At 61.7% G+C, this 56,337-nt stretch carries 58 protein-coding genes and 3 pseudogenes (1 of these 61 only partly in view); 38 read left to right on the top strand and 23 right to left on the bottom strand.

The annotated features are described in order from the left end of the window. The coding region (locus NCCP436_RS00005) for a hypothetical protein (protein ID WP_220801744.1) at positions 1-301 on the top strand (301 nt) is incomplete at its 5' end. 94 nt (positions 302-395) lie between these two features. Here NCCP436_RS00005 and NCCP436_RS00010 read toward each other — a convergent pair. Beyond that, positions 396-1,619 carry a CaiB/BaiF CoA-transferase family protein gene (locus NCCP436_RS00010; protein ID WP_220801745.1) on the bottom strand — a complete coding sequence of 408 codons (1,224 nt, stop codon included), beginning with the start codon at positions 1,617-1,619 and terminating at the stop codon, positions 396-398. 79 nt (positions 1,620-1,698) lie between these two features. Continuing rightward, positions 1,699-2,877: an acyl-CoA dehydrogenase gene (locus tag NCCP436_RS00015; protein WP_220801746.1), complete on the bottom strand. Its 1,179-nt coding sequence runs from the start codon at positions 2,875-2,877 to the stop codon at positions 1,699-1,701. Positions 2,878-3,054: 177 nt separating this feature from the next. On the opposite strand from NCCP436_RS00015, the gene NCCP436_RS00020 reads away from it, so the two are divergent. From NCCP436_RS00020 to NCCP436_RS00100, 18 genes and pseudogenes are all read left to right on the top strand, one after another. Beyond that, positions 3,055-3,951, top strand: a complete 897-nt coding sequence (locus NCCP436_RS00020; protein WP_220801747.1) for a LysR family transcriptional regulator — start codon at positions 3,055-3,057, stop codon at positions 3,949-3,951. A 470-nt stretch (positions 3,952-4,421) separates the two neighbouring features. Further along, positions 4,422-5,543, top strand: coding sequence for a Re/Si-specific NAD(P)(+) transhydrogenase subunit alpha (locus tag NCCP436_RS00025; protein WP_220801748.1), 1,122 nt, complete (start codon positions 4,422-4,424; stop codon positions 5,541-5,543). 11 nt (positions 5,544-5,554) lie between these two features. Then, entirely contained in the window at positions 5,555-5,866 is a 312-nt protein-coding gene (locus NCCP436_RS00030) for an NAD(P) transhydrogenase subunit alpha (RefSeq protein WP_027591131.1), read from the top strand. A gap of 3 nt (positions 5,867-5,869) precedes the next feature. Continuing rightward, positions 5,870-7,306, top strand: a complete 1,437-nt coding sequence (locus NCCP436_RS00035) for an NAD(P)(+) transhydrogenase (Re/Si-specific) subunit beta (RefSeq protein ID WP_220801749.1) — start codon at positions 5,870-5,872, stop codon at positions 7,304-7,306. Positions 7,307-7,663: 357 nt separating this feature from the next. Next, a complete protein-coding gene (locus NCCP436_RS00040; RefSeq protein WP_220801750.1) occupies positions 7,664-7,876 on the top strand; it encodes a DUF1127 domain-containing protein in 213 nt (70 codons plus the stop codon). Positions 7,877-8,105: 229 nt separating this feature from the next. Beyond that, entirely contained in the window at positions 8,106-8,309 is a 204-nt protein-coding gene (locus NCCP436_RS00045; protein WP_220801751.1) for a DUF1127 domain-containing protein, read from the top strand. 83 nt (positions 8,310-8,392) lie between these two features. After that, complete coding sequence (locus tag NCCP436_RS00050) at positions 8,393-8,716, top strand: DUF2388 domain-containing protein (protein WP_220801752.1); 324 nt, start codon at positions 8,393-8,395, stop codon at positions 8,714-8,716. Positions 8,717-8,943: 227 nt separating this feature from the next. After that, a complete protein-coding gene (locus tag NCCP436_RS00055) occupies positions 8,944-9,264 on the top strand; it encodes a DUF2388 domain-containing protein (protein WP_220801753.1) in 321 nt (106 codons plus the stop codon). Then, entirely contained in the window at positions 9,261-11,219 is a 1,959-nt protein-coding gene (locus NCCP436_RS00060; protein WP_220801754.1) for a DUF4105 domain-containing protein, read from the top strand. Before NCCP436_RS00055 ends, NCCP436_RS00060 begins: the two co-directional genes overlap by 4 nt. Before the next feature lie 132 nt (positions 11,220-11,351). After that, on the top strand, positions 11,352-12,215 hold the full coding sequence (locus tag NCCP436_RS00065; RefSeq protein WP_259651426.1) for an AEC family transporter: 864 nt from the start codon (positions 11,352-11,354) through the stop codon (positions 12,213-12,215). 124 nt (positions 12,216-12,339) lie between these two features. Next, entirely contained in the window at positions 12,340-13,470 is a 1,131-nt protein-coding gene (locus NCCP436_RS00070; RefSeq protein WP_220801756.1) for a PilT/PilU family type 4a pilus ATPase, read from the top strand. A gap of 108 nt (positions 13,471-13,578) precedes the next feature. Next, on the top strand, positions 13,579-15,219 hold the full coding sequence (locus NCCP436_RS00075) for a Na/Pi cotransporter family protein (protein WP_220801757.1): 1,641 nt from the start codon (positions 13,579-13,581) through the stop codon (positions 15,217-15,219). Between the two features lie 49 nt (positions 15,220-15,268). After that, on the top strand, positions 15,269-16,306 hold the full coding sequence (locus tag NCCP436_RS00080) for an AraC family transcriptional regulator (RefSeq protein WP_220801758.1): 1,038 nt from the start codon (positions 15,269-15,271) through the stop codon (positions 16,304-16,306). Positions 16,307-16,414: 108 nt separating this feature from the next. Then, complete coding sequence (locus NCCP436_RS00085; protein ID WP_220801759.1) at positions 16,415-16,732, top strand: hypothetical protein; 318 nt, start codon at positions 16,415-16,417, stop codon at positions 16,730-16,732. Positions 16,733-16,876: 144 nt separating this feature from the next. After that, positions 16,877-19,123: a bifunctional diguanylate cyclase/phosphodiesterase gene (locus NCCP436_RS00090; protein WP_220801760.1), complete on the top strand. Its 2,247-nt coding sequence runs from the start codon at positions 16,877-16,879 to the stop codon at positions 19,121-19,123. Between the two features lie 35 nt (positions 19,124-19,158). After that, positions 19,159-19,449: pseudogene (locus NCCP436_RS17740) on the top strand (PAS domain-containing protein); the annotation flags it as partial. A 93-nt stretch (positions 19,450-19,542) separates the two neighbouring features. Then, entirely contained in the window at positions 19,543-20,715 is a 1,173-nt protein-coding gene (locus NCCP436_RS00095; protein WP_375709458.1) for a methyl-accepting chemotaxis protein, read from the top strand. Between the two features lie 52 nt (positions 20,716-20,767). Beyond that, positions 20,768-21,769 carry an LLM class flavin-dependent oxidoreductase gene (locus tag NCCP436_RS00100; protein ID WP_220801762.1) on the top strand — a complete coding sequence of 334 codons (1,002 nt, stop codon included), beginning with the start codon at positions 20,768-20,770 and terminating at the stop codon, positions 21,767-21,769. A gap of 119 nt (positions 21,770-21,888) precedes the next feature. On the opposite strand, the gene NCCP436_RS00105 is transcribed toward NCCP436_RS00100, so the two are convergent. Further along, the gene (locus tag NCCP436_RS00105; RefSeq protein WP_220801763.1) at positions 21,889-22,314 is read right to left on the bottom strand and encodes a hypothetical protein; all 426 of its coding nucleotides are present in this window, start codon (positions 22,312-22,314) and stop codon (positions 21,889-21,891) included. A 144-nt stretch (positions 22,315-22,458) separates the two neighbouring features. Here NCCP436_RS00105 and NCCP436_RS00110 point away from each other — a divergent pair, with 144 nt between their 5' ends. Together NCCP436_RS00110 and NCCP436_RS00115 are read left to right on the top strand one after the other, a co-directional pair. Further along, entirely contained in the window at positions 22,459-23,493 is a 1,035-nt protein-coding gene (locus NCCP436_RS00110; RefSeq protein WP_259651420.1) for an aminopeptidase, read from the top strand. Between the two features lie 62 nt (positions 23,494-23,555). Then, entirely contained in the window at positions 23,556-23,786 is a 231-nt protein-coding gene (locus NCCP436_RS00115) for a DUF1161 domain-containing protein (protein ID WP_220801765.1), read from the top strand. Here the strand turns inward: NCCP436_RS00115 and NCCP436_RS00120 are convergent. From NCCP436_RS00120 to aspA, 3 genes are all read right to left on the bottom strand, one after another. After that, positions 23,768-24,448, bottom strand: coding sequence for an HAD family hydrolase (locus tag NCCP436_RS00120; RefSeq protein ID WP_220801766.1), 681 nt, complete (start codon positions 24,446-24,448; stop codon positions 23,768-23,770). The two genes, NCCP436_RS00115 and NCCP436_RS00120, sit on opposite strands and share 19 nt — an antisense overlap. 157 nt (positions 24,449-24,605) lie before the next feature. Beyond that, on the bottom strand, positions 24,606-24,743 hold the full coding sequence (locus NCCP436_RS00125; RefSeq protein WP_220801767.1) for a hypothetical protein: 138 nt from the start codon (positions 24,741-24,743) through the stop codon (positions 24,606-24,608). Positions 24,744-24,757: 14 nt separating this feature from the next. Continuing rightward, complete coding sequence (gene aspA / locus NCCP436_RS00130) at positions 24,758-26,182, bottom strand: aspartate ammonia-lyase (protein ID WP_220801768.1); 1,425 nt, start codon at positions 26,180-26,182, stop codon at positions 24,758-24,760. Positions 26,183-26,374: 192 nt separating this feature from the next. Here aspA and NCCP436_RS00135 point away from each other — a divergent pair, with 192 nt between their 5' ends. Then, entirely contained in the window at positions 26,375-27,280 is a 906-nt protein-coding gene (locus NCCP436_RS00135; RefSeq protein WP_220801769.1) for a LysR substrate-binding domain-containing protein, read from the top strand. A 39-nt stretch (positions 27,281-27,319) separates the two neighbouring features. Here NCCP436_RS00135 and NCCP436_RS00140 read toward each other — a convergent pair whose 3' ends face one another. The 3 genes from NCCP436_RS00140 to NCCP436_RS00150 all read right to left on the bottom strand — a co-directional run bounded on the left by NCCP436_RS00140 (position 27,320) and on the right by NCCP436_RS00150 (position 30,735). Continuing rightward, positions 27,320-28,414, bottom strand: a complete 1,095-nt coding sequence (locus NCCP436_RS00140) for a polyamine ABC transporter substrate-binding protein (RefSeq protein ID WP_220801770.1) — start codon at positions 28,412-28,414, stop codon at positions 27,320-27,322. 67 nt (positions 28,415-28,481) lie between these two features. Then, the gene (locus NCCP436_RS00145) at positions 28,482-29,510 is read right to left on the bottom strand and encodes a histone deacetylase family protein (protein ID WP_220801771.1); all 1,029 of its coding nucleotides are present in this window, start codon (positions 29,508-29,510) and stop codon (positions 28,482-28,484) included. Positions 29,511-29,739: 229 nt separating this feature from the next. Next, positions 29,740-30,735, bottom strand: coding sequence for an AraC family transcriptional regulator (locus NCCP436_RS00150; RefSeq protein WP_220801772.1), 996 nt, complete (start codon positions 30,733-30,735; stop codon positions 29,740-29,742). 288 nt (positions 30,736-31,023) lie between these two features. On the opposite strand from NCCP436_RS00150, the gene purE reads away from it, so the two are divergent. The 4 genes from purE (at position 31,024) to NCCP436_RS00170 (ending at position 33,600) form a co-directional block, all read left to right on the top strand. After that, positions 31,024-31,515 (top strand): 5-(carboxyamino)imidazole ribonucleotide mutase, encoded by a 492-nt coding sequence (purE, locus tag NCCP436_RS00155; protein ID WP_220801773.1) that lies wholly within the window; start codon positions 31,024-31,026, stop codon positions 31,513-31,515. A 4-nt stretch (positions 31,516-31,519) separates the two neighbouring features. Next, positions 31,520-32,602, top strand: coding sequence for a 5-(carboxyamino)imidazole ribonucleotide synthase (locus tag NCCP436_RS00160; RefSeq protein ID WP_220801774.1), 1,083 nt, complete (start codon positions 31,520-31,522; stop codon positions 32,600-32,602). A gap of 148 nt (positions 32,603-32,750) precedes the next feature. Then, entirely contained in the window at positions 32,751-32,996 is a 246-nt protein-coding gene (locus tag NCCP436_RS00165; protein WP_220801775.1) for a GlsB/YeaQ/YmgE family stress response membrane protein, read from the top strand. A gap of 67 nt (positions 32,997-33,063) precedes the next feature. Further along, positions 33,064-33,600, top strand: a complete 537-nt coding sequence (locus NCCP436_RS00170; protein ID WP_220801776.1) for a DUF3299 domain-containing protein — start codon at positions 33,064-33,066, stop codon at positions 33,598-33,600. Between the two features lie 15 nt (positions 33,601-33,615). Here the strand turns inward: NCCP436_RS00170 and NCCP436_RS00175 are convergent, their stop codons facing one another. Together NCCP436_RS00175 and znuA are read right to left on the bottom strand one after the other, a co-directional pair. Beyond that, entirely contained in the window at positions 33,616-34,857 is a 1,242-nt protein-coding gene (locus NCCP436_RS00175) for an MFS transporter (RefSeq protein ID WP_220801777.1), read from the bottom strand. An 82-nt stretch (positions 34,858-34,939) separates the two neighbouring features. Continuing rightward, positions 34,940-35,863: a zinc ABC transporter substrate-binding protein ZnuA gene (gene znuA / locus NCCP436_RS00180; RefSeq protein WP_220801778.1), complete on the bottom strand. Its 924-nt coding sequence runs from the start codon at positions 35,861-35,863 to the stop codon at positions 34,940-34,942. A gap of 180 nt (positions 35,864-36,043) precedes the next feature. On the opposite strand from znuA, the pseudogene NCCP436_RS00185 reads away from it, so the two are divergent. The 12 genes and pseudogenes from NCCP436_RS00185 to NCCP436_RS00235 all read left to right on the top strand — a co-directional run bounded on the left by NCCP436_RS00185 (position 36,044) and on the right by NCCP436_RS00235 (position 45,511). Next, a pseudogene (locus NCCP436_RS00185) lies at positions 36,044-36,459 on the top strand (sigma factor). After that, the gene (locus tag NCCP436_RS00190) at positions 36,456-37,403 is read left to right on the top strand and encodes a DUF4880 domain-containing protein (protein ID WP_220801779.1); all 948 of its coding nucleotides are present in this window, start codon (positions 36,456-36,458) and stop codon (positions 37,401-37,403) included. Before NCCP436_RS00185 ends, NCCP436_RS00190 begins: the two are co-directional and overlap by 4 nt. Positions 37,404-37,699: 296 nt before the next feature. Then, entirely contained in the window at positions 37,700-37,888 is a 189-nt protein-coding gene (locus tag NCCP436_RS17745) for an STN domain-containing protein (protein WP_375709459.1), read from the top strand. Continuing rightward, positions 37,843-39,439 (top strand): annotated as a pseudogene (locus tag NCCP436_RS00195) (TonB-dependent receptor plug domain-containing protein). The gene NCCP436_RS17745 and the pseudogene NCCP436_RS00195 overlap by 46 nt, the downstream one beginning before the upstream one ends. Then, positions 39,364-39,939: a gamma-glutamylcyclotransferase gene (locus NCCP436_RS00200; RefSeq protein ID WP_220801780.1), complete on the top strand. Its 576-nt coding sequence runs from the start codon at positions 39,364-39,366 to the stop codon at positions 39,937-39,939. The pseudogene NCCP436_RS00195 and the gene NCCP436_RS00200 overlap by 76 nt, the downstream one beginning before the upstream one ends. A gap of 353 nt (positions 39,940-40,292) precedes the next feature. After that, positions 40,293-40,793, top strand: coding sequence for a Fur family transcriptional regulator (locus tag NCCP436_RS00205; RefSeq protein ID WP_220801781.1), 501 nt, complete (start codon positions 40,293-40,295; stop codon positions 40,791-40,793). Next, positions 40,790-41,581, top strand: a complete 792-nt coding sequence (gene znuC, locus NCCP436_RS00210) for a zinc ABC transporter ATP-binding protein ZnuC (RefSeq protein WP_220801782.1) — start codon at positions 40,790-40,792, stop codon at positions 41,579-41,581. The genes NCCP436_RS00205 and znuC overlap by 4 nt, the downstream gene beginning before the upstream one ends. After that, positions 41,581-42,369, top strand: a complete 789-nt coding sequence (gene znuB, locus NCCP436_RS00215; RefSeq protein WP_220801783.1) for a zinc ABC transporter permease subunit ZnuB — start codon at positions 41,581-41,583, stop codon at positions 42,367-42,369. Before znuC ends, znuB begins: the two co-directional genes overlap by 1 nt. Positions 42,370-42,450: 81 nt before the next feature. After that, entirely contained in the window at positions 42,451-42,870 is a 420-nt protein-coding gene (locus tag NCCP436_RS00220; protein ID WP_220801784.1) for a hypothetical protein, read from the top strand. Positions 42,871-43,003: 133 nt separating this feature from the next. Next, positions 43,004-44,011 (top strand): methionine ABC transporter ATP-binding protein, encoded by a 1,008-nt coding sequence (locus NCCP436_RS00225; RefSeq protein ID WP_220801785.1) that lies wholly within the window; start codon positions 43,004-43,006, stop codon positions 44,009-44,011. Beyond that, positions 44,011-44,679, top strand: coding sequence for a methionine ABC transporter permease (locus NCCP436_RS00230; RefSeq protein WP_220801786.1), 669 nt, complete (start codon positions 44,011-44,013; stop codon positions 44,677-44,679). Before NCCP436_RS00225 ends, NCCP436_RS00230 begins: the two co-directional genes overlap by 1 nt. Positions 44,680-44,740: 61 nt before the next feature. Then, entirely contained in the window at positions 44,741-45,511 is a 771-nt protein-coding gene (locus NCCP436_RS00235; protein WP_220801787.1) for a MetQ/NlpA family ABC transporter substrate-binding protein, read from the top strand. Between the two features lie 76 nt (positions 45,512-45,587). On the opposite strand, the gene glmS is transcribed toward NCCP436_RS00235, so the two are convergent. The 12 genes from glmS to atpB form a co-directional block, all read right to left on the bottom strand. Next, positions 45,588-47,438, bottom strand: coding sequence for a glutamine--fructose-6-phosphate transaminase (isomerizing) (glmS, locus tag NCCP436_RS00240; protein WP_220801788.1), 1,851 nt, complete (start codon positions 47,436-47,438; stop codon positions 45,588-45,590). A gap of 10 nt (positions 47,439-47,448) precedes the next feature. Beyond that, on the bottom strand, positions 47,449-48,219 hold the full coding sequence (locus NCCP436_RS00245; RefSeq protein ID WP_220801789.1) for a DeoR/GlpR family DNA-binding transcription regulator: 771 nt from the start codon (positions 48,217-48,219) through the stop codon (positions 47,449-47,451). A gap of 76 nt (positions 48,220-48,295) precedes the next feature. Continuing rightward, entirely contained in the window at positions 48,296-48,907 is a 612-nt protein-coding gene (locus NCCP436_RS00250; RefSeq protein WP_220801790.1) for a LysE family transporter, read from the bottom strand. Positions 48,908-48,959: 52 nt separating this feature from the next. Then, positions 48,960-50,318, bottom strand: coding sequence for a bifunctional UDP-N-acetylglucosamine diphosphorylase/glucosamine-1-phosphate N-acetyltransferase GlmU (gene glmU / locus NCCP436_RS00255; RefSeq protein WP_220801791.1), 1,359 nt, complete (start codon positions 50,316-50,318; stop codon positions 48,960-48,962). 117 nt (positions 50,319-50,435) lie between these two features. After that, positions 50,436-50,861, bottom strand: coding sequence for a F0F1 ATP synthase subunit epsilon (locus tag NCCP436_RS00260; protein ID WP_220801792.1), 426 nt, complete (start codon positions 50,859-50,861; stop codon positions 50,436-50,438). A gap of 75 nt (positions 50,862-50,936) precedes the next feature. Beyond that, entirely contained in the window at positions 50,937-52,313 is a 1,377-nt protein-coding gene (gene atpD / locus NCCP436_RS00265; RefSeq protein ID WP_220801793.1) for a F0F1 ATP synthase subunit beta, read from the bottom strand. 30 nt (positions 52,314-52,343) lie between these two features. Continuing rightward, positions 52,344-53,204: a F0F1 ATP synthase subunit gamma gene (gene atpG / locus NCCP436_RS00270; protein WP_220801794.1), complete on the bottom strand. Its 861-nt coding sequence runs from the start codon at positions 53,202-53,204 to the stop codon at positions 52,344-52,346. Positions 53,205-53,254: 50 nt separating this feature from the next. Next, complete coding sequence (gene atpA, locus NCCP436_RS00275) at positions 53,255-54,799, bottom strand: F0F1 ATP synthase subunit alpha (RefSeq protein WP_220801795.1); 1,545 nt, start codon at positions 54,797-54,799, stop codon at positions 53,255-53,257. A 21-nt stretch (positions 54,800-54,820) separates the two neighbouring features. Then, complete coding sequence (locus tag NCCP436_RS00280; RefSeq protein WP_220801796.1) at positions 54,821-55,357, bottom strand: F0F1 ATP synthase subunit delta; 537 nt, start codon at positions 55,355-55,357, stop codon at positions 54,821-54,823. A gap of 14 nt (positions 55,358-55,371) precedes the next feature. After that, positions 55,372-55,842, bottom strand: coding sequence for a F0F1 ATP synthase subunit B (locus NCCP436_RS00285; protein WP_220801797.1), 471 nt, complete (start codon positions 55,840-55,842; stop codon positions 55,372-55,374). A 56-nt stretch (positions 55,843-55,898) separates the two neighbouring features. Next, positions 55,899-56,156 carry a F0F1 ATP synthase subunit C gene (gene atpE / locus NCCP436_RS00290; RefSeq protein WP_003097235.1) on the bottom strand — a complete coding sequence of 86 codons (258 nt, stop codon included), beginning with the start codon at positions 56,154-56,156 and terminating at the stop codon, positions 55,899-55,901. A 145-nt stretch (positions 56,157-56,301) separates the two neighbouring features. Next, positions 56,302-56,337: the 3' end of a F0F1 ATP synthase subunit A gene (gene atpB / locus NCCP436_RS00295; protein ID WP_220801798.1), read on the bottom strand. The gene runs 831 nt beyond the window's last position; only the last 36 of its 867 coding nucleotides appear in the window; its start codon lies off the right edge, out of view; the stop codon is at positions 56,302-56,304.

Raw genomic sequence — 56,337 nt, forward strand, 5'->3', positions numbered from 1 at the left:
TGATTCAGTTGTTAAAGAGCGTTTCGATCAGGCCTTTCGCCTCAATCAAGGCCGCGCATTCTACAGCAGCCTTTCAATCTGTCAAGCTGTTTTTCGAAGAATTTTTTCTTTCTACTCAACCACTTGCAGAAACCTCAGCTTCATCTCTTCCGCTTCGGTGAGGCGCTCATTCTACAGCGGCCTCTTACTTCGTCAAGTTGCTTTTGAAGAAATTTTCTTTCCATCTCAACAACTTAGCGCTTCGTCGAAACTGGTTCGCTTCAGCGAGGCGCGCATTCTACATGAGCCAGGGAGACTGTAAACCCCCCTGCGCACGAAAAAACCGAAAAAACCTGATCGTGCGATCAAATCAGAGAGAAGCCACTGCGCTTTGCCGGTCCACCGAGAGATTCGACTCAGACCACTCCCGCCTCTCGCAGGGCGTCAATCTGAGCCTCGTCCAGGCCGAGCAGACCTGCCAATACCGCTTCGGTGTGCTGCCCCAGCAGCGGCGGTGCCGAGCGGTAAACCACCGGCGTAGCGGACAGCCGCAGCGGACTGGCCACCTGAGGAGTGGTGCTGCCCATGGCATTGGGCAGGTCGAGACGCAGCCCCCGAGCCTGTACCTGCGGATCGGCAAACACCTGCTCCAGGTTGTTGATCGGCCCACAGGGCACCCCGGCCGCCTCGAGTTGCTCGATCCACTGCGCGGTGGTCTTGAATACCGTGGCCTGACGCAACAGCGGGATCAGTTCGGCACGGCTGGCAACCCGCGCCTTGTTGGTCGAGAAGCGCTCGTCATCAGCTAGATGAGCAATACCGGCCACCTCGCAGAACTTGCGGAACTGGCCGTCGTTGCCCACAGCCAGGATGAAGTTGCCATCGGCGCTGGGGAAGTCCTGATAGGGCACGATGTTCGGATGAGCGTTACCCAGGCGCTTGGGCGAAACGCCGGTCGCCAAGTAGTTCATGGCCTGGTTAGCCAAACAGGAGACCTGCACGTCCAGCAGGGCCACATCTATATGCTGGCCGATACCCGACTGCTCGCGCTGGTTCAGTGCAGCCAGCACACCCACCGTCGCATAGAGCCCGGTGAGAATATCGGTCAACGCCACGCCAACCTTCATCGGCCCGGCACCCTCCTCACCATCGGGACGGCCGGTCAGGCTCATCAGGCCGCCCAGCCCCTGGATCATGAAGTCATAACCGGCTCGCTTGGCGTATGGGCCGGTCTGACCGAAGCCGGTGATGGAGCAGTAGATCAGTCGCGGATTGACCGCCTTCAGCGACTCGTAGTCGAGTCCGTAGGCCGCCAGACCGCCCACCTTGAAGTTCTCCAGCACCACGTCGCAGCGGCTAACCAGTTCGCGTACCAGGCGCTGGCCTTCCGGCTGGGTGAAATCAAGGGTCAGCGACTGCTTGTTGCGATTGGCGCTCTGGAAGTAGGCCGCCTCGCGCGAATCCCGTCCCTCGCCGTCCTTTATAAAGGGAGGCCCCCAGTGCCGGGTATCGTCACCGGTTCCCGGCCGCTCGACCTTGATCACTTCGGCGCCGAGGTCTGCGAGGATCTGTCCGCACCAGGGGCCGGCCAGTACGCGGGACAGATCGAGCACACGGATATGAGACAGAGCACCTGACATCTGGAACACTCCACAGGCTGCAAACAGCGCAGCATGAGTCAGAGGGAGGCGCGTATGACACACGCCACACCCGCTGGATTTAGAAGAACGCTTGAATGCCGGTCTGGGCACGGCCGAGGATCAGCGCATGCACGTCATGGGTGCCTTCATAGGTGTTGACCACCTCCAGGTTGACCAGGTGACGCGCAATGCCGAACTCGTCGCTGATACCGTTTCCACCAAGCATGTCACGCGCCAGACGGGCGATATCCAATGCCTTGCCACAACTGTTGCGTTTCATGATCGAGGTGATTTCCACTGCGGCAGTGCCTTCGTCCTTCATCCGGCCGAGCCGCAGGCAGCCTTGCAGAGCCAGAGTGATTTCGGTCTGCATATCGGCCAATTTCTTCTGGATCAACTGGTTGGCAGCCAGCGGACGGCCGAACTGGTTACGATCCAGCACGTATTGCCGGGCGGTATGCCAGCAGAACTCGGCGGCGCCCAGTGCGCCCCAACTGATACCGTAACGGGCAGAGTTCAGACAGGTGAACGGGCCGCGCAGGCCTCGCACTTCAGGGAAGGCGTTCTCTTCCGGGCAGAATACGTTGTCCATGACAATCTCACCGGTGATCGAGGCGCGCAGACCGACCTTGCCATGGATTGCCGGGGCGGACAGGCCTTCCCAGCCCTTTTCCAGAACGAAGCCACGAATCTGTCCCTCGTCATCCTTGGCCCAGACCACAAAGACGTCGGCGATCGGGCTGTTGGTGATCCACATCTTGCTGCCGGTCAGTCGGTAGCCACCTTCGACCTTCTTGGCGCGGGTAACCATGGAACCCGGATCGGAACCGTGGTTTGGCTCGGTCAGACCGAAGCAGCCGATGTATTCGCCGCTGGCCAGCTTGGGCAGGTATTTCTGGCGGGTGGCCTCACTGCCAAATTCATAGATCGGCACCATCACCAACGAGGACTGCACGCTCATCATTGAGCGATAACCGGAGTCGATACGCTCCACTTCACGTGCGATCAGGCCATAGCACACGTAGTTCAGGCCGCTACCGCCGTAGGCTTCGGGAATGGTCGCACCGAGCAGGCCGGTCTCGCCCATCTCGCGGAAAATGGCCGGATCCGTATGCTCGTTACGGAAGGCCTCCAGCACGCGCGGGGCCAGCTTGTCGTCGGCAAACTGACGAGCACTATCGCGCACCATGCGCTCTTCTTCGGTCAGTTGCTGGTCGAGCAGCAGGGGATCTTCCCAGTTGAAACTTACCTTGGCCATTGCGAGAACCTCGAAGCGGTGACAGAAACGGGCGGCCACGCCAGCCCGGAATCCCCTGATCCTAGGCCGACATCTACGACAGGACAAACGAAGAATTTGCACAAATATGTGCATAAAACGCACTTCGAAATGAGCTATTGTCCACCCAGGATCATTATTGAGTGAGGCTTTTGCATAATGCGCCGCAAGATTCCCAGCACCGCCGCGCTTGTCGCATTCGAGTCGGCAGCGCGCCACCAGAGCTTTACCAAAGCCGCGGAGGAACTGAGCCTGACGCAGAGCGCCATTTGCCGACAGATTGCCGGGCTGGAGAACTTCCTCAACGTCGAGCTGTTCCGTCGCTCCCGGCGCGGCGTGGTACTGACTGAAGCCGGCGTGGCCTACAGCCGCAAGGTGGCGACACAACTTGATGCCGTAGAACGCGATACCCTGGCCCTGATGGGTAAGCAGGGTTCCGCCAGCATCGAGCTGGCAGTGGTGCCGACCTTCGGCACTCAGTGGCTGCTGCCGCGCCTGCGTAATTTCCAGCAGTTGCATCCAGAGGTAACGGTGCACCTGACCAACCGCACCCGCCCCTTCCTGTTCGCCGACACCCACTTTGATGCCGCTATCTATTACGGCGATGCCGAATGGTCAGGCACCGCAGCCCACTTTCTGATGGACGAACACCTGTTGCCGGTGTGCAGCCCGGCCCTGCTCGCCGATACGCCGGTCACGCCCGAGCGCATCGCCGAGCTGCCACTGTTGCAGCAGACCACCCGCCCCTATGCCTGGCGTCAGTGGTTCGCCGCCCAGGGACTGAGCGCACCACGGGACATGGCCGGGCCACGCCTGGAGCTGTTTTCCATGCTGGCCCAGGCGGCCCTCCACGGCATGGGCATAGCGCTGATACCACCCTTTCTAATCCAGCGCGAGCTGGCAGACGGTAGCCTGATCGTCGCCCTAAACCGCGCCGTGTCCACTGCAGATCGTGCCTATTACCTCATGGTGCCGGAACGCAAGGCCGAATCCGCCGCCCTCAAGGCATTTCGCGACTGGCTATTGAAGGAGGCGACCAGCTATCGCAAGGAATAACCCGAACCGACAGCCAAACCATATTGCACACCCTAGGGTTTTTATAGCGCACAAACAGCACTGGTAGTTTATTTTTGGTCACACTACATTGATATGACGAACATCCGTACGCTCGACCCACTACCTGCGGGTCATTTCGCTATTTTGAACGCGCCGGGCAATATAATTTACAAATAACTCTGATCGACAAACGGTCGCCCTCCAGACGAACACCAACTCTCCCTCCAAAGCACCGCCAACCCTGACTTTGACCAGAAAAAACGGGGCCTTCAGGCGCTATAAAAATCACTCATAGACCCATTACTTGTAGTAATGCATTTTTTTTACTCCATAACTTCTTGTAAGGGTCGACGTTCGATTGCACAATGCCGCGCCTGCCCGCCGGGCAGTGTTTTTGTGCTGATCCCCAAATCGCCAGCGTGCCAGCGTAGTGCGCAGGTTCACCAAAAAGATCACGCAGGAGATTAGAAGTGCACATCGGTGTTCCTCTCGAAACCCATGCTGGGGAAACGCGGGTTGCCGCGACACCCGAGACTGTCAAGAAACTGGTTGGTCAGGGCCACCAGGTGACCGTCCAGACCGGTGCAGGCGTCAACGCCAGCATTCCGGACAGTGCCTATGAGGCCGCTGGTGCAACCATCGGCACTGCTTCGGTTGCCTTCGCGGCCGACCTGGTGCTGAAGGTTCTCGCCCCGAGCGAAGCAGAACTGGCACAGATGAAGACCGGGGCCGTACTGGTCGGCATGCTCAACCCGTTCTGCAACGACACCATCGCGCGCATGAATGCCCGTGGTATCACCGCCTTCGCCCTGGAGGCCGCGCCGCGCACCTCCCGCGCGCAGAGCCTGGACGTACTGAGCTCGCAGGCCAACATCGCCGGCTACAAGGCCGTGATGCTCGCCGCCAACCACTACCCGCGCTTCATGCCGATGCTGATGACCGCCGCCGGCACCGTTAAGGCCGCCCGCGTGCTGATCCTCGGCGCCGGTGTTGCCGGACTGCAGGCCATCGCCACTGCCAAGCGTCTGGGTGCGGTAATCGAGGCCTCCGATGTTCGCCCTGCCGTGAAGGAGCAGATCGAGTCGCTCGGCGCCAAGTTCGTCGACGTGCCGTTCGAAACAGACGAAGAACGCGAGTGCGCCCAGGGCGTCGGCGGCTATGCCCGGCCCATGCCGCAGTCGTGGATGGAACGCCAGGCCAAGGCTGTGCATGAGCGCGCCAAGCAGGCCGACATCGTCATTACCACCGCGCTGATTCCGGGCCGCAAGGCACCGACCCTGTTGCACGAAGCCACCGTGCAGGAAATGAAGCCAGGCTCGGTAGTCATCGACCTGGCTGCAGCCCAGGGTGGCAACTGCCCGCTGACCGAGCCGGATCAGGTAGTGGTCAGGCACGGCGTGACCATCGTCGGCCATACCAACCTGGCCGCGCTGGTGCCGGCGGATGCCTCCGCCCTGTATGCGCGCAACCTGCTGGACTTCCTCAAGCTCGTGATCGACAAGGAAGGCCGGTTCCAGCTCAACCTCGAAGACGACATCGTTGCGGCCTGCCTGATGTGCAATGCCGGCGAAGTCGTGCGCAAGAACGGCTAAGGAGTAGGGACATGGACCTGATTTCCGACGGTATCTACAACCTCATCATCTTCGTACTGGCCATTTATGTCGGCTACCACGTGGTGTGGAACGTCACCCCGGCCCTGCACACCCCGCTGATGGCCGTGACCAACGCGATTTCCGCCATCGTCATCGTCGGCGCCATGCTGGCCGCCGCACTGACCGTCACGCCGCTGGGCAAGGCCATGGGCACCCTGGCCGTAGCACTGGCTGCGGTCAACGTGTTCGGTGGCTTCCTGGTCACCCGGCGCATGCTGGAAATGTTCAAGAAGAAAGCCCCGAAGGCTCAGGTGGAGAAGTAACCGATGAGCATGAACCTGATCACCCTTCTCTATCTGGTTGCCTCGGTGTGCTTCATCCAGGCACTCAAGGGTCTGTCGCATCCGACTACATCGCGCCGCGGGAACCTGTTCGGCATGGTCGGCATGGCCATCGCCGTGCTCACCACAGTCGGTCTGATTCACAAGCTGGGCAGCGAGCTGGCCATACAGGGCTTGGGCTTTGTCATCGTCGGCTTGCTGATCGGTGGCACCGCCGGCTCGATCATGGCCAAGCGCGTCGAAATGACCAAGATGCCGGAACTGGTTGCCTTCATGCACAGCATGATCGGTCTGGCCGCCGTGTTCATCGCCATCGCCGCGGTCGTGGAGCCTCAGTCGCTGGGTATCGTTGCCAGCATGCTCGACCCGATTCCGGTCGGTAACCGCCTGGAGCTTTTCCTCGGCGCAGCCATTGGTGCAATTACCTTCTCCGGTTCGGTGATCGCCTTCGGCAAGCTGTCGGGCAAATACAAGTTCCGCCTGTTCCAGGGGGCGCCGGTGGTGTTCAAGGGCCAGCACCTGCTGAATCTGGTTGTAGGCCTGGCGATCATCGCCCTTGGCCTGTATTACACCTTCACTGGTGACATCCGCGCCTTCGCCGTGCTGGTGGCACTGGCCTTCGTCATCGGTGTACTGATCATCATCCCCATTGGCGGTGCGGACATGCCGGTGGTGGTGTCGATGCTCAACTCCTACTCGGGCTGGGCTGCAGCCGGTATCGGCTTCTCGCTGAACAACTCGATGCTGATCGTAGCCGGCTCCCTGGTCGGTTCTTCCGGTGCCATCCTCTCGTACATCATGTGCAAGGCGATGAACCGCTCGTTCTTCAACGTCATCCTCGGCGGCTTCGGTGCCGACGCCGATGCCGGCGCCGCGGCTGGCGAGCAGGTACAGCGCAGCGTTAAGTCGGGCTCGGCGGACGACGCCGCGTTCCTGCTGACCAACGCCGACTCGGTGGTGATCGTGCCCGGCTACGGTCTGGCCGTGGCGCGCGCCCAGCATGCGCTGATGGAGCTGGCGGAAAAGCTGACCCATCGTGGTGTTACCGTAAAGTATGCGATCCACCCGGTGGCCGGCCGCATGCCAGGCCACATGAACGTGCTGCTGGCCGAAGCCGAAGTGCCATACGAGCAGGTGTTCGAAATGGAGGACATCAACTCCGAGTTCGGCCAGACCGACGTGGTACTGGTGCTCGGCGCCAACGACGTGGTCAACCCCGCGGCGAAGAACGATCCGAAGTCGCCGATCGCCGGCATGCCGATCCTCGAGGCGTATAAGGCCAAGACAGTGATCGTCAACAAACGCTCCATGGCCAGCGGCTATGCCGGCCTGGACAACGAACTGTTCTATATGGACAAGACCATGATGGTCTTCGGCGACGCCAAGAAGGTCATCGAGGACATGGTCAAGGCCGTTGAATAACGTCTGACCAACCCGTCAGAAAACCCGGCCTTGTGCCGGGTTTTTTGTGCTCTGCAGCAGGAAAAATTGATTTTCAGGTCAAATAACTAAACAGACCAATTCAAAACTGTACCGCAATCAATTCCCTAATAAATTTCAATTTTGCATTAATTTTTACCTGTATATAAGCAGAAACTCCAGCTAGTTCACTTATCACCATAACAGTTTGGTATTTTTTTTGCCTAACAGTTACAAAGCAAACTATCTAATTTGGCTGCAATTTATCATAGCTGTGACTACAGCCTGCGACTGGCACCCGGGATAATTTCTCCATCGAAAGCAAACCCCAGCTCCGCCACAAGCGGAAGGATGATCATCATGGAACGTACCCTCGATTCCGCCCTGCTTCAGTCGAACTCTGCCGCCAGTGTTTCCTCCTGGCCGCTTCGTCTGATCGCCACGCTCAGCCTGTGGCAGCGCCGCATCGTCAGCCGTCGTCAACTGGCTCGACTGGATGCACGCCTGCTGGCCGACGCCGGTATCAGCGAGACCCAGCGCTACGCCGAACTGCAGAAGCCGTTCTGGCGTTAAGCCGACATACCAGCTTTGCTCCCTCCCAAGTTGGGACTTTCTGAAAGCTCCATCGTCTCTGCTGCGATGGGGCTTTCGTTTTATCCGCAACAGTTTCCTTTGGCACAAGCAGCACAGTTTGGAATTCATACAAACTGAACCGGCACAATTCTCTTTTCCTGCTCCTGCCTTTTCCTCCGCCCTTGCCCCAACCTGAGCAGGCCATCCTTGCCTTCAGCAGGAGACTGCCATGGAACCGCTACCAACCACGCTTTCCCGCTCCCCTGAGAAGAAACACCTCGACGGTTTCAGCCTTTATGCCCGCCTGCGTCTTTGGCAGCGCAACCTGCGCACCCGGCACCAGCTCCGCAGACTGACCGCCGAACAACTGACCGATGCCGGAATCAGCAGCAGCCAGCGCGACAGCGAGCTGGAAAAGCCATTCTGGCGTTAAGACCGGCATGGAGCCATCGGTTCAGATCGGCTAAGCTGCGCGCGGGCAAACGGACTGCTCGAATCCTGCGGAGTTACCTCACCATGAATTTGAAACAATCCCTGATTACCGGCCTCCTCTGCTTCGGCATCACTGCGGGTGCCAGCGCCACCAGCCTGGTGGCTACCACCGATGCACTGGTCGGGGCCGTAGCCAGCACTACCGAAGCCGTCTCCGACATCAGCAGCTCTCTACGCGACTCCAAGGTAGTCCGTGCAGCTCGCGACGATGCCGCCAGTTTCGTTGCCAGCAACGGCGTCATTCGCGGCGCCCGCCTGGAAACGGCTTTGATCCATATCCGTCAGCAGGCTCCGGAACTGGCCAAGACCGAGGATATGCAGCTGGCCCAGGCCATTCTCAGCCGCTGAGCCCCATGGGCATTGCCCAGCCAGACGGCGATCAGCCGGGTCGCCGTCGTCTAACCACCATTGCGTGAACCTCGTCGGGCAACCGACAACGGGCAGCCCGACAGTGCTTGGCCGTCATCCGCGATTGGGCTAGCCTAGGCGCCCCCTGACCGGGCCGCAGGCCTTGCGGGAACATGCCCGGCCAGGCCTCGTCAAAGCGTTTATCCGTCGTTCTCCGGAGTCACCCCATGCGCCTTTCTCTTCTTCCCCTGGTCGCTGCCTGCGCCCTGTTCAGCACTCTCGTCCAGGCACAAACGCTGGTGGCCACCAGCAATATCGTGGTGCGCGCACTCGATCGCAGCATCAACTTCACCTCGGACACCACTACCTCGCTGCGCGACATGAAGGCCGTGATTCAGGCCCGTGACGACGCCGCCAGCTTCGTCGCCAGTGCCGGAAAGATTCGCGGGGCGCAACTGGAAGCCGCTCTGCAGGCCATCCGTCAACAATTGCCCGAGGCGCAGAACGCCAGCGACCTGCAACTGGCTGAAGCCATCCTCGCTCTGTGACAAGCCCGGGCGCCTGGCTCTGCGGGCTACTACTACTCGCCTGCGCCGGCAACTCGACCGCCGAGCTGCGCCTCGAGCTGGACACACAGGATCTGGATCCGGCCGCGCAACAAGCCAGCCAGCTGCTGCTGGATGAAGCCTTGGCCGCTTTGCCACCCCCGTTCATCGAGCGTCTGGATCGAAGGGTACGGGTCAGCTGGCGCGACAATCTGCCGGAAACCATCTACGGCCAGGTAGGACGTTTCAGCGGTATCGAACTCAATGCCGCACTGCTGCCCGACCTAGTCGACGGCTCGGCAGCGCAACAGCAGACCGATCGCCCCCACGGTACGATGCGACGCGAGCTGCTGGCTACCCTGATTCACGAGCTGGCCCATCTGTACGACCGCGCACGCCTGTGGCCGGCGGCCGAGCGCCAACTGATCCAACGCTGTCGGCGACAGGCTCGCAGCATGGGGCTGGTGGGCCTGCCTGAGCCATGCCGTGGCCAGGAAGCACGCCGCTTCACCTTGAGCGACGATCCGCGCCTGCTCGACCTGGCGGGCTGGCCGCAACGTGTTGGTCGACGCGGCGCCCGCACCAACGACAATGGCCAGGTGGCACGCAGCCCTGACCCCTACGAACTGAGCAGTCCGCTGGAGTTTGTCGCGGTCAACCTGGAATATTTTCTGCTCGATCCGAGCTACGCCTGTCGCCGGCCTTCCCTGGCGCGGCATCTGAGCGACCACTTCGACGGCTGGGCACCGCCGGCCACTCCCTGCAGCGAGGGCTACGCCTATCTCAATGCCGGCCGTGACTTCGCCCACCAGCCTCTGGCACGCATCGATCCGGATCGAGTGTACGAAGTCCACTACCTGCTCGCCGAGGCCAACGACGCCTGGATGAGCCGCTGGGGCCACAGCATGCTGCGCCTGGTGATCTGCGCCCCCGATCGACCGCGCGGGCCGGATTGCCGGCTGGATCTAGACCAACATCTGGTGCTGTCCTACCGCGCCTTTGTCGGCGATGTGCAACTGTCGAGCTGGGACGGAATGACCGGTGCCTACCCCTCGCGCCTGTTCGTCCTGCCGCTGGAGCAGGTAATCGACGAATACACCAAGGTCGAACTGCGCAGCCTCATTTCAGTGCCGCTTTCATTGTCGCGCCACCAACTGGAGCAACTGGTAGCCCGAGCCGCCGAGCAGCACTGGAGCTACGACGGCGACTACTTCTTCATCGCCAACAACTGCGCAGTGGAAACTCTCAAGCTGTTACGCAGCGGCACCGCTCATCCTGACTTGCAGGCGCTGGACAGCATCCTGCCCAACGGTCTGCTGCAACTGCTGATTGCCCGAGACCTGGCCGATCCCGGTGCACTGGGCGATCCACGCGAGGCGCTGCGCCTGGGCTATCGCTTCGATTCCTTCCGCGAGCGCTATCAGGCCATGTTTGAAGTGTTGCGCCAACGCCTGCCAATACCTCAGCGCGAAGTGGAAAGCTGGCTGGAACAACCGGCCGTGCAGCGCCGCAACTGGTTTGCCAACTCTGATCTGCGCGCCAGCGCTGCCCTGCTCCTGCTGGAACAGGCTGCATTGCGCCGGCAAATGCTACTGGCCCAAGACGAACTCAAGCGCCGCTACCTGACCGGTCGCGCTGTGGGTGATCCGAGCCTGAACAGGGCTGGTGAGGCACTGGAGCAGTTGCTGGCCAACAGTGGCTTTCTCAGTCGCCCGGCCGAATTGCTCGAAGGCGGCTACGGCCTGCCCCAGCAGGCAGAATGGGAAACTCTGGAAGCCGGTAGCCGCGAGCGTCAGCAGCGGCTGCGTCAGCTCAGCGACCAGCTTGATGGTGAAGTACGCAACCTGCTGCAAGCCGAACGCCTGGCCGAGCTGGAGGCCTGCGAGGCCAATCTGGTCGCACTGGGCGAGCATCTGCGCGCTCTGCACAAGGCCAGTGGCGGACTGGAACTGCCCTAGGTTTGCTGCCTAGAGATACATCGAGTCGGCGTACTCCTTGCATTGCCCCGCTCCGCTGACCAAGATAAACGCTCACTACCACCGGGGGTTCCCGTGACAGACCTGCTGCTGGCCCTGTGGCCGCTGTTCGCCATGATAGTCGCCGGCTACTGGCTGCGTTCGCGCAACTTTCCCAGTGAGGCTTTCTGGCCAGGCGCCGAGCGCCTGAACTACTTCATTCTGTTTCCCGCGCTGTTGTTCTCCAGCCTGGCCAAGGCGCCGCTGGACAACCCGGCGCTGCCGCGTTTGGCACTGGCCGTGCTGCTCGGCCTGGGCATCGCCTGGCTGGCGCTGCTGCTGGTACGACAGCTACGTGGCTGGCCGGCCGGGCGCTTCGGTGCCTTCACCCAGGGCATTCTACGCTTCAATACCTACCTCGGCCTCGCAGCGGTGGGTAGTCTGTTCGGCCAGCAAGGCCTGACCTTGGCGGCAATCATGCTGGCACTGATGGTGCCGGCAGTGAATGTGCTTTCCGTCTGGGCACTGACTGCCGAACGCGGCGTCAGCCTCCGCAGCCTGCTCCTGCCGATTGCAAAGAATCCGCTGATCCTCGCCTGCCTTGGCGGCACCCTGTTCAACCTGACAGGCATCGGCCTGCCCGGCGGTAGCGACCGCCTGCTCAATTTGCTGGCCGCCGCCAGCCTGCCACTGGGGCTGCTTTGCGTCGGCGCCGCACTCAAGCCCGAGCAACTGGGTGGCGAGATTCCGGCACTGGGCCTGAACAGCATCCTGCGCCTGCTGGTGATGCCTCTGCTGGCCTGGGGCGTGGCCTGGGGCCTGAATCTGCCGGCGATGGAAAGCGCCGTGCTGGTACTGTTTTTCGCCCTGCCCACCGCTCCGACCGCCTACGTACTGACGCGCCAGCTCAGTGGTGACAGCCAGCTGATGGCCGGGCTCATCACCCTGCAAACCCTGCTGGCAGCCGGTACCCTGCTGCTGGTGATGGCACTCTTGTGACACCACGCGGTTACACTTCTCGGGGCTAGGCTGCAGGCTGCTGACTTGACTCCAGCCAGCCAGACACAGTATTTCCAGCCGGGTCGACTTCAGCCCGTCCACCCTGACGCAGTCCGAGCCACCGATGAACGACACGCCAACACCGGATCAGCCCGATGTCTTTCCCTACCTGCAGCTGATGCACCAGCGCGGTGGCTCCGACTGTTTCTTCAGCGTCGGCGCCCCACCGCACATGAAGATCGAAGGCCATAGCCAGCCAGTAGGCCAGCGGGTTCTGCGGCCGGGCGAAGTGCAGCAGATGGCCTACCAGTTGATGACCCAGAAGCAGATCGCCGAGTTTGAGCGCGATCTGGAAATGAACCTGGCCATCAGCCTGCAGAACGCCGGACGCTACCGGATCAACGTCTACTACCAGCGCGGCGAGGTGACCATGGTGGTGCGCCTGATCCAGGGCACCATCCCGAGTTTCGAGGCACTGGGTCTGCCCAAAATGCTGGAGAAACTGTCACTGCAGGATCGCGGCCTGATCCTGGTGACCGGAGCGGCAGGTTCCGGCAAGTCCACCACCCTGGCGGCCATGCTCGACTACCGCAACCGGCATCGCAGCGGTCATATCGTCTGTATCGAAGATCCTATCGAGTTCCTCCACAGCCATCAGCGCTCTATCATCGACCAGCGCGAGGTGGGCCTCGATACCCATAGTTTCGAGGATGCCCTGCGCAACGTACTGCGCGAGGCGCCGGACGTAATCATGCTCGGCGAAATCCGCGATGCCTCCACCATGCGCCACGCTCTGCACTACGCCGAGACCGGCCACCTCTGCGTCGCCACCCTGCACGCCACCAGCAGCAGCCATGCCATCGAGCGCATCACGCGTTTCTTCCCGGACGAGGCGCGCAAACAGGTGCTGGCGGATCTGGCCCACAACCTTCTGGCAGTAATCGGCCAGCGCCTGGTGCCGGGACTGTCACAGAAGCGCGTGGCCGCCGTGGAAGTGATGCTGGGCACACCCTACATCCGCGACCTGATCCAGCGCGACGAGCTCGAATCGCTGCGCGAGGCGACCGCACGCGCCGCCGAACAGGGCCTGCAAACCTTCGACCAACACCTCTATGGGCTGCTGGAAAGTGGCCGCATCAGTCTGAGCGAGGCTCTCAAGTACGCCGATTCGCGTACCGACCTGAGCCTGCGGGTAAAACTGCAGCGAGGCTTCTCCGCCGACGACGCCGAACGCAAGGTGCTACGCGACGGTTAAGCGCCGGGCTGTGGCAAACTGGCGCATTGGAGATTTTCGACCAATGCTCAGTGAAAGCCGGTGCAGTTAGGGCTGCTACCGGCCGGCTTCAGGGGGAGCCGCCTTGCCATGCTGACCCTGCTCAATCTGTTGTCTGCCATTGCCCTGCTGGTCTGGGGCACGCACATCGTCCGCACCGGCATCATGCGCGTGTTCGGCTCGCACTTGCGCACCGTGCTCAGCCAGAACGTCAGCCGGCGGCCTCTGGCCTTCGCCGCCGGTATTGGCGTTACTGCTCTGGTGCAGAGCAGCAATGCCACAGCTCTGCTGGTTACCTCCTTCGTCGGGCAGGGACTGATGCCTCTGGCGCCCGGCCTGGCGATAATGCTCGGCGCGGATGTCGGCACAGCACTGATGGCCCGCGTACTGACGCTGGATCTGAGCTGGCTCAGCCCACTGCTGATCTTCCTCGGAGTGATCTTCTTCCTCTCCCGCCGGGAAACCCGTGTCGGCCAGTTGGGCCGGGTCGCCATCGGCCTGGGGCTGATGCTGCTGGCCCTGCAGTTGATCGTCGCCGCCGCCACACCAATCACCGAAGCCCGCGGCATCCGCGTGCTGTTCGCCTCGCTTACCGGCGACCTACTGCTCGATGCTCTGGTCGGCGCATTGTTCGCCCTGCTCACCTACTCCAGCCTGGCGGCAGTACTGCTTACCGCCACCCTGGCCGGTGCAGGCCTGATCAGCCTGCCAGTGGCCATCGGCCTGGTGATCGGCGCCAACATCGGCAGCGGTCTGCTCGCCTTCCTCACCAGCAGCCTGCAAAACCCGGCCGGCCGCCGTGTGGCGCTGGGCAGTCTGCTGTACAAGGTGATCGGCCTGCTTCTGGTACTGCCGGTACTGGAACCGCTGGCCGCCTGGCTGGACAGCCTGAACTGGCTCCCAGCAGAGCTGGTGATCTTCTTTCATCTGCTCTACAACGGCCTGCGTGCCACCCTTATGCTGCCCACGGTGAATTTCATGGCGCGCTTCTGCAACTGGCTGCTGCCGGATCGCACGGACGACCAGGACGACTCGACACCACGCCATCTCGACCCGACCGCGCTGGCGACCCCGACCCTGGCACTGGCCGGAGCGGTGCGCGAGACCCTGCGCATCGGCGATCAGATCGACACCATGCTCAACCACCTGCTGACAGTGCTGGAGCACGATCAGCCAGCATCGAACAAGGAAGTGCGCCGTCTCGACGACAAGGTCAACACCCTCTGCCGGGCGGTCAAACTGTACCTGGCGCAGGTCTCACACGATGCTATGAGCGAGCAGGAGCGCCAGCGTTGGGCAGAGATTCTCGAACTGGCAGTCAACCTGGAACAGGCCAGCGACCTGATCCAGCGCATGCTGAACAAGCTGCAGCATGAAAAAACCGCACAACGCCGGGCATTTTCCGAGAAGGGCGTGGAAGAACTGACCACCCTGCTCAACCAGTTGCTGGCCAACCTGCGCCTGGGTCTCAACGTGTTCCTCACGGCCGACAGCAACAGCGCCAAGCAGCTACTGCGGGAAAAACGCCGTTTCCGCGCTCAGGAAAGGCGCATGGCCCATGCTCACATCGGCCGTCTGCAACGGCAGGTAGTGCAGAGCATCGAGACCAGCTCGCTGCACCTGGATCTGATCGCCGACATGAAACGCCTCAACTCTCTGTTCTGCGCCAGCGCCTACGCCGTGCTGGCCGACGGCGAGACCGGCGCGCTGCAGCTCGATGGCAACGAATAGGCCAGCCGAAGCACTATCGCCGCCCAGACACATTGAGCAGAATCGCCGCATGCCAAATCCTCTCGACACCACTCGCCAGGCCTCGGTCAGCGCCAGCCTGACCCAGGCGGTTCTGCACGCGGCCGCCCGCCTGGGCCTGGATCGGCAAACCCTGCTGGCCCGCTGCGCACTGCAGGAACAGCAGTTGGCCGATCCTGACGGGCGCATTCCATTCAGTGCTCAGGAACGCCTCTGGCAAGAGCTGGACAACAGCCTGCAACATCCTGAACCCGGCCTGCTGCTGGGACGCAACCTGGCTCCCGGACCATTCAGCGTGCTCAGCTACCTGCTGCAGTGCAGCTCCACACTCGGCGATGCCCTGACCGCCGCGCTCCGCTACCAGCGACTTGGCGGCGAAGGCGGCCAACTGCAACTGGAGGAGCGCGGCGAATCCCTATGGCTGCTCTACCGGCCCCTGCACCCGGAGCATCCTGCCACCCGCATCCGCGTGTTGGCGATGCTGGCCTGCTGGGTGCAATCCGCCACTCCCCTGCTGGATGATTTCCATCTGCTCGGCGCCCAGTTCCGTCACGCTGAACCGGCGGATCCTGGCCCCTATCAGGAGGTGTTCGACTGCCCCCTGCAATTTCTTGCCAACGACTATGCCATCGCCGTACCCCGCGACCTCTGCCGGCAACCGCTGATGCAGTCCAACCCGCCCCTGCAACAGCTACTGCGTGCGCATGCCGAAGCCCTGCTGGCACGCCTGCCCAGCGCCAGCCTGAGCGCACAGGTGATTGGTCTGCTCGGCGAACAGCTGGCCCATGGCGAACCGGATCGCGGTGAACTGGCACGCCGGCTGAACCTCAGCGAGCGCACCCTGCAGCGCCGCCTGGCCGAGGAAGGCTGCAGCTACCAGCAACTGCTCGCTGACACCCGTCGCCAACTGGCCGAGCAGCACCTGCGCGAAGGCCGCCTGCCGGCAACCGAGATAGCCCTGCTGCTGGGTTACTCGGAACCCAGCGTGTTTTTCCGCGCCTTTCGTCAATGGACAGGCCTGACTCCTGGCGAATACCGCACGCGCCATTGCCGGGAACCTGCGACATGAATCCGCCGACCGGCAGCTGCGACTGAGTGCTGAACTGATCCTGATCAATAAACTAGTGGCTGACAAAGGATAGCCTTGATATCAAATTGCCATACACCTATTGCAGCCATGTCCCAGACCCACCTGCTGCTCCGCCTAGCGGATACCGACACTCGCCAGCAAATCACCCGACTGCTGGATAGCCAGGCTCCTCACTGCCAGGTCATCAATGACATTCAGGACTGCCAGCACATGCCGCTGTGTCGCTGGATTCGCCCGCTACCTTCGACCAGCCTGGGCACACTGCAGGCCAGTCTGGACGATGCCATCGAGGTACTGGAGCGCAGCCGGCATGCCTTCAAGTCGGCGCAGCTGGCTGAGTTGCGCAAGCGCCTTTGTCAGGTACGCGAAGAGTTGTCCAGCCTGGGTAACTGCGGTAAAACCTAGCCTCAGTAGGTTCCGCCCCATGCGGAGACCGGCTTTGCCGGGCAGGACACAGGGCCTGCAAGACAAAGCGCCGCCGACCACCCTCTCCAAGAGGCCCGGTCGACGGCGCTTTTTTTGTGTCTGGCGTTTGAGCATGAGGACGATATGGGCAACGAACAAGAATTCCAGGATCTGCTCCAACTTATCGCCCCTGATCCGGACGAACTGCACCAGCGCCTGGATTTCCTCGACTGGAGCCAGGCCGATCAGGAATGCCTGATGCTCCGCGCCGAACAGGTTCACCAGGCCAACCAGCGCTTTGTCGAAACCTTCTACCAACAACTGGCGCACTACCCGATCGCCGCAGCAATTCTGGGCGATCCCGCCGTCAGCGAGCGTCTAAAACAGCGTCAGGCCGAGTACTACCAGAGACTGTGGCAGGGTCAGCTGGACGAAGCCTACGTTCTCGAGCGCCTGCGCATCGGCTGGGTACACCATCGCACTGGCGTCGACCTTAAATGGTATCTGGGCGCCTATCGCCTGTACCTGGATCAGTTACTCAAGCACCTGCTCAATGACTCAGCAGCCGTGGCCTGCTTCTCCAGCCTGGTGAAGAAAGTGTTCTTCGATATCGGCCTGGCGCTCGACAGCTACGGCGCAGCCCAGCGCAAGGCTCTGCAGGACAGCGAGGAGCGCTACGCCCGGGCCATGCGGGGGGCCAACGACGGACTCTGGGAATGGCAGCTGGAACAGGATCAGCTGTACCTGTCCGAACGCTGGGTGCGCATGCTCGACCTCGACCGCGACAGCCTGGAACCCACCAGTCACAGCTGGTTCAGCCGGGTGCATGGCGACGACCTGCCGGGCCTGCGTCAGGCCATCGACAACCATCTGCGCGGCATCACCCCTTTCCTCCATCACGAGTACCGCATCCGCCGCCGCGACGGCAGCTACCTCTGGGTACTGGTACGCGGCGTGGCCGACACCTGCAGCAGTGGCCTGCGACGCATCGCCGGCTCGCAGACCGACATCAGTCAGCGACGCAGCGCCCAGGAACAGCTGCATCATGCCGCTCGCCACGACCCACTGACCGGTCTGGCCAACCGCGCCCGCCTCTCCGAACTGCTGCAGCAGGCCGTGCAACAGCGCCAGCGCCCCGGCGCACGCGAGACCGCACTGCTGTTCATCGACCTCGACCGTTTCAAGCTGATCAACGACAGCCTCGGCCACCAGACCGGTGACCGGGTGCTGGTGGAGGTTGCACGGCGCCTGCGCCAGTGCCTGCGTCCCGGTGACCAACTGGCCCGTTTCGGCGGTGACGAATTTGTTGCACTGCTGACCGACCTGGCCTGCATGAACGATGCCGAGCGGGTCGCCCAGCGCATGCTGGACGCCCTGCACATACCGCTGTATCTGCATGAACAGACTCTTTCGGTCAGTGCCAGCATTGGCATCGCCGCCCTTCAGGAAAGCGGCGAGCCGCTGGATCCGCTGCAGGCGGCCGATCTGGCCCTGTACCGCGCGAAGAAAGCAGGCAAGGCCCAGTTCGCTCGCTACAGCATCGAACTGCAACAGCAGACCCAGCGCCAGCTGGCACTGCAGAATGCCCTGGCCCAGGCTGGCGAGCGTGGTGAACTGTACCTGGTCTATCAGCCGATCTGCCGGCTGCAGGACGATCAGTCACAGTTGACCGCTGTCGAAGCGCTGCTGCGCTGGCGCCATGAAGGTCGTGACATCTCACCCCTGGAATTCATCCCCAGCCTGGAAGAGTCCGGTGGGATCATCAATGTCGGCGACTGGGTGCTGCGGGAAGCCTGCAGTCAGGTACGCAGCTGGCAGAAGCTCGGCCTGCCGCATCTGCGCTGCTCGGTGAACCTTTCCAGCCGCCAGTTACAGCAGAACGACTTTGCTGCTCGGGTCGCCGACATCCTCCAACAGACCGGCCTGCCACCGGACAGCCTGGTGCTGGAGATCACCGAAAGCCAGCTGATGGCCGACAACGCACAGAACCTCGCCTGCCTGCGCGAGCTGGCAAGCCTCGGCATCCAGCTGGCACTGGACGACTTCGGTACCGGATATTCCTCGCTCGGCTACCTCAAGCGCTTTCCTCTGCATATCATCAAGGTGGACAAAAGCTTCATCGCCGGCGCGCCCCACGATACCGAGTCGCGCGCCATCAGCCGGGCGATCATCGGCCTGGGCCAAAGCCTTGGTCTGACAGTAGTGGCCGAAGGCGTCGAGCGGCAGGCGCAACTCGACTTCCTCAATCATGAGGGTTGCCACTACGCCCAGGGCTACTGGTTCAGCCGGCCCCGTACCCCGCTCGCCATGCAGCGCCTGCTAAGCGGCGAGGACTGTTTCGACGGACTCTGGTGCCGTCTGGACGAACAGGCATTGGAGGTGCCGGTATGAAGCTCAACCTGCCGGTGACTGGTCGGCAGATCGATATGCCCGCCCACACCAACATTCTCTCCACCACGGATCTGAAGGGCTCACTGACCTACGTCAACTCGGAGTTTGTCCGCTTCAGCGGTTTTACCGATCAGGAGCTGATCGGCCGCAACCATAACGTGGTGCGCCACCCGGACATGCCACCAGCCGCCTTCGCCCATCTGTGGCAGACGCTCAAGACCGGGCGCTCGTGGATGGGGCTGGTGAAGAATCGCTGCAAGAACGGCGACCATTACTGGGTCAGCGCCTACGTCACTCCTGTGATCCGCGACGGCCAGGTGATCGAATACCAGTCGGTACGTACCACCGCCAGCCCCGCACAGATCGCCGCAGCCGAACAGCTTTATACGCAACTACGCGCCGGCCGCCGACCTCTGGCAATGAAGCGCCCGCTTCTTAATCCGGCTGTCCGCCTGACACTGGCCGGCCTGCTCCTGCCAATAGCTGGTGCTCTGCTGACGGCACTGCTCCTGCAACAACCGCTGACACCTCTGCTGCCGGGCTCGCTACTGGCCGGTGCAGCGCTGGCCACTCTCATCTGGACTGGCCTGGCGCCATTGCGCCGGCTGGCTGAACAGGCTCGCCAGCAAGCCGACAATCCGCTGAGCCAGTACCTCTATACCGGTCGCCGCGACGATTTCGGTGCCATTGCCTTCGCCCTGCAAAGCCTTCAGGCCGAGAGCAGAGCCATGGTCGGACGCATTAACGACTCTGCCCGCCAGCTTGGAAGTGAAGCCGAACAATTAGCTCAGACGGTGGAACACAGCAGCCGGGCCGTGCAACAACAGCAACTGGAAACCCAACAGGTCGCCAGTGCCATGGATCAAATGGCAGCCAGTGTTCAGGAGGTGGCCCGCAACACGCAGTACAGCGCCAGCGCCGCCAGCGAAGCGGATCAGGAAACCGAAGACGGCCGCCAGTTGGTACAGGCGACCGGCGAGCAGATCGCCATTCTCGCCGAGACGCTGCACACCAGCCTGGAGCAAGTGCGCCAGCTGGCCGCCAGTAGCGAGCAGATCGGAAAGGTGCTCAGCGTGATTGGCGATATCGCCGAGCGTACCAATCTGCTGGCGCTCAACGCCGCCATCGAAGCAGCCCGCGCCGGCGAGGCCGGCCGCGGCTTCGCCGTGGTGGCCGATGAAGTCCGTGCCCTGGCCAAACGCACCCAGGCCGCCACCCTGGAGATCAACAGCATCATCGCCGGCCTGCGTCAGAACATTGAGTCCGGCATCAGCGCCATGAACACCAGCGCGGAACATGCCCACACCATCACCAGCCAGGCTCGACAGGCGGCCGTAGCACTCGAACAAATCAGCGACCGGGTGAGCAGGATCAGTAACATGAATCTGCAGATTGCCAGCGCCGTGGAGCAGCAGAGCATGGTCAGCGAGCACATCCAGCGCAGTCTCAATGCCATCTGCGAATCGTGCGGTAGCACTGCAGAGGCCAGCGAGCGCAGCCACAACAGTTCCGGGCAGCTCGCGGCGCTGGCAGGGCGCTTGCAACTGCTGGCCGAACAGTTCTGGAACCAGCGGCGCGGCCTGTCCGGATGAAGGCCGTGGGGGCGACCTGCTAAAGTGAAGGGCCAGACATCAGGAAGCCCCCATGAGCCGACTCGCCTCGATCAAGTTTTCCACACTCGACCTGGCGCCGATCCGCGACGACGGCGATGCCGCCCAGGCCCTGCACAACTCGCTGGCCCTGGCCCGGCACGTCGAAAGCCTCGGTTTCGAGCGCTTCTGGGTAGCTGAGCACCACAACATGGACGGCATCGCCAGCTCCGCCACCGCCGTGCTGATCGGCTACCTGGCGGCCGGCACCTCGCGCATCCGTATCGGCGCCGGCGGCGTGATGCTGCCCAACCATGCGCCGCTGGTAGTAGCCGAGCAGTTCGGCACCCTTGCCACGCTTTACCCCGGTCGCATCGATCTGGGCCTGGGCCGCGCGCCCGGCGCCGATCATTACACCACACATGCCCTGCGCCGCAGCCGTGAGGGCAGCGCCGAAGACTTTCCCAACGATGTCGAGGAGCTGCAGGACTACCTCGGCCCGCGCCGGGAAAATCAGCGGGTAATCGCCATGCCCGGCAGCGGTACCAAGGTGCCGATCTGGCTGCTCGGCTCCAGCCTGTTCAGCGCCCAGCTAGCCGGCATGAAGGGCCTGCCGTACGCCTTCGCCTCACACTTCGCACCACGCTACCTGCATGAAGCGCTGCGCATCTACCGTAATCACTTCCAACCCTCCGAGGTTCTCGACAAACCCTACGTGATGCTTGGCGTACCACTGCTGGCGGCCGACAGCGACGAACAGGCGCAGCACCTCGCCACCTCTGCCTACCAGCGTATCCTGGCCCTGGTGCGCGGCCAGAGTCTGGTGCAACGACCACCGGTAGCGAGCATGGACGGCCTCTGGTTGCCCCACGAAAAACAGGCCGTGGGTGAATTCCTCGGTCTGGCGGCCATCGGCGGCCCTCAAACCGTGCGCCAGCGCCTGGAACAACTGCTGGAACAGACCGAAGCTGACGAGCTGATCTTCACCTGCGATATGTACGACTTTGCCGACCGTCTGCACGCATTCGACATCCTGGCCGGCCTGCGCGACAAATAGGGCCGAGCCGTTGCCCGCTCGGTCCTTGGAGTAACTGGCAACAACCTCAAACCTGGGTAAGCCTGCACAACTTTCCGGTTGCTAGCCCGGCATAGGCATTTCGCGAATGCCAGAACCTCTCAAATGGCGCTGCCGCAGCGCAGCACCCGGCCACGGACCAGCACATTGCGCTGTTCGTCGTAGAGCCAGGCCTGCGCCTTCATCAACTGCTGCCGCGCCTCGATGCGGTAGCGCCGGCCGGCGACGAAGTCGTCGTGACGCAGACGGATCTCGCAGATCATCGGCTGCGGTTCGCTCAGCGAGCCGCTCCCCAGACCACCGCGCTGCACCTCGAAGCGAAAGCGCACCTGCAGTTCGTGCGCCCCCGGCGACAACTGAAAGTAACGGCCATCCGGCCAGCGGCGGCCGTCCAGACGATCGGCCATGAGCAGGGTATCGGCCGTCGAATAGAGTTCCACCCAGGCCTGCTGCGGGTCGGGCTCAGGCAACGGCGAAGCACAGGCACTGAGCAGCAGCAAAGAGAATACAAAAGGCAGAACGCGCATGAATATCTCCGGGCTGGTGGGACTGCAACCAGCCTACACCGGAAAACCGCCACTGCCGAGCGCCCCTGATTCGCTTCAGGACTGGAGCCTCAGGCCATGATCAGCTAGCGTGAGGCCATGCGAATACTTCACTCAGGCGCCATCATGCGTCTCGTGGCCGCGGCCGTACTTGGCATCCTGCTGACCGGTTGCTCGACCCTCGACTATTACTCCCAGCTCGCTGCCGGCCAATGGCAATTAATGCAGGCACGTCAGCCAGTGCAGCGCCTGCTCGACGATCCCTCCTCCGACCCGCAACTGAGCCGACGCCTGCGCCTGGCACAGCAGGCGCGGGACTTCGCCAGCGACAACCTTTATCTGCCGGACAATCGCAGCTACCGACTATATGCGGATATCGGCCGGCCCTTTGTGGTGTGGAACCTGTTCGCCACCGAAGAGTTCGACCTGGAGCCGAAGCTGCACTGTTTCCCCATCGCCGGCTGTGTTGCCTATCGCGGCTACTACCGTGAAGCTCGCGCCCGCGGCGGCTCCGCCCTGTTGCGCGAGCAGGGCCTGGACACTTACATCGGCGGCGTGGAGGCATACTCCACCCTCGGCTGGTTCGACGATCCGCTGCTCAACACCATGCTGCGCTGGAACGACCAGCGCCTGGTCGCAGTGATCTTTCACGAATTGGCACACCAGCAGTACTACCTGCCGGGAGACACCGCGTTCAACGAATCCTTTGCCACCTTTGTCGAGCGCGAGGGCCTGCGCCAGTGGCATGCAGCACGCGGCGAAGAGCCGCCAGCAGCCGATGATCGGCAGCGTCAACAGTTCATCGAACTGGTACTGGCCAGCCGTGAGCGCCTGCGCCAGCTCTACGCCGGCACACTCTCTGCAGACGCCATGCGCGCGGCCAAGCAGGCCGAGTTCGACCGTCTGCGCCGTGAATACCATGCCCTGCGCCAGCGCGAATGGGCCGGCAACGGCCGCTACGACGCCTGGATCGAGAGCCCGCTGAACAACGCCAAGCTGCTGCCCTTTGGCCTCTATGATCAATGGGTACCGGCTTTCGCCGCGCTGTTCGTCCGCCATGGAAGTGACTGGCCAGCCTTCTACGCTGCCGTGGCGACGCTCGGTTCGCTGCCTCCGGCGCAGCGTCAGGACGAACTGCAACGCTTGTTGAAGGAAGGTTAGAACTGTCGGGCAAAATGCCAGTCCAACCAATCAGGTTTCGCCCAACACCGGAGGTACAAGCGATGCAACCTGTCATTCCCGCCCTGGCCCTGATGCTGTTCGCCGGCAGCGCCCTTGCCGCCCCCAAACCCTGCGAGGAACTCAAGGAAGAAATCGAGGTTAAAATCCAGGCCAACAACGTGGCCAGCTACACGCTGGAAATCGTGCCCAACGACGAGGTTGAGGATCAGAGCATGGTCGTCGGCAGCTGCGACGGCGGCAGCAAGAAGATCATCTACCAGCGCAACGACTGAGCCGGCCTTCTGGCACCGGACAGGAGGGCTCGGCGCAGCGCCTCCAGTGTCTCGAAGTGATAGTCCGGCGACTCACCGAGCAGCTCTTCGCGACTGCCGAATCCGTAGCCTACCGCCACCGACTGCAGACCATTGCTGCGCGCGCCGATCAGATCGTGTTTGCGGTCACCGATCATCAGCGCCGAGCCGGGCTGCAGTCTTTCCTCGCGCAACAGGTGAGCAATCAGCTCCACCTTGTTGGTGCGGGTGCCGTCCAGCTCGCTGCCGTAGATGCGCTGGAAATGCCGGTGAAAGCCGAAATGACGGGCAATTTCCTCGGCGAACACCGTCGGCTTGCTGGTGGCGATGTACAGCGTACGGCCCTGCGCCCGCAGCCCCTCAAGTAAAGCCTCGATACCCTCGAACGGTTGGTTCTCGTACAACCCGGTGACGCGAAATCGCTCGCGGTAATGATTCACCGCCTGCCAGGCAGTATCCTCATCCAGCCCGTAGGTGGCCATAAAGCACTGCAGCAGCGGCGGACCGATAAAGTGTTCCAGCGCGCCCAGATCCGGCTCGTCGATCCCGAGTTTCGCCAGGGCGTACTGCACGGACCGGGTTATACCCTCGCGCGGGTCGGTCAGCGTGCCGTCAAGATCAAAGAGGATGATGGAATGGTGCATGACTGGCGCCTGCTCGGTAACGGAACGGCCCGGAGCATACCTGCCTTTTACGCTTGCTTCATCGACCGAAATGGCGAATTCTGGATAAAAAAAGGGATGGCCATGGCCATCCCTGAGTGGTGAGGTGGTGAGACCTCTCTATGAAAAAGGGGGTGATTCAGCTCCGCGTACGGCTGGCCGGACGAACCGAACCAAGGTAAACGCCGGCAGCATCGGGCCACATCCGGCGTGGCGGATGCAGGGCAATAAACAGCGGCTTAACGTAAGGACGAGCGGACGGCTTGGACTTCATCATCGCTTGTGCTCCACTCACTGCTTCAGGGGAACCAGACGCGGTGCAATCATGTTTTCCGGGCGCAGGATGTCGGCCAGCGTGGCCTCGTCCAACAGCCCTTCCTCACGCACCAGTTCCAGTACGCCACGACCGCTTTCCAGCGCCACCTTGGCAATGCGCGTGGAGTTCTCGTAGCCGATGTAAGGGTTGAGTGCGGTGACCAGGCCGATGGAGTTCTCCATCAGCTCGCGGCAACGCTGCTCGTTGGCGGTGATGCCGTCGATGCACAGCTCGCGCAGCATGTCCATGGCACGGGTCAGCAGGCGGATCGAATCGAAGATCTTGTAGGCGATCAGCGGTTCCATCACGTTCAGTTGCAGCTGGCCGCCCTCGGCTGCCAGAGTCAGCGCCAGATCGTTGCCGATCACCTCGAAGGCGACCTGATTGACTGCTTCCGGGATCACCGGGTTGACCTTGCCCGGCATGATCGAGCTGCCGGGCTGGCGCGGCGGCAGGTTGATCTCGTTGATACCGGTACGCGGGCCGCTGGAGAGCAGACGCAGGTCGTTGCAGATCTTCGACAACTTGACCGCAGTGCGCTTGAGCATGCCGGAGAATAGTACGAAGGCGCCCATGTCGCTGGTGGCCTCGATCAGGTCGGCTGCCGGACGTACCGGATGACCGCTGATCACCGCCAGACGCTTGACCGCCAGAGCCTGGTACTTGGGATCGGCGTTGATCCCGGTACCGATGGCGGTACCGCCAAGGTTGACCTCGGTCAGCAGCGTCGGCGCCAGCATCTTCAGGTGCTGCAGATCTTCGCCGAGCGTAGTGGCAAAGGCGTGGAATTCCTGGCCGAGAGTCATCGGCACCGCATCCTGCAGCTGGGTGCGGCCCATCTTCAGTACGTGGTCGAACTCCAGGCCTTTGGCCGCCAGCGACTGGATCAGCTTCTCCAGGGAGTTGAGCAGGCTGTCGTGACCGAGCAGCAGGCCGAGACGGATGGCAGTCGGGTAGGCGTCGTTGGTCGACTGCGCCATGTTCACATCGTTGTTCGGGTGCAGGTACTGGTACTCGCCCTTCTCGTGGCCCATGGCCTCCAGAGCAATGTTCGCGATGACTTCGTTCGCGTTCATGTTGGTCGAGGTACCGGCACCACCCTGGATCATGTCCACCACGAACTGGTCGTGGAACTCACCCTGGATGATGCGGGCGCAGGCCGTGCTGATCGCCGTGTGCTTGGCGGCGGACAAATGGCCCAGCTCGCGGTTGGCGTCGGCCGAGGCCTGCTTGACCATCGCCAGTCCGATGACCAGTTTCGGGTAGTGCGCCAGCGGTACACCGGACAGACGGAAGTTCTGTACGGCACGCAGGGTCTGAATACCGTAGTAGGCATCGGCGGGGACTTCCAGAGTGCCAAGGAGGTCTTTTTCGATGCGGGTGGATGCAGCAGCGGACATGATAGACATGACTCTCGGGGTATACGGCAGGTGCCGCGATGCCGCGTAGATTAGGTGCTCAGCCCAATGAAAGGCCAATGCCGTTGGTTGCTACCCTATGCACAATCGGCATAATGTCCGGGTGACTTTCCTGAGTGATCGGGCGTACCGCGATGACAACCGATCAGCTCTTCGTCGATTTCGGAGCCCTCGATGAATCTGGAAACCAAATGGCTGGAGGACTTCATCGCTCTGGCCCAGACCCGCAGTTTTTCCCAGGCGGCGGAAAAACGCTTCGTCACTCAACCTGCCTTCAGCCGGCGCATCCGCAGCCTGGAAAGCGTGCTGGGCCTGACTCTGGTGGATCGCACCTGCACGCCCATCGACCTGACCGAATCCGGGCGGCTGTTTCTGGTCACCGCACGCAACATGGTCGAACAGCTCGCCGAGACCGTGCGCCACCTGCACCATCTCGAAGGCCAGCAGGGCGAAGTGCTGCAAATTGCTGCGGCACACTCGCTAACCCTGGCCTTCTTCCCCCAGTGGATCGCTGCACTGCGGCGCGACGGCCTGCCGCTGACCACCCGTCTGGTGGCAGCCAACGTCGGCGAGGCGGTGCACCTGCTACGTGAGGGTGCCTGCGACCTGATCCTTGCCTACTACGATCCGGATGCCGCGCTGCAGATGGATCCGCAGGTATTTCCCTCGCTGCACCTTGGTACTACGGCGATGCTGCCGGTGTGCGCCACCGATGCCGATGGCGCTCCATTGTTCGATCTCGACAGCGAACAGAGCATTCCGCTGCTGGCCTACAGCTCCAGTGCCTTCCTCGGCCGCACCCTGAAGCTGCTGCTGCGCCAGCGGGTACTGCGTTCGACAACCGTGTATGAAACCGCCATGGCCGACAGTCTCAAGAGCATGGCCCTGCAGGGGCTGGGGGTGGCCTGGGTGCCGCGTCTTTCGGTCAACGCAGAACTGGCGCGTGGCGAACTGGCGATCTGCGGCGGCGAACACTGGCACATCCCGCTGGAAATCCGCCTGTATCGCTGCGCACTGGTGCGCAAGGCGGCGGTTCGCCTGCTCTGGCGCAAGTTGGAAAGCGGCGAGGTGGGCCAATGAAAAACGCGCCCGCAGGCGCGTTTTTCCAGCACGTCCGGATTACTTGCCGGACTTGATGGTATTCCACACACGGGTGCGCACACGCTCAATCTTTTGCGGCAGCGGCTTGAGCACATAGAGGCTTTTCTGCGCTTCGGCATCGGGCGTCAGATCCTTGTTGCCGGCAATCTCCTGCGATACCAGCGGCAAGGCGCTCAGGTTGAAGTTCGGGTAGCCCAAGAAGTCGGTGATCGGAGCGATCACTTCAGGCTTGAGCAGGTTGTCCAGGAAAGCATGAGCCTCGTCGACGTTCTTGGCATCCTTGGGAATGGCGAAGGAGTCGAACCACAGCGGCGCACCTTGCTTGGGCAAGCGCCAGTCGACCACCACGCCGTTGCCGGCTTCCTTGGCACGGTTGGCAAACTGGAAGAAGCTGCCCGAGTAACCCACGGCCACGCAGATGTCGCCGTTGGCAATATCGGTCATGTACTTGGCCGAATGGAAGTAGAGCATGTACGGGCGGATGCTGAGCATCAGCTCGGCAGCCTTGTCGTAGTCCTCGGCCCTGGTGCTGTTGGGATCCAGATCCAGGTAGTGCAGGGCGATGGGCAGAATGTCGGTGGGCGAGTCAAGCATGGCTACACCGCATTTGGCGAGCTTGGCCATGTTCTCGGGTTTGAACACCAGGTCCCAGCTGTCCACCGGCGCATCTTCACCCAACGCTGCCTTGACCTTGTCCGGGTTAAAACCGATCAGCACGGTGCCGTACATGTACGGTACGGCGTACTGGTTGCCCGGGTCGTTGGTGCCCACCAGCTCCAGCAGCGCCGGATCCAGATGCTTCCAGTTCGGCAGCTTGCTCTTGTCCAGCGGCAGGTAAACGCCGGCGCCGATCTGATGTTCCAGGAAGGTGTTGCTTGGCACCACCAGATCGTATCCAGAATTGCCGGCCAGCAGCTTGGCTTCCAGTGCCTCGTTGCTCTCGTAGGTGTCCCATTTCAGCTTGATGCCGGTTTGCCTGGCAAAGTCCTTGGGCACCGACGGCAACATGTAGTCGGCCCAGTTATAGACATTCAGCTCCTTGGCCTGCACCGCACCGCTAAGCAGGGTGGCGCCGCACAGGGCGGCACCGAGCATCCGTTTGATGGCTTTCATCGTTTCTCACCCCTGATGTGTCGTTGGTCTTGTTTTGAGCCAGCCGCCCATGGCCGGATGGGCGCCCTCAGGCGCCCTCGAATCCTTCCAGCACGTTGACCGCGTTGACCCCGATCGCCTCAACCGCATAGCCGCCCTCCATGACGAACAGGGTCGGCAAGCCCAGCGCGGCAATACGTCGCCCCATGGCCAGGTAGTCCGGACTGTCGAGCTTGAACTGCGAAATGGGGTCGGCCATGTAGGTGTCGACGCCCAGCGACACCACCAGAACTTCGGCACCGTACTCGGCAATGCGCTGACAGGCCTGTTCCAGCGCCTCTCCCCAGACATCCCAGGCGCTACCCATCGGCAATGGGTAGTTGAAGTTGCAACCCTCGCCTTCACCCTCGCCGGTCTCATCGGCATAACCGAGAAAAAACGGGAACTCCTCCGCCGGGTCGCCGTGGATCGAAGTGAACAGCACGTCGCTACGCCGGTAGAAAATGTCCTGGGTGCCGTTACCGTGGTGGTAGTCGACATCAAGGATGGCCACCTTCTTCGCACCCTGGTCAAGGAAGGCCTGGGCAGCGATGGCGGCGTTGTTCAAATAGCAGTAGCCCCCCATCAGATCGCCAGCGGCGTGGTGGCCTGGCGGGCGGCACAGGGCGAAGGCGCTATGGGCTCCGGCGACGATCTCGGCCTGGGCACTGAGCGCAACCTGGGCCGAGCTGTAGGCAGCCTGCCAGGTACCGGCCGTAATCGGCGCACCACCATCGAAGCTGTAGTAGCCGAGCTGACCGTGCAGATCGGTCGGCACCACCGCCCTCAGGGTACGGGCCGGCCAGGTGAAGGGCAGCAGGTCGCCCTTGCCACCCTGTGCCTGCCAGCGATCCCAGGCACCCTGGAAGAAGTCCAGATAGGCCGCACTGTGGATGCGCTCGATGGGCGCGCGACCAAAGTCACGCGGGGCGCGTACCTCTCCAAGCTGGCGATCTTTGACCCGCTGGAGAATATGGTCGGCTCGCTGCGGTTTCTCGAAGCAGGGCATCAGTTGCCCGTCGATTAACTCGCATTTGCCGTGGTGCAGATGATGGTCGTCACTGTAATAGGTGAGCATGCAGAACGCTCCAGGCTTGTTGTTGTGCCTGGATTGTTGGCCTGCCCCGGCGTCCGGGAGAACGCTGACAGCGGCCAAAAGGGGATCGAAATGGCCAACCTTGCTATCCAGATCAGCATCCGGACACGGTTGTACCAGGCATGCAAAGCCGTGCGCGAAAACGAGTGCCATCAGGGGCATTGTTGAGTATTTGCGGGAAACACCGGTCGCCAGTGCGCCGGCCAACTGTTCAGGGCGCGCGGAAACGGCTCGGTGGAACGCCGCTCCAGCGCTGGAAAGCATGGCGGAAACTGGCCGTCTCGCTGAAGCCGAGCACCTCGGCAATGCGATACACCGGCCACTGTTGCTCGCCGAGCAGCGCCTTGGCCCGCTCGAAACGCAACTCGTCGAGCAGACTCTGGTAGCTGGTACCCAGCTCCTGCAGGCGCCGCCGCAAAGTACGCGAGGAGCAGTGCAGCTGCTGGGCTAGGTTATCCAGTCCCGGCGGCTCGGCCAGTTGTGCCGCCAGCAACTGGCGCACCCGCTGCAACCAGGCCTGGCGACTGCTGAACTCGGCATTCTGCCGGCGACAGCGCTCCAGCACCTCGCCATGGGTGACCGGATCGGCCAGCGGCAGGCGCCGCTCCAGCAGCTCGGCGGGGAAGGAAAAGGCATTGCGACCGGCATCGAAGCGCAGCGGACAGGGAAAGCTATCGGTATAGCGCCCCACATAGCGTGGCCGGGCATAGGTGAATTCGGCAGACGACAGCGGCAACGGCTGTTGCAGCAGTTCATCGCCGATCAGCTTCAACGAGGCCAAGCACATCTCCACGTTGAACACCTCCAGCGCGGCGGAGTCACGGTAGCCGCTGGCACAGATCCAGGCCTGCTCGCCCTCGACCTGCATCTCCAGCCGGAAATAGGTGCCCAGCAACGCCGGGTACTGCAGCAACAGGTGCCAGGCGTCACCAAAAGTGGCAGCCGACAGTGCGGCGTAACCTAGCAGGCCATAAGAGGAAACATGCAGACTGCGACCCAGCTCAAGCCCCAGATCGGCGCGCAGGGCCAGGGCATTGGCGCATACCTGCAGTTCCTGCGCCCTGGTGATGCGCGCATCCGGATTATCCAGGTCAGCTGCACCAATACCACTCCCGGCCAGCAGTCGAGAGCGCTGCTCTGGCTGGTCGGCGAAACGCTGCAGAATCAGCGAAACCACATGCAGGGTGGTAAGCGGGGCATACAGCATGATGCATTCCGTGTGCACAGATGAGTAAATCAGTAGCAAGAAACGCGCCGCCCAGCCTTGCACCAGCCGCAGCCATCCGGCAGATTGCCTGGCCACTGGCATTTAGCCGCCGCAACGAACAGGACAAATGGTCGTCGCTGATACGCGCCAGCAACGGCTTTACGTTATACTGCGCGGCCTTCGGCCGATTTCACGCGGCCAACCAATCATGACAAGCCACGCAGGTTCGCCCGCGTGGCTTGTTGGTTTTTGATGCGCCGCGAGGCGCCCGAGAGAAGAGGCACGACGATGAGCGCACTGGTTGGCGTGATCATGGGCTCCAAGTCCGATTGGTCCACTCTTAGCCACACCGCCGAGATGCTGGACAAGCTGGGCATTCCCCACGAGGTCAAGGTGGTTTCCGCCCACCGCACCCCGGATCTGCTGTTCCAGTACGCCGAAGAGGCCGAGGCCCGTGGCATTCAGGTGATCATCGCCGGAGCTGGCGGTGCCGCGCACCTGCCCGGTATGTGCGCGGCCAAGACCCACCTGCCGGTGCTCGGCGTTCCGGTGCAGTCGTCCATGCTCTCGGGCGTTGACTCGCTGCTATCGATCGTGCAGATGCCGGCCGGCGTCCCGGTTGCCACCCTGGCCATCGGCAAGGCCGGCGCAGTCAACGCAGCGCTGCTGGCGGCCAGCATCCTTGGTCACCAGCATCCGCAGTACCACGAGGCGCTGAAGCAGTTCCGCCAGGAACAGACCGACAACGTGCTGAACAACCCGGATCCGCGCGAGGCCTGATGCAATGAAGATCGGTGTGATCGGTGGCGGCCAACTGGGCCGCATGATGGCGCTGGCGGGCACCCCGCTGGGCATGGACTTCGTATTCCTCGATCCGGCACCGGATGCCTGTGCCCGGGCGCTCGGTGAGCACATCCGAGCCGACTACGGCGATCAGGAGCACCTGCGTCAGCTGGCTGACGAGGTCGACCTGGTCACCTTCGAATTCGAGAGCGTACCGGCCGAAACCGTGGCCTTCCTCTCACAGTTCGTACCGGTCTACCCGAGTGCGGAAGCCCTGCGTATCGCCCGTGACCGCTGGTTCGAGAAATCCATGTTCCGCGAGCTGGGCATTCCCACTCCGGAGTTCGCCGACATCCAGTCGCAGGCCGATCTCGACGCTGCGGTGGCCGCCATCGGCCTGCCGGCAGTGCTCAAGACCCGCACCCTGGGCTATGACGGCAAGGGCCAGAAAGTGTTGCGCAAGAGCGAAGACGTCGCTGGCGCCTTTGCCGAGCTGGGCAGCGTGCCATGCATTCTGGAAGGCTTCGTGCCCTTTACCGGAGAAGTATCGCTGATCGCCGTCCGTGGCCGGGACGGTGAAACGCGCTTCTACCCGCTAGTGCACAACACCCATGACAGCGGCATTCTTGCCCTGTCCGTCGCCAGCACCGCACACCCACTGCAGGCACTGGCCGAAGACTACGTCGGCCGCGTACTGGACAGGCTCGACTACGTCGGTGTGCTGGCGTTCGAGTTCTTCGAGGTGGATGGCGGCCTCAAGGCCAACGAGATCGCGCCGCGCGTGCACAACTCCGGGCACTGGACCATCGAAGGCGCCGAGTGCAGCCAGTTCGAGAACCATCTGCGGGCCGTCGCGGGTCTGCCACTGGGTTCTACCGCCAAGGTGGGTGAGAGCGCCATGCTCAACTTCATCGGCGAAGTGCCACCCACGGAACAGGTACTGCGCATCGCCGACTGCCACCTGCACCACTACGGCAAGGCCTTCAAGAGCGGTCGCAAGGTCGGTCATGCCACCCTGCGCAGTGCCGACCGGAAGACTCTGGAAGCCGGCATCGAAAAGGTTCAGGCACTGATCGGCAAGTAACTGGTGCAGCGTTCGGAGTCTCAGTCGCACATGGCTCCGAACGCTCTACTGAGCGCCATTTGCACGACAACGGCGAACTGATAGCCCTTTGTATCTGTCTCACAAAATGTCTGCCGCTTCCGCGGCAATTACTGAAGGAGAGACGCCAATGGGTATCATCGGCACCATTATCATCGGCCTGATCGTCGGACTGGTTGCACGCTTTCTCAAACCCGGTGACGACAGCATGGGCTGGATCATGACCATCCTGCTCGGCATTGGTGGCTCGCTTGCCGCTACTTACGGCGGACAGGCGCTGGGCATCTACCAGGCTGGCCAGGCGGCCGGTTTCATTGGCGCAGTAATTGGCGCAATCATCCTGCTGGTCATCTACGGCGCCATCAGAAAAGATTAATCCTTCAGCCCTGCGAGCCGGCCTTGCGGCCGGACTCGCTTCCAATCGCCACGAGACCACTTGCCTCATGCGCCACCTGCTGTTCGCTTTGCTGCTGCTTGCCGGCCTGGCCCGCGCAGAACTGCCGGAAACCGACTGGCTCGACCTGATGCCCCCCGAGGATCGCCAGGCCCTGGAGGAAATGCCGGACATCAGCCACGACAGCCCGGAAGGCAACAGCCTGTTTTACGGCACCAACGGTCTGCGCCAGCAGAATCCGGATCTGCCGGCGGTGATGTACTCCAGCAAGACCGTCCCCGAGCTGGACGGCAAGGCAGTTCGTCTCGGCGGCTATCCGGTTCCACTGGAAAGCGATGCTCAGGGCAACAGCACGCTGTTCTTCCTGGTGCCTTATCCGGGCGCCTGTATCCATGTGCCACCGCCGCCACCCAACCAGTTGGTACTGGTGCACTACCCCAGCGGCCTGCGACTGGACGACATCTATGCGCCGCTGTGGGTCAGCGGCAAACTCCGGGTGGAAAGCGTGAGCAACGAACTGGCCGACGCAGCCTATGCCATGGATGCCCGCGAAGTTCGTGCGGTAACCGACGAAGACCTGGACTGAACCGCCAGCACGGACTCAGCGCTGGCAGCTGCGCGCCTGCCAGGGCACCGCGCTAAGCACCAGCAGACCAAGCAGGCCGGCACCGACAAACAACCCCTGATAACCCAGCAGTTCGGCCAACCAGCCGCTGGCAGAGCCGACCACACCGGCCAGCAGTACCTGGATGCTGGCCTGCAGGGTAAAGTCGCCACCTTCGTGGGCCGGCCGGCACATGCGCATCATGGCGGCGAAAAGCACCACGGTGGACAAACCGTCAGCCAGTTGCTCGAACAGCGTCAGAACATACACCGCTGCAGCATCAATGCCGGGCCCGGCCAACAGCGCCAGAGTGGCAATGCCCATTGCCTGCAAGATCCCGGAAAGGATCAGTGCACGCTGCACGCCAACACGGGCATAGAGCAGTCCCCCCAGCAGAGCACCGCCGATACCGACCAGACTGCCGGCCAGTGTCAGCAGCCCCAACTGGCTACTGCTCCAGCCCTGATCCACCAGCATCGGACGGATCATCGGCGAGCCCAGTGCATCACCCAGTTTGAAGGTCAGCAGCACCACCAGCCAGGCCCAAATGCCAGGCTGCGCCAACAGACCGCGATAGTGTGTCAGTAGCAGTCGCGGGCCGCGCCCGGCTTGCGCCGGCACCTCATGGCGCGGCAGCAGGCGCTGCTCGGGAAAGCACCAGATCGGCACGCTCATCAGCAGGATCAGCCCGGCCAGCAGACCCAGCGACAGGTTCCAGCCCAGCGGATCCATGACCAGTAGCAAACCACTGCCGCTGACAATCATGCCCAGCTTGTAGCCGCCTACCTGCAGACTGTTACCCAGGCCACGCCAGCGCTCCGGCAGCAGGCGTACGGCCAGGCCGTCGGTGGCGATGTCCTGAGTGGCAGCCAGCAGGTTGATCAGCAACAGCAGACCCAGCAGGCCCCAGAATCCGTGATCAAACAACGTCTGCGGCGCCTGTGTGGCCAGCAACGCCACACAGAGAATCACGCTGCCCTGTAGTGGCAGGATCCAGCCGCGGTGGTGTCCCAGACGCGGTGAGGCCAGCCGATCCACCCAAGGCGCCCACAGCGCCTTCAGCAGCCAGGGCAGTGCCAGCAGCTTGAGCAGACCAATCAGCGCCAGATCCACACCCTGCTGGCGCAGCAGCACCGGCAGCGAGTGGGCGATCAATCCGGACGGCAGTCCCTGGGCACAGTAAAGCGAGGCCAGCAGTACCAGCGTGGCGCTGGCGGGACGGGAAACGATCGGCGACATGGAGGCGGCCCGGGAAAAAACGCAAGCCTAGTGGTTTGCCACCGCTGCCGGCAACGTGGCAGCGGTTACTGCACCGACTCGATCAAAGGCTGCCAAGACACTCGGCAAGGCCACTGGCAAGATTCTCCAGCAAGCGCTCGTAGCCCGTGGCCGTCAGGGACAGATCGCCGCCCAGTGCATCCAGTTCGGCGAGTCTGACCGGCAGTCCGGCGGTCAGGGTTTCGGCCAGTCGCGGACGCAGCGGCGGTTCGCTGAACACGCAACTCGGCCCGGCCTGCTGCAACTGTTCGCGCATGGCGGCCACATGCCGGGCACCGGGCTGTACTTCCGTCAGCACGCTGAAAACACCGGCATGGCGCAGGCCATAGGCCTGCTCGAAATAGTCGTAGGCCTCATGAAAGACGAAATAGGGGCGTTGTGGAAGTGTTGCCAGACGCTGACGGATGCGCTCATCGAGGGCATTCAGGCGCATCTCGAAAGCCTTCAGATTGGCGGCATAGCGCCCGGCATTGGCGGTATCCAGCGTGGCCAGATCCGCAGCCATACGCGTTGCAATAACCCGGGCGTTGGCCGGCAGCAGCCAGAGGTGGGCATCCAGACTGCCCGGGCGATGATCGTGATCGTGATCGTGATCGTGATCGCCATGATGCTGCGCATCGTCGCCGAAATGTCGCAGGTGCATGTCCGGCAGATCCTGCACGGCTACCTGGGGCTTGTCACGGCTTTCCAGTACTCGCGGCAGGAAGGCTTCCATGTCCGGGCCGATCCAGTACAGCAGATCGGCCTCGCGCAGACGGCGCACGTCCGACGGGCGCAGGGCATAGTGGTGTGGCGAGGCACCGGCCGGCAGCAATACTTCTGGCTGGCCAACGCCGTCCTGCACCGCCGCAGCGATCAGTTGCAGCGGCTTGATGCTGGTCAGAACACGTACCTCGGCCTGGGCAAGCGGTACAAGGCTGAACAGGCTTAGAGATAGGAAGAGCAGGCGAGAGAAACACCACTGCATGAAGGCGGATCATTCAGAAAACAAAGGGGCTACACAATAACATTTCCTTCAAGAGACATCACAGGTCCCCATCGGATCGAACGCAAAATAAACTTATAACCATATATATGTAATTTTTTATTCTTTTTTGTTTTTTCATCACTTGTAGCAGGGTGCCTCGGAGCTTTTTGAGGCAAGGGTATGGAAAATCAAGCACGCCGATTGGTCACCCAATGGTTCGTGCAAAACCAACGCTGACTGCACGCACGTCTTTATAGACGCCTGGGATGCACACACAGTGCCGAGGACCTGGTGGCAGAAACGTTCCTGCGCGTACTCAGCCTACCGGATCCTGCCCAGATTCGTGAGCCGCGAGCCTTACTGACCACCATAGCGCAACGTCTGATGCAGGAAGGCTGGCGACGTCGCGATCTGGAGCGCAGCTACCTGCAGATGCTCATGGCTTGCCTGGCCAGGGCAAGACTGCGTTTATCCACAGCCAGATTGGCAGGCTGACCTATATGCAGATCGCAGAGAGGCTGAGCATTTCACTCAGCCGCGTGCAGCAATACATGACCGAAGCCTTCAAGCTCTGCTACGGAGCACTTCAAGAGTGAACGAGCTAGCACTGAAGGACGTGGTCGACGAGGCCGCCTACTGGATGATGCGCCTGCAGTCGGGTGATATCAGCGAGGATGAGCGTCAGAAGTTTATCGCCTGGCACAGCAGCCATCCCACACACCCCCACGTATTCCAGCGTCTGAACGACAATCTCGGTTTGGTGCTCCGCGAGCCCCTCCTGCGGCTCTCGGACGAGCAGGTGCTACGCACCCTCAACGCACCGTCGAGCCGACGCAATTTCCTGCGCGGCAGTCTCGCCGGAGTCGGCGCCGTTGGTCTCGGCCTGCTCGGGCTACACCTCAATCGCACCGGCCTGGCACTACCTGGCGATCTCTATACCGCCACGGCCGAGCGCACCACCTACAACCTGGCGGACGGTAGTACGCTGAGCCTGGATGCACGAACCCGAGTAACGCCCAACTTCGGCTCACAGCATCGAGGCCTGCTCTTTCATCATGGTGGCGCGTTGCTCAATGCTCCGGTCACAACGCCCCCCTTCATACTCGACAGCCCCGTAGGTCGCATGAGCAGCCTGGGAGGCCGCTTCATTCTGCGCAGCCGTGCTGCCGGGCAGTTACAGCTTACGGTACTCAATGCCGAGGTACGCCTGGCCAACAATCAACAACTGCTGCCCGGTAGCAACGTGTATCTAGACCGTACCGGCGTTGTCGAACAAAGCCTGCTGCGCGGCAACGAAAGCGCCCGGATCGATGGCCTGCTGGAGGTGGAAACCGCCCGCTTGGCGAGGTTGTCGATGCCTTACGCGCCTATCGTAATGGCGTATTGCGGTTATCCTCAGCCGCCGCGAATCTGCGTACCAGCGGCTTATACCCTCTTGATGACAGTGACCGCGCCCTGCACTTGCTGGCACAGACACTACCGATCCGCATCAATCGCTTTGGCGAACTGTGGGTCAGTATCGAGCTGGCGTGAAACCTAAATTCATAAGCTCATGACCAATCGTTCCAAGAATGTTCTGTAGGTTTCTCCGCGTCATCGCTCATTGCAGAAAACCAAAGATGAGTTTCTGCCATGCACACTCCAATCCATACCCTGTTCAAACCCTCCTACTTAGCTCTGGCACTGTTGATAGGCGTCAGCGCAACACAAACCAGCCAGGGCACAAGACGCGGCGACCCAGCAGGTACGCAGCTTTCAGGTCCCGGCGGGCCCACTTGACCAGGTATTGCTGGGTATCTCCCGGCAGAGCGGTCAACTGATCTCCTTAGACCCGCGCTGGTCGAAAGGAGACAGACAGATGCCGTCAATGGCCAACTCAGCGTCGATCAAACTATTGCACAAGCGCTACATGGAAGCGGCCTGGGCTTCTCCAGGGATGCCGATGCGATAATCATCATTCCAGGTGCCACAGCCAGCCTGTGGCGACCTCCGTCACGCCAGCCACACCGATCCAGCCGGCAGTAGTGCCGCGTTTGGACAGCGTGATCGTCACCGCCACACGCTCACAGGAGCGCACCGCCAGCGCCTCGCTGTCACCTATCGATATCATCAGTGGCGATAGCCTGCGCAATACCGGTTCGGAAGAACTTGGTGCGGTACTGGCACGTCTGGTGCCATCAATCAACTTCCCGCGGGCCAGTCTGGTGGACGGCGCAGTTGCGTGGCCTATCGCCCGATCAGGTTTTGGTGTTGGTCAACGGCAAACGTCGCCATTCCGGTGGCAGCTGTGGAACGTATCGAAGTGCTGCGTGACGGAGCTTCGGCACGCTACGGCTCGGACGCCATTGCCGGGGTGATCAACATGATCCTCAAGCAGGATGCCGAGGGCGGCTCAGTCAGCGGCAAGTTCGGCCAGTACAAGGATGGCGACGGTATCCAACGCCAGCTCAGCGCCAACAGCGGCTTCAAGATTGGCGACAATGGCTGGCTGAACCTGACCCTTGAAGGTGGAAACAACGATTACACCAACCGCGCAGGTGAGGATCTGCGGCCAGGCAGCATCGGCTCTACCACCTATGGACAGCAGGTGTTCCGCCAGGGTGAACCGGCGACCAAGGAAGGCAAACTGTTCCTCAATGGCGAGTACGCTCTGCAGAACGGCTCGGAACTCTATGCCTTCGGCGGCTACAGCCGGCGCAAAGGCGAAACGGCTGCGTTCTACCGCGCCAGCAACAATATCCCGACCCTGTATCCGAACGGTTACCTGCCATTGATCCGCGGTGAACTGCAGGACAGCTCGCTGACCACCGGCCTGCGCGGTGAACTGGCGGATAACTGGCGCTACGACCTGTCACTCAACTACGGGCGCAACGAATACGACCTCAGCACCCGAACCATCAACCCGGATCTGTACCGCGACACTGGAAGCACACCGTTTTCGTTCGACAATGGCACATTGAGCAACGAACAGAAGCAGATCAACCAGGCCAACGGTGTCAGCAACATCAGCTACACCACGGTCCGTTACTTCAACAATGCCGTGGACACCCGCACCACTGGCGTCGATCTGGTCGCCAACTACCGCCACAACTTCGCCAACGACCTGCGCTGAAACAGCACGCTCGGTTACAACTACAACCGTACCAAGGTCACGGACGTCAAAGACAACCCGGCAATCCTCGACAGCCTGGGACTGGACCTGCTGCGCGTGAATCGCCGTGAGCGGCTGGGCCTGCTTGGCGATACGCCCCCCGGCACAAACTCACCTTCAGCAACGACCTGAGCGCTGGCAACTGGACTCTGCGCAGTAACCTCGTGCGCTACGGCAAGTTCACCAGCTATCAGAACAATGCGGCCAACGACCAGACCTTCGACGCTACCTAGATTCTCGACCTGGCCGTAGGTTACGCACTCGGCAACTGGCTGTTCACCGTGGGCGACGACAACATCACCGACGAACGACCGGAGCGCCCACCCGCGCGAGACTCAGCAGCGAACAGATGCGCCAGTCGCTGGCTGCCGTACACCGCCAGCGTGGCGACCGACCATTCTGGCTGTTCGCTTACGGCTCATTGATCTGGCGTCCGGAATGTCCGTCACTGGAGGTACGCCGAGCACGTCTGTACGGCTACCACCGAGGTCTCTATCTGTGGTCGCACAACCACCGTGGAACCCCGGAAAAGCCCGGCCTGGTATTTGGTCTGGATAGTGGTGGCTCCTGCAACGGTTTCGCCTATCGCCTGGCAGAGGAAGGACTGGATTGCCACCTGGAGGCCCTCTGGCAGCGCGAGATGATCGACGCTGCCTACCAGCCGAAATGGCTAAATTGCCGACTCGAAGATGGCAGCCGCATCTGTGCTCTGACGTTCGTACTCAATCGTCAAGGGCCACACTTCGCCGGCAACCTCCCCGATCAGGTACTGCATCAGGTATTGAGCAGTGCTCGCGGCCATTTTGGCAGTACCCGTGAGTATGCCGAGCAGACCGCACGAGCCTTACGCCAACACGCCATGCCGGATCGACGTCTGGAGGCAACGCTTGCCCGCTGCGGTTGCAACATGGACACCATGGCATGAAGGAAAAGCATGTGCGCCAGGCACTACTGGCCAGCCTTATTCCCCCTACTGGGCGCCTGTAGCGACTCGCTCGGCACACCGGACAACATCCAGTTGATCACCTGGAACAACACCTTCGCCCCCGCACGTAGCAGTGATATCGTCCCAGCGTATCGCCCATCTCGGGCTGACACAAAACGGAAGCATCATCGAATCACTCCGCCCCGAAAAAATCAGCCATAACCATGCCGAAGTGCCCTACACACGCACTTTCCGCACCGCCAGCCAGATAATTGGCCACCACAGGGCGGATTGATTTGGCGCACGATAATCGATGCGTTATACAATAACGTTCTACGTTTCGAGGGCGCACCATGTACAAACCCGCCAGCGTCGTGCCGCCTCTGGCTGCACGCCCCCACGACCATTCCCGCTGCGTCAGTCATGCGCTGGCCGAAGCCGAAGCCATCTGTGCGCGTCAGGGTCTGCGTCTGACCGCTCTGCGCAGGCGCGTGCTGGAGTTGGTGTGGGCCAGTCACAAGCCGCTCGGCGCCTATGACATCCTCGGCGTGCTGAGCGATGAGGACGGTCGTCGCGCCGCACCGCCAACGGTCTACCGGGCGCTGGATTTCCTCCTGGAAAACGGCCTGGTACACCGCATCGCATCGCTCAACGCCTACGTCGGCTGCAGCCACCCGGAACATGCACATCAGGGCCAATTCCTGATCTGCCGGAGCTGCCACGCCGCCACCGAACTGGAGCAACCGGCCATCAGCCAGGCCATCGTCGAGGGTGCAGCCGGCGTTGGCTTCGCCGTAGAAGGCCAGACCGTGGAAGTCGTTGGCCTCTGTGCCGGCTGCAAGGACAAGGCATGAGCGATGCTTTGATCCATCTCGACGGCGTCGCTGTCAGCTTCAATGGCCAGCCGGTACTGGATGATGTCCGCCTCAGTGTCAGAACCGGCGAGATCGTCACCCTGATCGGCCCCAACGGTGCCGGCAAAACCACCCTGGTGCGCGTTGTTCTCGGCCTACTGCAACCGCAGCAGGGGACGGTGCGACGCCTTCCGCGCCTGCGCATTGGCTACATGCCGCAGAAGCTGCATGTCGACGCTACCCTGCCGCTGTCGGTGCTGCGCTTCCTGCGTCTGGTACCCGGGGTGGATCGCTCCCGCGCACAGGCCGCGCTGACCGAAGTAGGCGCCGTTCAGGTGCTCGATAGCCCGCTGCAGAGCATCTCCGGCGGCGAATTGCAGCGTGTACTGCTGGCCCGTGCGCTGCTGCGCGAACCGCAACTGCTGGTGCTCGACGAGCCGGTACAGGGTGTCGACGTGGCCGGCCAGGCTGAACTTTACCGACTGATTTCGCGGCTGCGCGAACGTTACGGCTGCGGCGTACTGATGGTTTCCCACGACCTGCATCTGGTAATGAGTGCCACCGACCAGGTGGTTTGCCTCAATCGCCACGTGTGTTGTTCCGGCCATCCTGAACAGGTCAGTGGCGACCCCGCCTTCATCGAACTGTTCGGTCAGGATGCCCGCAGCCTGGCAATCTACCACCACCATCACGACCATGATCACGACCTGAATGGCGGCGTGATCAAAGGTACCGGCCTGACCATCCACGGCCCGGTTCATGTCCACGGCCCAGGTTGCAAGCACTGATGCCCGATTTTCTTCTCAACGCCCTGTTTGCCGGCCTGGCGCTGGCAGTGGTGGCAGGTCCTCTCGGTTCCTTCGTGGTCTGGCGGCGCATGGCCTATTTCGGCGATACCCTGTCCCATGCCGCCCTGCTCGGCGTCGCCCTGGGCCTGCTGCTGGACATCAGCCCGACCCTCACCGTGACCATCGGCTGTGTACTGCTGGCGGTGCTGCTGGTCACTCTGCAACAGCGTCAGCCTCTGGCCTCCGACACCCTGCTGGGTATCCTCGCGCACAGCACTCTGTCACTGGGACTGGTGGCGCTGAGCTTCATGCAGGACGTGCGGATCGACCTGATGAGCTACCTGTTTGGTGACCTGCTCGCCGTCGGCACCAACGATCTGGCCTGGATCGCTGGTGGTAGCGCCCTAGTGCTGGCACTGCTGGCCTGGTTGTGGAGACCACTGCTGGCCATTACCGTGCATGAGGAACTGGCACGGGTCGAGGGGCTGCCGGTGGCGGCCATCCGCCTGGCACTGATGCTGCTGATCGCCATTGTCATTGCCGTGGCGATGAAGATTGTCGGCGTACTGCTGATCACCTCACTGCTGATCATCCCGGCTGCCGCTGCCCAGCGCCACGCCAGCACCCCGGAACAAATGGCCGGCGGCGCCAGCCTGATCGGTCTGCTGGCAGTTTGTGGCGGACTGGCATTGTCCTGGTATCAGGATACGCCGGCTGGCCCCTCCATCGTGGTCTGCGCCGCCCTGCTGTTCCTCACCAGCTTCGCCCTGCCACGACGCAACGCCTGAGAGCAAGGTACCGGCAGGGTGAAATAGATGACGCAAAGCGCTATGATTGCGCGTTTTTTGCACAATTCGAGACGCGTTGCCATGATTTCGTTTGCCCTACGCGGGCTTTCCCTGTCTCTGGTTCTGCTACTGGCTGGCTGCCAGAGCAACCCGACCGACGTGTTCGAACAGAGTCTGGCCGAGCAGCGTCTTGACGAGGCCCGTCAGCAATTTGCCGAACTGGAGCAGGCCGGCAAGGCTCCACGTCTGGAGCACTACCGCCGCCAGTTGGCCGAGGCCTATCTGCAACAGGGCCAACTGGCCCTGCAACGTGGCGATCTGGATCTGGCTGCACGGGCGCTGGGCCAGGCTCGCAGCCTCCTGCCGCAAGCCCCCGCGCTGGCCCGCGATCCGGCCGAAGCTCTGGACGCGGCCCGTGCTGCCGAGCAGCAACGACAACCTTCTGGGGAAGGCGAACACTCCGGGGGCTGCAGCCCTGCACAGACCTTATTAATTCAATAAAAGAATAAGAATAGTAAAATAAAGATTATCTAGACCTAAAAACTGCCGGTTACACTAGCGCACCTTGCGCCTACCCGGCGCCCGAGTCCGCTGGCCACCGCTGGCCTCTGAACATACCCAAAAGGTCGTTCGCGTGATCCACTTCCAATCCGTCCACAAGGCCTACCGCGTCGCGGGCCGAGACATCCCGGCGCTGCAGCCGACCACGCTGCAGATCGAAAGCGGCCAGGTGTTCGGCATCATCGGCCATTCAGGCGCCGGCAAGAGTACCCTGCTGCGCCTTATCAACCGCCTGGAGGAACCCTCCGGCGGACGTATCGAAATCGACGGCGTCGACGTGACTGCCCTCGATGCCAACGGCCTGCGCCGCTTCCGCCAGCAGGTCGGGATGATCTTCCAGCACTTCAACCTGCTGTCGTCGAAGACCGTGGCCGAGAACATCGCCATGCCTCTGCGCCTGGCCGACGAACTGAACCGCGCCGAGATCGACGCACGCGTCGCCGAACTGCTGGCCCGCGTCGGCCTGCAAGATCACGCCAACAAGTACCCGGCGCAGCTCTCCGGTGGACAGAAGCAGCGTGTCGGCATCGCCCGTGCCCTGAGTACCCGGCCGAAGATCCTGTTGTGCGACGAGGCTACCAGCGCCCTAGACCCGCAAACCACCACCGCCGTGCTGCAATTGCTGGCTGAAATCAACCGCGAACTGGGTCTGACCATCGTACTGATCACCCATGAAATGGACGTGATACGCCGTGTCTGCGATCGCGTGGCGGTGATGGATGCCGGCGTGATAGTCGAAGAAGGCCCGGTGGCCGAGTTGTTCCTGCACCCGCAGCATCCGACTACACGACGCTTCGTGCAGGAGTCCGAGCATGTCGACGAGAACGAACAGCGCGACGACTTCTCTCACGTACCGGGCCGCATCCTGCGTCTGACCTTCCAGGGCGAGGCCACCTACGCCCCGCTGCTGGGCACCGTGGCCCGTGAGACCGGGGTCGACTACAGCATTCTCGCCGGTCGTATCGACCGCATTAAGGACACCCCCTACGGCCAGCTCACCCTGGCCCTGACCGGTGGCGACATCGACGCCGCGCTGGCGCGCTTCGGCGCCGCCGACGTGCATCTGGAGGTACTGCGCTGATGCTCGAACAACTGCTGCCCAACGTCTTCTGGCCGGAAATCTGGCAGGCCAGTCTCGATACCCTGAACATGCTGCTTGGCTCGATGCTGTTTACCGTATTGCTCGGCCTGCCGCTTGGTGTGCTGCTGTTTCTCACCGGGCCGCGCCAACTGTTCGAACAGTCGGCGCTGTACGCAGCCCTGTCGTTGGTGGTGAACATCCTGCGCTCGGTGCCCTTCGTCATCCTGCTGATCCTGATGATTCCCTTCACCGAGTTGCTGGTCGGCACCTCGCTGGGCGTTGCCGGTGCCATCCCGCCGCTGGTAGTAGGCGCCACGCCGTTCTTCGCCCGTCTGGTGGAAACCGCGCTGCGCGAGGTGGATCGCGGCATCATCGAAGCCACCCAGGCGATGGGCGCCACCACCTGGCAGATCATCACCCGCGCATTGCTGCCCGAGTCCCTGCCGGGCCTGCTCGCTGCCACCACCGTCACTGCCATTACTCTGGTCTCCTACACCGCCATGAGCGGCCTGATTGGCGGCGGTGGCCTAGGCGATCTGGCGGTGCGCTATGGCTACCAGCGTTACCAACCGGATGTAATGGCCGTAACCGTGATCCTGCTACTGATCCTCGTACAGGTACTGCAGATGGCAGGCGATCGACTGGTGGTGCACTTTTCCCGCAAATGATCATGACGGCGACTCGCCACCTGCGAGAGCCGTACCAACCCGTGCAAGAAGGAACCCTGAAATGAAGAAACTGCTCACTGCCCTGGCCGCCTTCGCGGCCTTCTCGGCTCAGGCCGAAACGCTCAGCGTCGCTGCCACCCCGGTACCCCACGCGGAGATCCTCGAATTCGTCAAACCCACCCTGGCCCAGGAGGGTGTAGAGCTGAAGGTGCGCGTGTTCACCGACTACGTGCAGCCCAACCTGCAAGTGCAGCAGGGCAACCTCGACGCCAACTTCTTCCAGCATCAGCCGTACCTTGACGAGTTCAATGCCAGCCGCAAAACCGAGCTGGTCAGCATCGGCGGCGTGCACGTCGAGCCCTTCGGAGCCTACTCCAGCAAGATCAAGGAGCTGAGCGAGCTGGCACAAGGCGCTACCGTGGCCATCCCCAACGACGCCACCAACGGCGGCCGCGCCCTGCTGCTGCTGCAGAAAGCCGGCGTGATCACCCTCAAGCCGGAAGCCGGCATCCTCGCCACGCCGAAGGACATCGTCGAGAACCCGAAAGGCATCAAGGTGCGTGAGCTGGAAGCGGCCACCCTGCCGCGTGTGCTGAGCCAGGTCGACCTCGCCCTGATCAACACCAACTACGCCCTGGAAGCCAAGCTGAACCCGACCCAGGACGCCCTGGCCATCGAAGGCAGCGACTCGCCGTACGTCAACATCCTGGTGACCCGCGCCGACAACAAGGACAGCGACGCCGTGCAGAAGCTGGTCAAGGCCCTGCACAGCGCCGAGGTCAAGCAGTTCATCGAAGAGAAGTACAAGGGCGCCGTAGTGCCGGCATTCTGATCGCCAGCTACCCGCTTTAAGCAAGAATGCCGCGTAGTCTTCCGACTGCGCGGCATTTTTTATGTCTCTTCGGACCTCACTCGACGGTGACGCTTTTCGCCAGGTTGCGCGGTTGATCCACGTCGGTGCCCTTGAGCACCGCCACGTAGTAGGAGAGCAGCTGCAGCGGCACGGTGTAGAGGATCGGCGCGAGCAGGTCGTGGATATGTGGCATGGCCACCACGTGGGTTCCCTCGCCGTTGTTCATGCCGGCCTGTTGGTCGGCAAACACGATCAGTTCACCGCCACGGGCACGCACTTCCTGCAGGTTGGATTTGAGCTTTTCCAGCATCTCATTGTTCGGCGCCACGGTAACCACCGGCATATCGGCATCTACCAGCGCCAGTGGACCATGCTTGAGCTCGCCGGCCGGATAGGCCTCGGCATGGATGTAGGAGATTTCCTTGAGCTTGAGCGCTCCTTCCATGGCCACCGGGTACTGGGTGCCACGACCGAGGAACAGGCTGTGGTTCTTCTCGGCGAACAGCTCGGAAAGCTTCTCCACCGTCTTGTCCATTGCCAGGGCCTCACCAAGACGGGTCGGCAAACGACGCAGCTCCTCCACCAGCTCGGCTGCCAGGGACTTATCCACAGTGCCGCGTACCTGCCCCAGAGCTAGGGTCAGCAACATCAGTCCGACCAACTGGGTAGTGAAGGCCTTGGTCGAGGCCACACCGATTTCCGGGCCAGCCTGAGTCAGCAGACAGAGGTCGGATTCGCGCACCAGCGAACTGGTTCCCACGTTGCAGATCACCAGACTGGCCAGATAGCCGCCTTCTCCGGTCTCCATGACCTTGGCATTGCGCAACGCAGCCAGGGTATCGGCCGTCTCGCCGGACTGGGAGATGCTGACGAACAGAGTATCGGGCTGCACCGCCACGCGGCGGTAACGGAACTCGCTGGCCACCTCCACCTGGCAGGGAATGCCGGCCAGCTCTTCCAGCCAGTAACGGGCGACCATGCCGGCATGGTAGCTGGTGCCGCAGGCGACGATCTGTACGTTCCTCACCCGGGCAAACAGCTCCGCGGCCTGCGGACCGAAGGCCTGTACCAGCACATGGTCGCTGCCCAGCCGGCTTTCCAGTGTGCGCTGCACTACTTTGGGCTGCTCGAAGATTTCCTTAAGCATGAAGTGGCGATACTCGCCCTTGTCGGCGGCCTCGGCTCCCTCGTGATACTGCACCGATTCACGCTGTACCGGCTGCCCCTCGGCGTCCCAGATCAGCACCTGGTCACGACGGATCTCGGCGATATCACCTTCTTCCAGATAAACGAAACGGTCGGTGACCTGGCGCAACGCCAGTTGATCCGAGGCGAGGAAGTTTTCCCCCAGCCCCAGGCCGATTACCAACGGACTGCCACTTCGCGCAGCAAGCAGACGATCCGGCTGACTGTTGCTGATCACAGCCAGACCGTAGGCACCGTGCAGCTCTGGGATGGCTGCCTTGAGCGCCGCTGTCAGGTCACCCAGCTGTTGCAGTTTGTGATTGAGCAGATGGACGATGGTTTCGGTATCAGTATCGGAAACAAAAACGTAGCCCAACTGTTGCAGACGGGCGCGCAGTTCCTCATGGTTCTCGATGATGCCGTTATGCACCACCGCCAGCTCCTGACCGGAAAAATGCGGGTGGGCATTGTTCTCGGTGGGAGCGCCATGGGTAGCCCAGCGAGTGTGGGCAATACCCAGACGACCACTGAGCGGCTCAGCCTGCAACGCAGCCTGCAGCTCGCTGACCTTGCCGGCACGACGCCGTCGATCCAGCCTGCCCTCATCGGTCAACAATGCTACTCCGGCACTGTCATAGCCACGGTATTCCAGGCGCCGCAGGCCTTCCAGCAGTACCGGGGTGATATTGCGCTCCGCGATTGCGCCAACGATTCCACACATGCTCGGTTCCTCAGTCTTGCTGCTGCGCGATGATCAGTTGAATTTCACGCACACGCAGTTGATCACGGGTCTCCTCGTCGAGACGCTCGTCGGTTATCAGGGTATGAATGCTGCTCCAGGGCAGCTCCAGGTTGGGGATGCGCCGGCCGATCTTGTCGCTTTCGACCATGACGATGACTTCCCGTGCCACTTCGGCCATCACCCGGGACAGGCCCAGCAGTTCGTTGAAGGTCGTAGTACCACGCTCCAGGTCGATACCGTCGGCACCGATGAACAACTGATCGAAATCGTAGGAGCGCAGTACCTGTTCGGCCACCTGGCCCTGGAAGGATTCCGAGTGCGGATCCCAGGTACCACCGGTCATCAGCAGCACCGGCTCGTGTTCCAGCTCGCGCAAGGCATTGGCCACATTCAGAGAGTTGGTCATCACCACCAGGCCGGGCTTGTGCCCCAGGTGCGGAATCATTGCGGCGGTGGTGGTACCGCTGTCGATGATGACCCGCGCATGCTCACGGATGCGTGCCACCCCAGCTCGGGCGATGGACTGCTTGTAAGGTGAAACCGGCTGGCTCGGCTCGGCGATCAGCTCCTGCGGCACCGGCACCGCACCACCATAGCGGCGCAGCAGCAGGCCGTTGCTTTCCAGGGCGGCAAGATCCTTGCGGATGGTCACTTCGCTGGTGGAGAAATGCTGCGCCAGTGCATCGACGCTCACCTCGCCCTGCTCGGCGAGCAAGGCAAGAATGGCATGACGACGTTGTGGGGTATTGCGCTTCGACATGCTTAAGTTTCGATTCGAAAGATAATGGCGCGAATCAAAACATAAGCTCGTCCGGGCCGCAAGCCCGTTCAGCGCCTCAGTTCAAGGTCAGCTTGACGCCGAACCCCACCAGGCATAGGCCCGCCAGCTTTTCCAGAGTGCGTGCAATACGGGGATTGGCGCGCATGCGCTCGGCGAGAAAGTGAGTCAACACCACCACGATCAGGCCGTAGATGAAGGTCAACAGTATGATGGTCAAGGCCATAAAGCCGAAGGTTATCAACCCCTGGTGGGTTTGAGGGTCGACAAACAGCGGGAAGAAGGCCATGTAGAAGATGATCGCCTTCGGGTTGAACAGGGTGATCACCAGGGTCTGCCACAGGTACTGACGCGGGCGGATATCCAGCGTCGGCCCTTCGCCGGGCTTGGCCAGCAACATGCGCAGACCAAGGTAGACGAGATAGCCTGCGCCCAGCCACTGCACCAGATAAAAGGCCGTCGGATAGGCCTTGAGCAGTGCCGCCACCCCCGCTACCGCCAGCCACATCAGCACCTGGTCGCCAAGGATCACGCCCAGGGTCGAGGCCAGCCCGCCGCGAATCCCACCCTTGCCGGTGGACAGGATCAGCGCCAGGTTGCCCGGTCCGGGAATGGCCAGAAGGATGATGAAGGCCACCACGAAGGCGGCATAATCCGTCACACCGAACATATGGAATCCCTCTTCGGAACCTTATCCACAGGCACGGATATACCCGTGGGCATTATTTCTTGGTCGGCCGTTTCCAGCCTTCGATATTGCGCTGCCTGGCCCGCCCGACGGCCAGCGTATCGGCCGGTACATCCTGGGTCACTACCGAACCGGCGCCTGTGGTGGCTCGATCGCCGAGGCTGACCGGAGCGACCAGCGCACTGTTGGAGCCGATGAACACGTCCTCGCCCATCACGGTACGGAACTTGTTGGCACCATCGTAGTTGCAGGTAATGGTGCCGGCGCCGATATTGCTGCGCGCACCGATTTCGGCATCCCCCAGGTAGCTCAGGTGGCCGGCCTTGGCACCTTCGCCCATGACGGCATTCTTCAGTTCGACAAAGTTGCCCACATGGGCTTTGGCGCCGAGCCGGCTGCCTGGTCGCAGACGGGCAAAGGGCCCGCAGTCGGCGCCCTCACCCAGTTCGGCTCCATCCAGATGGCTGCTGGCCTTGACGATGGCGCCCTTGCGCAGCACCGAATCCTTGATCACACAGTTCGGGCCGATCTGTACATCGTCCTCGATAACCACTCGCCCTTCGAGAACCACATTAACGTCGATGGTCACGTCACGCCCGACGCTAACCTCTCCACGCACGTCAAAACGCTTCGGATCACGCAGGGTGACGCCCTGAGCCATCAATCGGCGGGCCATGCGCTGGCGGTAGTGATCTTCCAGCTGTGCCAGCTGGATACGGTCGTTGACGCCCTGCACCTCTATCTCGTTGGTGGCGCGCTCGGTGGCTACTCGCAGGTTATCCGCCACAGCCATGGCAATCACGTCGGTCAGGTAGTACTCGCCCTGGGCATTGCTGTTGGACAGACGGCCCAGCCAGCCCGCCAGATGCTTGCCGGGCAATGCCAGAATGCCGGTATTGCCTTCACGGATCTGACGCTGCGCTTCGCTGGCATCCTTGTGCTCGACGATGGCCTGTACCTCGTCCTGGGCGTCGCGGACGATGCGGCCGTAGCCCGTGGGGTCCGCCAGCTCCACGGTTAGAAGCCCTAGCTGCTGCTCGCCAACCAGTGCCAGCAGGCGTTCAAGAGTCGCAGTTTCGATCAGCGGTACGTCACCGTAGAGAATCAGCACGGTGTCCGCAGTAAGGTACGGCAAAGACTGAGCCACAGCATGCCCGGTGCCCAACTGCTCGGCCTGGATGACGAAGTTAATATCGTCGGCCGCCAGTTGCTCGCGCACCATCTCGGCGCCGTGCCCGATCACCACCTGGATGCTCTGCGGCTGCAGGCTACGGGCGGTGTCGATAACGTGGCCGAGCATGGGCTTGCCGGCAACCGGATGAAGCACCTTGGGCAGGGCCGAACGCATGCGCGTCCCCTGTCCGGCAGCGAGAATGACGATATCAAGCGACATGAAGCGAATATCCTTGGCGGTCGCCGACAGCCTGGGGCCGTGGCTGGCTGAAACGGCAGAAAAAGAAAAAGGGTAGCCTAGGCTACCCTTTCTTTTACAACGGTTGAAGCGGCGGCCTTAGCCGCCGTACTTCTTGCGCAGTTGCTGGACGGTGCGCAGCTGGGCTGCAACCTCGGCCAGGTGAGCGGCAGCAGAGCCGTAGTCGAACTCGGCGCCCTTCTCGTTCAGCGCTTTCTCGGCGGCCTTGAGGGCCTCCTGGGCAGCAGCCTCGTCAATGTCGGCAGCACGCTGCACGGTGTCGGCGAGAACCTTGACCATGTTAGGCTGCACTTCGAGGAAACCACCGGAGATGTAGTACACCTCGGTTTCACCACCCTGCTTGATCAGGCGAATCGGGCCCGGCTTCAGATTCGTGATCAGCGGCGCGTGGCCCGGAGCGATACCCAGATCACCCAGGTTGCCGTGCGCAATCACCATCTCGACCAGGCCGGAGAAAATCTCCGCTTCCGCGCTGACGATATCGCAATGGACTGTCATAGCCATACGCTTGCCTCACGTGACAGGCTGTGGACAACTTACCCACAACCTGAGGCGCCCGTTGCCGGGCGCCTGGGGTGATTACAGTTTCTTCGCTTTCTCGATGGCTTCTTCGATACCGCCAACCATGTAGAACGCTTGTTCCGGCAGGTGGTCGTAGTCGCCTTTGAGAATGCCGCTGAAGCCCGCAATGGTGTCCTTCAGGGACACATACTTGCCCGGCGAACCGGTGAAGACTTCGGCCACGAAGAATGGCTGGGACAGGAAGCGCTGGATCTTACGAGCGCGGGATACCAGCTGCTTGTCTTCCTCGGACAGTTCATCCATACCCAGAATGGCGATGATGTCCTTCAGCTCCTTGTAACGCTGCAGCACATACTGAACACCGCGAGCAGTCTCGTAGTGCTCCTGGCCGATAACGTTCGGATCCAGCTGACGGCTGGTGGAATCCAGCGGGTCAACGGCCGGGTAGATACCCAGAGAAGCAATGTCACGGCTCAGTACGACAGTGGCGTCAAGGTGGGCGAAGGTGGTCGCCGGGCTCGGGTCGGTCAGGTCGTCCGCGGGAACGTATACGGCCTGGATCGAGGTGATCGAACCTTTCTTGGTGGAGGTAATACGCTCCTGCAGAACGCCCATCTCCTCGGCCAGAGTCGGCTGATAACCTACCGCCGAAGGCATACGACCCAGCAGAGCGGATACTTCGGTACCGGCAAGGGTGTAACGGTAGATGTTGTCGACGAACAGCAGAACGTCACGACCTTCGTCACGGAACTTCTCGGCCATGGTCAGGCCGGTCAGCGCAACGCGCAGACGGTTGCCTGGTGGCTCGTTCATCTGACCGTAGACCAGGGCTACCTTGTCGAGAACGTTGGAGTCCTTCATCTCGTGGTAGAAATCGTTACCCTCACGAGTACGCTCACCCACACCAGCGAACACGGAATAACCGCTGTGCTCGATGGCGATGTTACGGATCAGTTCCATCATGTTCACGGTCTTGCCTACACCGGCACCACCGAACAGACCGACCTTACCACCCTTGGCGAACGGGCAGACCAGGTCGATTACCTTGATACCGGTTTCCAGCAGCTCGTTGCCGCCGGCCTGCTCGGCATAGCTCGGCGCAGCGCGGTGGATTTCCCACTGCTCTTCTTCACCGATGGGACCGGCTTCATCGATGGGGTTGCCCAGCACGTCCATGATACGGCCCAGGGTCGCTTTGCCGACCGGTACCGAGATGGCCTTGTTGGTACGGGTGACGTCCAGACCACGCTTGAGGCCTTCGGTCGAACCCATCGCAATGGAACGCACCACGCCGTCGCCCAGCTGCTGCTGAACTTCCAGAGTGGTTTCGGCGCCAACTACTTTCAGCGCCTCGTATACGGCTGGCACCTGATCACGCGGAAATTCCACGTCGATAACGGCGCCGATGATTTGAACGATACGTCCGCTACTCATCTTTGGTTCCTCTGAATATTTGAACCGTTCTTAAACCGCGGCAGCGCCGCCGACGATTTCCGAAATCTCTTGGGTGATCGCTGCCTGACGCGCCTTGTTGTAGATCAACTGCAGATCGCTGATCAGCTGGCCGGCGTTGTCAGTGGCGTTCTTCATCGCGATCATCCGCGCAGCCTGCTCGGCCGCGTTATTCTCGACCACCGCCTGGTATACCTGCGATTCGACATAGCGAACCATCAGGCCATCGAGCAGCTCCTTGGCATCGGGCTCATACAGGTAGTCCCAGTGATGCTTGAGCTCTTGATCCGGATCGGCTACCAGCGGAACCAGCTGTTCCACTGTAGGCTTCTGCGTCATGGTATTGACGAACTTGTTCGAGACCACGGACAGACGGTCGATCCGACCTTCGAGGTAGGCGTCGAGCATAACCTTGACACTACCAATCAGATCCGTGATCGACGGCTCTTCACCGAGGTGGCTGATCGCGGCGACAACATTGCCACCAAAGTTGCGGAAGAATGCCGCCCCCTTGGAGCCAATCACGCAGAGATCGATCTCCACGCCTTGCTCGCGATCTTTCGCCATGTCCTTGACCAGGGCCTTGAACAGGTTGGTATTCAGACCACCGCACAGACCACGGTCACTGCTCACCACTACATAGCCGGCACGCTTGACTTCGCGCTCGACCATGAAGGGATGACGGTACTCCGGGTTGGCGTTGGCCAGATGACCAATCACCTGGCGGATACGCTCCGCGTAGGGACGGCTAGCAGCCATGCGCAGTTGAGCCTTGCGCATCTTGCTGACCGCCACTTTCTCCATGGCGCTGGTGATCTTCTGCGTGCTTTTGATGCTCGCAATCTTGCTGCGAATCTCTTTTGCGCCTGCCATTTCACACCTATCGGGTTAGCAGGCGGGCGCCATTGGGCGCCCGCTGCGGCTTACCAGGTTTGGGTGGCTTTGAACTTCTCGATACCAGCCTTGATGGCGGCGTCGATCTCGTCGTTGAAGTCGCCCTTCTCGTTGATCTTGGCCATCAGATCGGCCAGTTCACGGTTGAAGTAGCCCAGCAGGGCCGCTTCGAAGGCGCCAACCTTGTTCACTTCCACGTCGGTCAGGAAGCCGCGCTCGGCAGCGTACAGAGACACGGACATGTCGGCGATCGACATGGGCGCGTACTGCTTCTGCTTCATCAGCTCGGTAACACGCTGACCGTGCTCGAGCTGCTTGCGGGTGGCCTCGTCCAGGTCAGAGGCGAACTGGGCGAATGCAGCCAGTTCACGGTACTGAGCCAGAGCGGTACGGATACCACCGGAGAGCTTCTTGATGATCTTGGTCTGGGCCGCACCACCTACGCGGGATACCGAGATACCAGCGTTGACGGCCGGACGGATACCCGAGTTGAACATGGCCGATTCCAGGAAGATCTGGCCGTCGGTGATCGAGATCACGTTGGTCGGAACGAACGCGGACACGTCGCCTGCCTGGGTTTCGATGATCGGCAGCGCGGTCAGCGAGCCGGTCTTGCCCTTCACGGCACCGTTGGTGAACTTCTCAACGTACTCCTCGGAAACGCGGGAAGCGCGCTCCAGCAGGCGGCTGTGGAGATAGAACACGTCGCCCGGATAAGCTTCACGGCCTGGCGGACGGCGCAGCAGCAGGGAGATCTGGCGATAGGCCACAGCCTGCTTGGACAGGTCGTCATAGACGATCAGGGCGTCTTCGCCGCGGTCGCGGAAGTATTCGCCCATGGTGCAGCCGGCGTAGGGAGCCAGGAACTGCAACGCAGCGGATTCGGAAGCGGAAGCGGCGACAACGATAGTGTTCGCCAGCGCGCCGGTTTCTTCCAGCTTGCGTACCACGTTGGCAATGGTCGATTGCTTCTGACCGATAGCCACGTAGATACACTTAATGCCGCTGTTTTTCTGGTTGATGATGGCGTCGACAGCCAGGGCGGTCTTACCAATCTGACGGTCACCGATGATCAGCTCACGCTGGCCACGGCCGACCGGAATCATGGCGTCAACCGACTTGTAGCCAGTCTGTACCGGCTGGTCGACCGACTTACGCCAGATCACGCCCGGTGCAACTTTTTCCACCGCGTCGGTAGCTTGGGCATTGATCGGACCTTTGCCATCGATCGGGTTACCCAGTGCGTCGACCACGCGACCCAGCAGTTCCGGACCAACCGGTACTTCCAGGATGCGGCCGGTGCACTTGGCGCTCATACCTTCGGCCAGACTGGTATAAGCACCCAGTACCACAGCACCAACGGAGTCTTGCTCCAGGTTCAGCGCCATACCGTAGATGCCATCGGGGAACTCGATCATCTCGCCGTACATGACGTCGGCCAGACCATGAATACGCACGATGCCGTCGGAAACGGAGACGATGGTGCCTTCGTTACGGGCTTGGGAGGCGACGTCGAGTTTCTCGATACGCCCCTTGATGATTTCACTAATTTCGGAAGGATTGAGTTGCTGCATAGCTCTGCTGCCCCTTCAAACTCAAGATTTCAATGCTTCGGCCAGCTTCGCGAGCTTGCCGCGAACTGTGCCATCGATAACCAGGTCGCCGGCGCGAATCAGTACACCACCGATGAGGGTGGCATCTTCCGCGGCGTGCAGACGCACTTCTCGGCCGAGCCGTGCACTGAGAACCTTGGCGAGTTTGTCTTGCTGTTCATCGCTCAATGCAAAGGCACTGGTCACTTCCACATCGATCGTTTTCTCCTGCTCGGCCTTGTACAGCTCGAACAGGGCGTAGATCTCCGGCAACAGGGCCAGACGACCGTTATCGGCAACGACATGAATGAAGTTCTGTGCCTGGGCGTCGAACTCTTCACCACACACCTCGATGAAGGCGGTGGCCTTTTCTGTACTCGTCAGACGCGGGGCCTTGAGCACGCGCTGCATGGTGCCGTCGAGCGACACCGCCGCAGCCAGGCCGAGCATGGCTGACCAATTGGCCAGTTGCTGGTGGGCCTGTGCGTGCTCAAAGGCAGCCTTGGCGTAAGGTCGGGCCAGCGTGGTCAGTTCTGCCATGATCGCGCCCTCGCTTAAATTTCGGCTGCCAGTTTGTTAACCAGCTCCGCATGCGCGTTTTGGTCGATGGATGCGCCCAGAATCTTCTCGGCGCCACTGACGGCCAGGCTGCCCACTTGGGCACGCAGAGCGTCTTTGATGCCGTTGATTTCCTGTTCGATCTCGGCCTGAGCCTGAGCCTTTACGCGTTCAGCTTCGACACGAGCCTGATCACGGGCCTCGTCGACGATCTGGGTAGCACGCTTTTTGGCTTGCTCAATGATTTCGGCGGCCTGACCTTTGGCTTCGCGCAGTTGCTGGGCCACTTTCTCGTGAGCCAGCTCCAAATCACGAGCCGCGCGGTTGGCAGCGTCCAAGCCGTCTGCGATCTTCTTCTGACGTTCCTGCAGGGCGTTGATGACCGGAGGCCATACAAACTTCATGCAGAACCATACGAAGATGAAGAAGGCAACGGACTGGCCAATCAGGGTTGCATTAATGTTCACGCCAACACCTCGCTCGTTCGTTGTCCGTCACACCAATTCACTCGAAGGAGAGTGAATCAGCCTGCGATTTGGCCAACGAAGGGGTTCGCGAAGGTGAAGAACAGGGCGATACCAACACCGATCATGGTCACGGCGTCGAGCAGACCGGCAACGATGAACATCTTGACTTGCAGCATCGGAACCATTTCCGGTTGACGCGCAGCGCCTTCCAGGAACTTGCCACCCAGCAGACCGAAACCGATGGCGGTACCCAGGGCACCCAGGCCGATCAGCAGTGCAACGGCGATAGCGGTCAAACCAACTACAGTTTCCATTTTTCCTCCCGACTTACAGTCGTATTGGTTAGGTTTTTGATGAAGCGGTAAAACGAAATCGTTTCTTTACAGCAACCCTGCAGCCGAGACTACCGGGTGTGTTCCAGCGGCATCGCACAAGGCGCTGCCGCGGAATTCGGTTCCCTTAATGACTCTCTTCGTGCGCCATCGACAGGTAGAC

Origin of the sequence: Pseudomonas sp. NCCP-436, assembly GCF_019656335.1 — a bacterium.
Classification (GTDB): Bacteria; Pseudomonadota; Gammaproteobacteria; order Pseudomonadales; family Pseudomonadaceae; genus Aquipseudomonas.

Coding starts and splice junctions, on each gene's coding strand:
- NCCP436_RS00160 (WP_220801774.1), top strand. CDS start 31,520: ATGAAGATCGGTGTGATCGGTGGCGGCCAACTGGGCCGCATGATGGCG.
- NCCP436_RS00100 (WP_220801762.1), top strand. CDS start 20,768: ATGAGCCGACTCGCCTCGATCAAGTTTTCCACACTCGACCTGGCGCCG.
- NCCP436_RS00205 (WP_220801781.1), top strand. CDS start 40,293: ATGTACAAACCCGCCAGCGTCGTGCCGCCTCTGGCTGCACGCCCCCAC.
- glmU (WP_220801791.1), bottom strand. CDS start 50,318: ATGTCGCTTGATATCGTCATTCTCGCTGCCGGACAGGGGACGCGCATG.
- NCCP436_RS00250 (WP_220801790.1), bottom strand. CDS start 48,907: ATGTTCGGTGTGACGGATTATGCCGCCTTCGTGGTGGCCTTCATCATC.
- NCCP436_RS00220 (WP_220801784.1), top strand. CDS start 42,451: ATGATTTCGTTTGCCCTACGCGGGCTTTCCCTGTCTCTGGTTCTGCTA.
- NCCP436_RS00020 (WP_220801747.1), top strand. CDS start 3,055: ATGCGCCGCAAGATTCCCAGCACCGCCGCGCTTGTCGCATTCGAGTCG.
- NCCP436_RS00095 (WP_375709458.1), top strand. CDS start 19,543: ATGAAGCGCCCGCTTCTTAATCCGGCTGTCCGCCTGACACTGGCCGGC.
- znuB (WP_220801783.1), top strand. CDS start 41,581: ATGCCCGATTTTCTTCTCAACGCCCTGTTTGCCGGCCTGGCGCTGGCA.
- NCCP436_RS00035 (WP_220801749.1), top strand. CDS start 5,870: ATGAGCATGAACCTGATCACCCTTCTCTATCTGGTTGCCTCGGTGTGC.
- NCCP436_RS00065 (WP_259651426.1), top strand. CDS start 11,352: ATGATAGTCGCCGGCTACTGGCTGCGTTCGCGCAACTTTCCCAGTGAG.
- NCCP436_RS00280 (WP_220801796.1), bottom strand. CDS start 55,357: ATGGCAGAACTGACCACGCTGGCCCGACCTTACGCCAAGGCTGCCTTT.
- NCCP436_RS00120 (WP_220801766.1), bottom strand. CDS start 24,448: ATGCACCATTCCATCATCCTCTTTGATCTTGACGGCACGCTGACCGAC.
- NCCP436_RS00135 (WP_220801769.1), top strand. CDS start 26,375: ATGAATCTGGAAACCAAATGGCTGGAGGACTTCATCGCTCTGGCCCAG.
- atpA (WP_220801795.1), bottom strand. CDS start 54,799: ATGCAGCAACTCAATCCTTCCGAAATTAGTGAAATCATCAAGGGGCGT.
- purE (WP_220801773.1), top strand. CDS start 31,024: ATGAGCGCACTGGTTGGCGTGATCATGGGCTCCAAGTCCGATTGGTCC.
- NCCP436_RS00175 (WP_220801777.1), bottom strand. CDS start 34,857: ATGTCGCCGATCGTTTCCCGTCCCGCCAGCGCCACGCTGGTACTGCTG.
- NCCP436_RS00040 (WP_220801750.1), top strand. CDS start 7,664: ATGGAACGTACCCTCGATTCCGCCCTGCTTCAGTCGAACTCTGCCGCC.
- NCCP436_RS00110 (WP_259651420.1), top strand. CDS start 22,459: ATGCGTCTCGTGGCCGCGGCCGTACTTGGCATCCTGCTGACCGGTTGC.
- NCCP436_RS00230 (WP_220801786.1), top strand. CDS start 44,011: ATGCTCGAACAACTGCTGCCCAACGTCTTCTGGCCGGAAATCTGGCAG.
- NCCP436_RS00090 (WP_220801760.1), top strand. CDS start 16,877: ATGGGCAACGAACAAGAATTCCAGGATCTGCTCCAACTTATCGCCCCT.
- NCCP436_RS00045 (WP_220801751.1), top strand. CDS start 8,106: ATGGAACCGCTACCAACCACGCTTTCCCGCTCCCCTGAGAAGAAACAC.
- NCCP436_RS00145 (WP_220801771.1), bottom strand. CDS start 29,510: ATGCTCACCTATTACAGTGACGACCATCATCTGCACCACGGCAAATGC.
- NCCP436_RS00235 (WP_220801787.1), top strand. CDS start 44,741: ATGAAGAAACTGCTCACTGCCCTGGCCGCCTTCGCGGCCTTCTCGGCT.
- NCCP436_RS00105 (WP_220801763.1), bottom strand. CDS start 22,314: ATGCGCGTTCTGCCTTTTGTATTCTCTTTGCTGCTGCTCAGTGCCTGT.
- znuA (WP_220801778.1), bottom strand. CDS start 35,863: ATGCAGTGGTGTTTCTCTCGCCTGCTCTTCCTATCTCTAAGCCTGTTC.
- glmS (WP_220801788.1), bottom strand. CDS start 47,438: ATGTGTGGAATCGTTGGCGCAATCGCGGAGCGCAATATCACCCCGGTA.
- NCCP436_RS00030 (WP_027591131.1), top strand. CDS start 5,555: ATGGACCTGATTTCCGACGGTATCTACAACCTCATCATCTTCGTACTG.
- aspA (WP_220801768.1), bottom strand. CDS start 26,182: ATGTCCGCTGCTGCATCCACCCGCATCGAAAAAGACCTCCTTGGCACT.
- NCCP436_RS00010 (WP_220801745.1), bottom strand. CDS start 1,619: ATGTCAGGTGCTCTGTCTCATATCCGTGTGCTCGATCTGTCCCGCGTA.
- NCCP436_RS00245 (WP_220801789.1), bottom strand. CDS start 48,219: ATGTCGAAGCGCAATACCCCACAACGTCGTCATGCCATTCTTGCCTTG.
- NCCP436_RS00070 (WP_220801756.1), top strand. CDS start 12,340: ATGAACGACACGCCAACACCGGATCAGCCCGATGTCTTTCCCTACCTG.
- NCCP436_RS00125 (WP_220801767.1), bottom strand. CDS start 24,743: ATGATGAAGTCCAAGCCGTCCGCTCGTCCTTACGTTAAGCCGCTGTTT.
- NCCP436_RS00085 (WP_220801759.1), top strand. CDS start 16,415: ATGTCCCAGACCCACCTGCTGCTCCGCCTAGCGGATACCGACACTCGC.
- atpD (WP_220801793.1), bottom strand. CDS start 52,313: ATGAGTAGCGGACGTATCGTTCAAATCATCGGCGCCGTTATCGACGTG.
- atpE (WP_003097235.1), bottom strand. CDS start 56,156: ATGGAAACTGTAGTTGGTTTGACCGCTATCGCCGTTGCACTGCTGATC.
- NCCP436_RS00200 (WP_220801780.1), top strand. CDS start 39,364: ATGCGCCAGTCGCTGGCTGCCGTACACCGCCAGCGTGGCGACCGACCA.
- NCCP436_RS00080 (WP_220801758.1), top strand. CDS start 15,269: ATGCCAAATCCTCTCGACACCACTCGCCAGGCCTCGGTCAGCGCCAGC.
- NCCP436_RS00115 (WP_220801765.1), top strand. CDS start 23,556: ATGCAACCTGTCATTCCCGCCCTGGCCCTGATGCTGTTCGCCGGCAGC.
- atpG (WP_220801794.1), bottom strand. CDS start 53,204: ATGGCAGGCGCAAAAGAGATTCGCAGCAAGATTGCGAGCATCAAAAGC.
- NCCP436_RS00150 (WP_220801772.1), bottom strand. CDS start 30,735: ATGCTGTATGCCCCGCTTACCACCCTGCATGTGGTTTCGCTGATTCTG.
- NCCP436_RS00165 (WP_220801775.1), top strand. CDS start 32,751: ATGGGTATCATCGGCACCATTATCATCGGCCTGATCGTCGGACTGGTT.
- NCCP436_RS00260 (WP_220801792.1), bottom strand. CDS start 50,861: ATGGCTATGACAGTCCATTGCGATATCGTCAGCGCGGAAGCGGAGATT.
- NCCP436_RS00140 (WP_220801770.1), bottom strand. CDS start 28,414: ATGAAAGCCATCAAACGGATGCTCGGTGCCGCCCTGTGCGGCGCCACC.
- NCCP436_RS00015 (WP_220801746.1), bottom strand. CDS start 2,877: ATGGCCAAGGTAAGTTTCAACTGGGAAGATCCCCTGCTGCTCGACCAG.
- znuC (WP_220801782.1), top strand. CDS start 40,790: ATGAGCGATGCTTTGATCCATCTCGACGGCGTCGCTGTCAGCTTCAAT.
- NCCP436_RS00075 (WP_220801757.1), top strand. CDS start 13,579: ATGCTGACCCTGCTCAATCTGTTGTCTGCCATTGCCCTGCTGGTCTGG.
- NCCP436_RS00050 (WP_220801752.1), top strand. CDS start 8,393: ATGAATTTGAAACAATCCCTGATTACCGGCCTCCTCTGCTTCGGCATC.
- NCCP436_RS00055 (WP_220801753.1), top strand. CDS start 8,944: ATGCGCCTTTCTCTTCTTCCCCTGGTCGCTGCCTGCGCCCTGTTCAGC.
- NCCP436_RS00170 (WP_220801776.1), top strand. CDS start 33,064: ATGCGCCACCTGCTGTTCGCTTTGCTGCTGCTTGCCGGCCTGGCCCGC.